The sequence below is a fragment of the Nostoc linckia z4 genome, assembly GCF_002608075.1.
In the GTDB taxonomy this organism is placed as follows: Bacteria; Cyanobacteriota; Cyanobacteriia; order Cyanobacteriales; family Nostocaceae; genus Nostoc; species Nostoc linckia.
The window spans coordinates 1-57,671 of record NZ_LAHA01000026.1 but is presented as its reverse complement, the minus strand read 5'-3'; the positions used below and the strand labels follow the sequence as shown (position 1 = coordinate 57,671).

Annotated in this window: 58 protein-coding genes and 1 pseudogene (1 of these 59 running past the window's edge); 30 read left to right on the top strand and 29 right to left on the bottom strand. The window is 40.3% G+C overall.

Going from position 1 to position 57,671, the window contains the following annotated elements; translation table 11 throughout:
- Positions 1-375: the 3' portion of an HNH endonuclease gene (locus VF06_RS20530; RefSeq protein WP_099067277.1), read on the top strand. Its footprint begins 75 nt before the window's first position; 375 of the gene's 450 nt are visible here — the last part of the coding sequence; the start codon falls outside the window, past its left edge; the stop codon is at positions 373-375.
- 474 nt (positions 376-849) lie between these two features.
- Here the strand turns inward: VF06_RS20530 and VF06_RS20525 are convergent, their stop codons facing one another.
- Both VF06_RS20525 and VF06_RS20520 read right to left on the bottom strand, forming a co-directional pair.
- Entirely contained in the window at positions 850-1,464 is a 615-nt protein-coding gene (locus VF06_RS20525; RefSeq protein WP_099067276.1) for a DUF4231 domain-containing protein, read from the bottom strand.
- Between the two features lie 3 nt (positions 1,465-1,467).
- Entirely contained in the window at positions 1,468-2,220 is a 753-nt protein-coding gene (locus VF06_RS20520; RefSeq protein ID WP_099067275.1) for a TRP family putative cation channel, read from the bottom strand.
- 744 nt (positions 2,221-2,964) lie between these two features.
- Here VF06_RS20520 and VF06_RS20515 point away from each other — a divergent pair.
- Positions 2,965-3,867, top strand: a complete 903-nt coding sequence (locus VF06_RS20515; RefSeq protein WP_099067274.1) for an ABC transporter ATP-binding protein — start codon at positions 2,965-2,967, stop codon at positions 3,865-3,867.
- A gap of 2 nt (positions 3,868-3,869) precedes the next feature.
- Here VF06_RS20515 and VF06_RS20510 read toward each other — a convergent pair whose 3' ends face one another.
- Positions 3,870-4,550 carry a tetratricopeptide repeat protein gene (locus VF06_RS20510; protein ID WP_099067273.1) on the bottom strand — a complete coding sequence of 227 codons (681 nt, stop codon included), beginning with the start codon at positions 4,548-4,550 and terminating at the stop codon, positions 3,870-3,872.
- A gap of 958 nt (positions 4,551-5,508) precedes the next feature.
- Between VF06_RS20510 and VF06_RS20505 the strand changes: the two genes are divergently transcribed.
- The gene (locus tag VF06_RS20505; RefSeq protein ID WP_099067272.1) at positions 5,509-5,835 is read left to right on the top strand and encodes a YbjQ family protein; all 327 of its coding nucleotides are present in this window, start codon (positions 5,509-5,511) and stop codon (positions 5,833-5,835) included.
- Between the two features lie 449 nt (positions 5,836-6,284).
- Entirely contained in the window at positions 6,285-6,908 is a 624-nt protein-coding gene (locus VF06_RS20500) for a hypothetical protein (protein ID WP_099067271.1), read from the top strand.
- 250 nt (positions 6,909-7,158) lie between these two features.
- Here the strand turns inward: VF06_RS20500 and VF06_RS20495 are convergent, their stop codons facing one another.
- Positions 7,159-7,617 carry a YbhB/YbcL family Raf kinase inhibitor-like protein gene (locus VF06_RS20495; RefSeq protein WP_099067270.1) on the bottom strand — a complete coding sequence of 153 codons (459 nt, stop codon included), beginning with the start codon at positions 7,615-7,617 and terminating at the stop codon, positions 7,159-7,161.
- A gap of 431 nt (positions 7,618-8,048) precedes the next feature.
- Between VF06_RS20495 and VF06_RS20490 the strand changes: the two genes are divergently transcribed.
- A complete protein-coding gene (locus VF06_RS20490; RefSeq protein ID WP_099067269.1) occupies positions 8,049-8,378 on the top strand; it encodes a con-10 family general stress protein in 330 nt (109 codons plus the stop codon).
- A gap of 529 nt (positions 8,379-8,907) precedes the next feature.
- Here VF06_RS20490 and VF06_RS20485 read toward each other — a convergent pair.
- Positions 8,908-9,168, bottom strand: a complete 261-nt coding sequence (locus VF06_RS20485; protein WP_099067268.1) for an NDH complex assembly factor CRR9 — start codon at positions 9,166-9,168, stop codon at positions 8,908-8,910.
- Positions 9,169-9,288: 120 nt separating this feature from the next.
- The gene (sufR, locus tag VF06_RS20480; RefSeq protein ID WP_099067267.1) at positions 9,289-9,969 is read right to left on the bottom strand and encodes an iron-sulfur cluster biosynthesis transcriptional regulator SufR; all 681 of its coding nucleotides are present in this window, start codon (positions 9,967-9,969) and stop codon (positions 9,289-9,291) included.
- Between the two features lie 238 nt (positions 9,970-10,207).
- Here sufR and sufB point away from each other — a divergent pair, with 238 nt between their 5' ends.
- The 9 genes from sufB to VF06_RS20440 all read left to right on the top strand — a co-directional run bounded on the left by sufB (position 10,208) and on the right by VF06_RS20440 (position 17,398).
- Complete coding sequence (gene sufB, locus VF06_RS20475; RefSeq protein WP_099067266.1) at positions 10,208-11,647, top strand: Fe-S cluster assembly protein SufB; 1,440 nt, start codon at positions 10,208-10,210, stop codon at positions 11,645-11,647.
- A 114-nt stretch (positions 11,648-11,761) separates the two neighbouring features.
- Entirely contained in the window at positions 11,762-11,902 is a 141-nt protein-coding gene (locus VF06_RS41040) for a hypothetical protein (RefSeq protein ID WP_180267297.1), read from the top strand.
- Entirely contained in the window at positions 11,892-12,680 is a 789-nt protein-coding gene (sufC, locus tag VF06_RS20470; protein ID WP_099067265.1) for a Fe-S cluster assembly ATPase SufC, read from the top strand. Before VF06_RS41040 ends, sufC begins: the two co-directional genes overlap by 11 nt.
- Positions 12,680-14,050 carry a Fe-S cluster assembly protein SufD gene (sufD, locus tag VF06_RS20465; protein ID WP_099067264.1) on the top strand — a complete coding sequence of 457 codons (1,371 nt, stop codon included), beginning with the start codon at positions 12,680-12,682 and terminating at the stop codon, positions 14,048-14,050. Before sufC ends, sufD begins: the two co-directional genes overlap by 1 nt.
- A gap of 139 nt (positions 14,051-14,189) precedes the next feature.
- A complete protein-coding gene (locus VF06_RS20460) occupies positions 14,190-15,452 on the top strand; it encodes a cysteine desulfurase (RefSeq protein ID WP_099067263.1) in 1,263 nt (420 codons plus the stop codon).
- A gap of 94 nt (positions 15,453-15,546) precedes the next feature.
- Positions 15,547-16,155: a hypothetical protein gene (locus tag VF06_RS20455; RefSeq protein WP_099067262.1), complete on the top strand. Its 609-nt coding sequence runs from the start codon at positions 15,547-15,549 to the stop codon at positions 16,153-16,155.
- A gap of 1 nt (position 16,156) precedes the next feature.
- Positions 16,157-16,789 (top strand): Uma2 family endonuclease, encoded by a 633-nt coding sequence (locus VF06_RS20450; protein ID WP_099067261.1) that lies wholly within the window; start codon positions 16,157-16,159, stop codon positions 16,787-16,789.
- Positions 16,790-16,880: 91 nt separating this feature from the next.
- Positions 16,881-17,102: an addiction module protein gene (locus VF06_RS20445; protein ID WP_099067260.1), complete on the top strand. Its 222-nt coding sequence runs from the start codon at positions 16,881-16,883 to the stop codon at positions 17,100-17,102.
- Positions 17,099-17,398 carry a type II toxin-antitoxin system RelE/ParE family toxin gene (locus tag VF06_RS20440; RefSeq protein WP_099067259.1) on the top strand — a complete coding sequence of 100 codons (300 nt, stop codon included), beginning with the start codon at positions 17,099-17,101 and terminating at the stop codon, positions 17,396-17,398. Before VF06_RS20445 ends, VF06_RS20440 begins: the two co-directional genes overlap by 4 nt.
- Positions 17,399-17,651: 253 nt before the next feature.
- On the opposite strand, the gene VF06_RS20435 is transcribed toward VF06_RS20440, so the two are convergent.
- Positions 17,652-18,329: a Uma2 family endonuclease gene (locus tag VF06_RS20435; protein ID WP_099067258.1), complete on the bottom strand. Its 678-nt coding sequence runs from the start codon at positions 18,327-18,329 to the stop codon at positions 17,652-17,654.
- 219 nt (positions 18,330-18,548) lie between these two features.
- On the opposite strand from VF06_RS20435, the gene VF06_RS20430 reads away from it, so the two are divergent.
- Positions 18,549-20,126, top strand: a complete 1,578-nt coding sequence (locus tag VF06_RS20430) for a CPBP family glutamic-type intramembrane protease (protein ID WP_099067257.1) — start codon at positions 18,549-18,551, stop codon at positions 20,124-20,126.
- 329 nt (positions 20,127-20,455) lie between these two features.
- On the opposite strand, the gene VF06_RS42115 is transcribed toward VF06_RS20430, so the two are convergent.
- Positions 20,456-20,656, bottom strand: coding sequence for a hypothetical protein (locus tag VF06_RS42115; RefSeq protein WP_099067256.1), 201 nt, complete (start codon positions 20,654-20,656; stop codon positions 20,456-20,458).
- A gap of 188 nt (positions 20,657-20,844) precedes the next feature.
- On the opposite strand from VF06_RS42115, the gene VF06_RS20420 reads away from it, so the two are divergent.
- From VF06_RS20420 to VF06_RS20405, 3 genes are all read left to right on the top strand, one after another.
- Positions 20,845-21,120: a TM2 domain-containing protein gene (locus VF06_RS20420; protein WP_099067255.1), complete on the top strand. Its 276-nt coding sequence runs from the start codon at positions 20,845-20,847 to the stop codon at positions 21,118-21,120.
- Positions 21,121-21,718: 598 nt separating this feature from the next.
- On the top strand, positions 21,719-24,313 hold the full coding sequence (locus VF06_RS20410; protein WP_099067253.1) for a heavy metal translocating P-type ATPase: 2,595 nt from the start codon (positions 21,719-21,721) through the stop codon (positions 24,311-24,313).
- A 197-nt stretch (positions 24,314-24,510) separates the two neighbouring features.
- On the top strand, positions 24,511-25,020 hold the full coding sequence (locus VF06_RS20405) for an FHA domain-containing protein (protein ID WP_099067252.1): 510 nt from the start codon (positions 24,511-24,513) through the stop codon (positions 25,018-25,020).
- Positions 25,021-25,112: 92 nt separating this feature from the next.
- On the opposite strand, the gene VF06_RS20400 is transcribed toward VF06_RS20405, so the two are convergent.
- Positions 25,113-25,460, bottom strand: coding sequence for a hypothetical protein (locus VF06_RS20400; protein WP_099067251.1), 348 nt, complete (start codon positions 25,458-25,460; stop codon positions 25,113-25,115).
- A 259-nt stretch (positions 25,461-25,719) separates the two neighbouring features.
- Here VF06_RS20400 and thyD point away from each other — a divergent pair, with 259 nt between their 5' ends.
- Positions 25,720-26,640, top strand: coding sequence for a thylakoid membrane protein ThyD (thyD, locus tag VF06_RS20395; protein ID WP_099067250.1), 921 nt, complete (start codon positions 25,720-25,722; stop codon positions 26,638-26,640).
- Positions 26,641-26,658: 18 nt separating this feature from the next.
- On the top strand, positions 26,659-26,781 hold the full coding sequence (locus VF06_RS42825; RefSeq protein WP_257207517.1) for a hypothetical protein: 123 nt from the start codon (positions 26,659-26,661) through the stop codon (positions 26,779-26,781).
- On the opposite strand, the gene VF06_RS20390 is transcribed toward VF06_RS42825, so the two are convergent.
- From VF06_RS20390 to VF06_RS20375, 3 genes are all read right to left on the bottom strand, one after another.
- Positions 26,782-27,030 carry a DUF8620 family protein gene (locus tag VF06_RS20390; RefSeq protein ID WP_099067249.1) on the bottom strand — a complete coding sequence of 83 codons (249 nt, stop codon included), beginning with the start codon at positions 27,028-27,030 and terminating at the stop codon, positions 26,782-26,784.
- 169 nt (positions 27,031-27,199) lie between these two features.
- Entirely contained in the window at positions 27,200-27,622 is a 423-nt protein-coding gene (locus VF06_RS20380; RefSeq protein ID WP_099067247.1) for a tetratricopeptide repeat protein, read from the bottom strand.
- A 151-nt stretch (positions 27,623-27,773) separates the two neighbouring features.
- The gene (locus tag VF06_RS20375) at positions 27,774-28,130 is read right to left on the bottom strand and encodes an iron-sulfur cluster assembly accessory protein (protein WP_099067246.1); all 357 of its coding nucleotides are present in this window, start codon (positions 28,128-28,130) and stop codon (positions 27,774-27,776) included.
- Between the two features lie 326 nt (positions 28,131-28,456).
- Here VF06_RS20375 and VF06_RS20365 point away from each other — a divergent pair, with 326 nt between their 5' ends.
- The 4 genes from VF06_RS20365 (at position 28,457) to VF06_RS20350 (ending at position 34,434) form a co-directional block, all read left to right on the top strand.
- On the top strand, positions 28,457-30,097 hold the full coding sequence (locus VF06_RS20365) for a DUF6930 domain-containing protein (protein WP_099067244.1): 1,641 nt from the start codon (positions 28,457-28,459) through the stop codon (positions 30,095-30,097).
- Between the two features lie 1,949 nt (positions 30,098-32,046).
- On the top strand, positions 32,047-32,223 hold the full coding sequence (locus VF06_RS20360) for a ribbon-helix-helix domain-containing protein (RefSeq protein ID WP_099067243.1): 177 nt from the start codon (positions 32,047-32,049) through the stop codon (positions 32,221-32,223).
- A gap of 274 nt (positions 32,224-32,497) precedes the next feature.
- Positions 32,498-33,937 (top strand): 9,9'-di-cis-zeta-carotene desaturase, encoded by a 1,440-nt coding sequence (zds, locus tag VF06_RS20355; protein ID WP_099067242.1) that lies wholly within the window; start codon positions 32,498-32,500, stop codon positions 33,935-33,937.
- Between the two features lie 53 nt (positions 33,938-33,990).
- On the top strand, positions 33,991-34,434 hold the full coding sequence (locus VF06_RS20350) for an SRPBCC family protein (RefSeq protein ID WP_099067241.1): 444 nt from the start codon (positions 33,991-33,993) through the stop codon (positions 34,432-34,434).
- A gap of 106 nt (positions 34,435-34,540) precedes the next feature.
- Here VF06_RS20350 and VF06_RS20345 read toward each other — a convergent pair whose 3' ends face one another.
- From VF06_RS20345 to VF06_RS20325, 5 genes are all read right to left on the bottom strand, one after another.
- Positions 34,541-34,783, bottom strand: coding sequence for a hypothetical protein (locus VF06_RS20345; RefSeq protein ID WP_099067240.1), 243 nt, complete (start codon positions 34,781-34,783; stop codon positions 34,541-34,543).
- Between the two features lie 223 nt (positions 34,784-35,006).
- Entirely contained in the window at positions 35,007-35,318 is a 312-nt protein-coding gene (locus VF06_RS20340) for a HigA family addiction module antitoxin (protein WP_099067239.1), read from the bottom strand.
- A 53-nt stretch (positions 35,319-35,371) separates the two neighbouring features.
- Complete coding sequence (locus tag VF06_RS20335; protein ID WP_099067238.1) at positions 35,372-35,608, bottom strand: 2Fe-2S iron-sulfur cluster-binding protein; 237 nt, start codon at positions 35,606-35,608, stop codon at positions 35,372-35,374.
- A 96-nt stretch (positions 35,609-35,704) separates the two neighbouring features.
- Positions 35,705-37,183: a cobyric acid synthase CobQ gene (gene cobQ / locus VF06_RS20330; protein WP_099067237.1), complete on the bottom strand. Its 1,479-nt coding sequence runs from the start codon at positions 37,181-37,183 to the stop codon at positions 35,705-35,707.
- Between the two features lie 292 nt (positions 37,184-37,475).
- On the bottom strand, positions 37,476-37,880 hold the full coding sequence (locus VF06_RS20325) for an Npun_F0494 family protein (protein WP_099067236.1): 405 nt from the start codon (positions 37,878-37,880) through the stop codon (positions 37,476-37,478).
- 193 nt (positions 37,881-38,073) lie between these two features.
- Here VF06_RS20325 and VF06_RS20320 point away from each other — a divergent pair, with 193 nt between their 5' ends.
- Entirely contained in the window at positions 38,074-38,511 is a 438-nt protein-coding gene (locus tag VF06_RS20320) for a peroxiredoxin (RefSeq protein ID WP_096534437.1), read from the top strand.
- A gap of 90 nt (positions 38,512-38,601) precedes the next feature.
- Here VF06_RS20320 and VF06_RS20315 read toward each other — a convergent pair whose 3' ends face one another.
- The 8 genes and pseudogenes from VF06_RS20315 to VF06_RS20280 all read right to left on the bottom strand — a co-directional run bounded on the left by VF06_RS20315 (position 38,602) and on the right by VF06_RS20280 (position 47,793).
- Positions 38,602-39,069 carry a hypothetical protein gene (locus VF06_RS20315; protein WP_244918084.1) on the bottom strand — a complete coding sequence of 156 codons (468 nt, stop codon included), beginning with the start codon at positions 39,067-39,069 and terminating at the stop codon, positions 38,602-38,604.
- A 31-nt stretch (positions 39,070-39,100) separates the two neighbouring features.
- On the bottom strand, positions 39,101-39,988 hold the full coding sequence (locus VF06_RS20310; protein ID WP_099067304.1) for an ABC transporter permease: 888 nt from the start codon (positions 39,986-39,988) through the stop codon (positions 39,101-39,103).
- A gap of 135 nt (positions 39,989-40,123) precedes the next feature.
- The gene (locus VF06_RS20305) at positions 40,124-41,143 is read right to left on the bottom strand and encodes an ABC transporter ATP-binding protein (protein ID WP_099067235.1); all 1,020 of its coding nucleotides are present in this window, start codon (positions 41,141-41,143) and stop codon (positions 40,124-40,126) included.
- A 133-nt stretch (positions 41,144-41,276) separates the two neighbouring features.
- Positions 41,277-42,284 (bottom strand): choice-of-anchor A family protein, encoded by a 1,008-nt coding sequence (locus tag VF06_RS20300; protein WP_099067234.1) that lies wholly within the window; start codon positions 42,282-42,284, stop codon positions 41,277-41,279.
- A gap of 364 nt (positions 42,285-42,648) precedes the next feature.
- Complete coding sequence (locus tag VF06_RS20295; RefSeq protein ID WP_099067233.1) at positions 42,649-44,118, bottom strand: aminotransferase class I/II-fold pyridoxal phosphate-dependent enzyme; 1,470 nt, start codon at positions 44,116-44,118, stop codon at positions 42,649-42,651.
- A 196-nt stretch (positions 44,119-44,314) separates the two neighbouring features.
- Positions 44,315-44,452, bottom strand: a pseudogene (locus VF06_RS20290) (IS630-like element ISMae25 family transposase); the annotation flags it as partial.
- A gap of 385 nt (positions 44,453-44,837) precedes the next feature.
- Positions 44,838-45,914, bottom strand: a complete 1,077-nt coding sequence (gene recA, locus VF06_RS20285; protein WP_099067232.1) for a recombinase RecA — start codon at positions 45,912-45,914, stop codon at positions 44,838-44,840.
- Between the two features lie 394 nt (positions 45,915-46,308).
- Positions 46,309-47,793 (bottom strand): bifunctional metallophosphatase/5'-nucleotidase, encoded by a 1,485-nt coding sequence (locus VF06_RS20280; RefSeq protein ID WP_099067231.1) that lies wholly within the window; start codon positions 47,791-47,793, stop codon positions 46,309-46,311.
- A gap of 382 nt (positions 47,794-48,175) precedes the next feature.
- On the opposite strand from VF06_RS20280, the gene VF06_RS20275 reads away from it, so the two are divergent.
- Both VF06_RS20275 and VF06_RS20270 read left to right on the top strand, forming a co-directional pair.
- Positions 48,176-48,526: an ArsR/SmtB family transcription factor gene (locus VF06_RS20275; protein ID WP_099067230.1), complete on the top strand. Its 351-nt coding sequence runs from the start codon at positions 48,176-48,178 to the stop codon at positions 48,524-48,526.
- A 33-nt stretch (positions 48,527-48,559) separates the two neighbouring features.
- Positions 48,560-49,555: an SRPBCC family protein gene (locus VF06_RS20270; protein ID WP_099067229.1), complete on the top strand. Its 996-nt coding sequence runs from the start codon at positions 48,560-48,562 to the stop codon at positions 49,553-49,555.
- Between the two features lie 98 nt (positions 49,556-49,653).
- Here the strand turns inward: VF06_RS20270 and VF06_RS20265 are convergent, their stop codons facing one another.
- Positions 49,654-51,330, bottom strand: coding sequence for a dipeptide ABC transporter ATP-binding protein (locus VF06_RS20265; RefSeq protein WP_099067228.1), 1,677 nt, complete (start codon positions 51,328-51,330; stop codon positions 49,654-49,656).
- A gap of 251 nt (positions 51,331-51,581) precedes the next feature.
- Between VF06_RS20265 and VF06_RS20260 the strand changes: the two genes are divergently transcribed.
- Entirely contained in the window at positions 51,582-51,842 is a 261-nt protein-coding gene (locus tag VF06_RS20260; RefSeq protein ID WP_099067227.1) for a hypothetical protein, read from the top strand.
- Between the two features lie 281 nt (positions 51,843-52,123).
- On the opposite strand, the gene VF06_RS20255 is transcribed toward VF06_RS20260, so the two are convergent.
- Positions 52,124-52,402, bottom strand: coding sequence for a hypothetical protein (locus VF06_RS20255; protein ID WP_099067226.1), 279 nt, complete (start codon positions 52,400-52,402; stop codon positions 52,124-52,126).
- A gap of 324 nt (positions 52,403-52,726) precedes the next feature.
- Complete coding sequence (locus tag VF06_RS20250) at positions 52,727-53,245, bottom strand: protein tyrosine phosphatase family protein (RefSeq protein WP_099067303.1); 519 nt, start codon at positions 53,243-53,245, stop codon at positions 52,727-52,729.
- 303 nt (positions 53,246-53,548) lie between these two features.
- On the opposite strand from VF06_RS20250, the gene VF06_RS20245 reads away from it, so the two are divergent.
- Both VF06_RS20245 and VF06_RS20240 read left to right on the top strand, forming a co-directional pair.
- Entirely contained in the window at positions 53,549-54,052 is a 504-nt protein-coding gene (locus VF06_RS20245; RefSeq protein WP_099067225.1) for a GNAT family N-acetyltransferase, read from the top strand.
- A 47-nt stretch (positions 54,053-54,099) separates the two neighbouring features.
- Positions 54,100-55,005 carry a beta-1,6-N-acetylglucosaminyltransferase gene (locus VF06_RS20240; protein ID WP_180267296.1) on the top strand — a complete coding sequence of 302 codons (906 nt, stop codon included), beginning with the start codon at positions 54,100-54,102 and terminating at the stop codon, positions 55,003-55,005.
- A gap of 199 nt (positions 55,006-55,204) precedes the next feature.
- Here the strand turns inward: VF06_RS20240 and VF06_RS20235 are convergent, their stop codons facing one another.
- The gene (locus tag VF06_RS20235; protein ID WP_099067223.1) at positions 55,205-57,280 is read right to left on the bottom strand and encodes a LysR family transcriptional regulator; all 2,076 of its coding nucleotides are present in this window, start codon (positions 57,278-57,280) and stop codon (positions 55,205-55,207) included.
- Between the last annotated feature and the right edge of the window lie 391 nt (positions 57,281-57,671).

The following is a 57,671-nucleotide window of genomic DNA, read 5'->3' as shown; positions in this document are numbered from 1 at the left end:
GAAGAAGCAAGTGCCGCTTTATTTTCTATTGACCATATTATGCCTCAGTCTCTTGGTGGCTCAGATGACCACAATAACTTAGGATTAGCTTGCCAGCGTTGTAATGGATATCGCGATAACTTTATAACTGGAATCGATCCGAATACAGGAGAAATTGTACCTCTGTTTAATCCACGGCAGCAAAAATGGTATGACCACTTTATTTGGTCAGCAGATGGTCTAAAAATTGTTGGCATTACTTCCATAGGACGAGCTACTTGTAATCGTTTAGACCTCAATGATGAACGCCACAACGAAGGGTCTATTATCAAAGTGCGTCGTCTGTGGATCAAAGGTGGTTGGCATCCACCTGATGAAGATCCACGACAAGTGTAAGAAAGTGAAGTTTTGAGGAGCATAGCTTTTGTGCCTTTTTTTCTGAAAGCGAATAAAAGAGGTATTCTTTGGTATTAAAGTGTTGAAGAATACATCCATCAGTATATTGATTCATTATTTATCTATCTTGCGGAGGAATTGAGAAAGAGATTATCAGGACAAAATAAACAGATATTCCGATCACCTGACGAACTTTAACTCCACGTTCCCCCATTTTTAAACAAAAATGGGGAATTTTTTTCAAATGCTACCAACATAGAATTTATAAGAGATTTTTCTCTATCTTCAGGAGGAATAAGATAAAGTTCAGAAATAATAAAAACTTAAATAGCCCGATTACCCTACCGGACTTTAGTTTTCGCTCTCCCCTTGTTTTTCTTTAACAGGGGGGAGTTTATTTAACTGTCAACCGTCAACCGTCAACAACCAACAACCAACAAAAACTATAGTGCTAAGTTAAATACTCATGACAGCTTATTCTTCTTTCTTTTCTTCAACATTAGTTATTTGTGCATTTTGCGTGAAAATATAGTTTTCTTGATTCTGCTTTTCTTCTTTCTTCTCTAGTACAACTTGAGTGGCATATACTTCCACATCTCGCTGAATAATATCTTCTACCTGACCAGCAAACAAATTAAATGCTTGTAGGTGAGTTGTATAATCACGATAAGGGCCCGCCAACTGTGAAAATTGCCATCCTTGGGTTTTCAAAGATTCCACTGTACGGCGATAGTGTCGCCAGCGTTCTCCATAATGAAAGAATTCTTCAATGGCAGCACTAATAGCAACTAATTGACTAATCACAAAAGTTGAACCAACAATTAAATTTCTTGTGGTTTTACTGTCGGGGGAAATAGTATTAATATTTAAACTGACTAATGCCGGAAGAATGATGCCACCAATGATAGTTGTTAACCGTAAAAAATAATAGCGATCGCGTGCCAGATTCGCCTTACCTTCCATCCACAGTACTTGCTCTAACCAGCGCGATTCCAAAAAATGTTTTTGGACATCAGTTAACTTCATCCCGGCAAATAATTTCTTAAAATCTTCCTTTAAAAATTCTTGATAAGCATCTTTTTTCGCCATTATTTACTCCTTGGTAGCAAGCAAACCCTTAATTATTTCCCCTAAGTCATCAACTCGCCTTTCTATGTCGATTAAGTTGATACACTGGAATTTACCAGATTTTGCTAACTCTTGGGCGCGATCGTCCGTTGGGTTTCCAGCCAAAGCACTAGCAAGTATATCTGCGGTTCTACCACTACCACCAATCACTACAACTAACCTACCAGTATTAACGCTACAAAAGGCATCTTGAAAGGTAATTTCGCCACCGTTCAAAAGCACTGTCACCGAAGGTGCGTTCCCAGCCAACACCGTTGCGACATTAGATATCCAAGGAGATTCATCGCCCCAATTACTACCAGGAATTAGCACAAAATGAGTGTGATTTGGCTCTAAGGGCGTTAAATTAGCATCCGTTTCTAATTTATTTGGTAAAGCAACTTTACCTGTGGGTGTGACGCCAACCAAAGCAAACTTAGCACCTATCTGAGAACGAGCCGTACCTATTAATCGCATAACCCCCACATCCGTACCCCCATCGACCACATAAGCGCCCAAAGTTTCAGCAATGGGGGCTAAAACTTCCACAAACAACCGTTGGATGCGGAGAAAGTCTGTTTCACTGATATTACTTGCACCCCCCACCACCACTAAAACAGGACGAGAATCACTCAGTCCTATTTCCTGTAAAGCATTTGGCAATTCTGCTGGCTGATTAACTCGAATCGCTAATGCTGTTTTTCTGCTATCAAAGGTAATTTTCAAACAATTGTTCATTTGTATATCTATTTAAGATGTGGAAATTGAAATACATTAATAAATTTAATGCAAAGCTTATTCCAATTATTCCAATAAATTCTATTGTATTAAACAATACCTTCGCCAATTTACGAGGGTGGGTTAATGACGCTTGCACCATTAACTCGCTGTTCTCTGAGGTTTGACAACTCCAGACGCAGAGGATACAGAGATAAGTTTTCATTTGTGCCCAGATCCCCGACTTTTTCAAGAAGTCGGGGATCTAAAATCCACGAACGGCAATCTCGCAAAAAGAATGCGACACATAGACAAGACCCCTCCCCTTGACAAGCGGGTGGGGTATCTGTCGCAAATATTTTTTGAATAGGTATTATTTTCGCGCTCGCATTTGTTATTTTTGCGGTCGCATTTTTATTTTCGCGGTCGCATTTTTATTTTCGCGGTCGCATTTATTATTTTTGCGCTCGCATTTATTATTTTTGCGCTCGCATTTGTTATTTTTGCGGTCACATTTTTATTTTTGCGCTCGCATTTGTTATTTTTGCGACTAAATTTGCTACTTTAGCGTTAGCTCGTTTGTCTGTACAGTTATGCAAGCGGGGAGGCGAAGTTCATTGCGAATTGGTATTATGCCCCTACCGATGTAGTTCATATACCTGAAAAATGCTGTATATCTGGTATCTAGGCACAGAGCCTATTCTATTTCTGAATTCTCAATTCTGATTGCGGTGATTTGAAATTTTTAATCGGGGCAAAATTACCATGACTGCTGCTGTCTTATTAGAAAATGTCTACAAGTTTTACAACAACGTGCCTGTAGTTAATGATTTGTCATTTGAAATTGAAGCAGGAGAAATATTTGCTCTACTAGGCCCCAATGGCGCAGGAAAATCCACCACCATTCGGATGCTGACTACACTAACCAAACCCACCAAAGGACGGATAGAAATCAACGGCTATGATGTGGTCAACCAATCAATGTTGGCAAAACAAAGTATTGGCGTAGTCTTGCAGCAAGTCAGTGTAGATAACGATTTAACTGTTTGGGAAAATATGGAACTGCATGGGAGGCTACATCATATTAGCAACCCGCAGCGACAACAATTAATTAATCAATGGTTGGAATATGTTGAACTCACGGAAAAACGTCATGATTTGGTCAAAACCTTGTCTGGGGGTATGAAACGACGATTGCAGATAGCAAGAGCATTATTGCATCAGCCGCAAATGTTGTTTTTGGATGAACCAACGGTAGGACTAGACCCCCAAACTAGGCGACGCCTTTGGGAAATTATTCGAGATTTGAATAAGCAGGGGATGACGATGCTACTAACGACTCATTATATGGATGAGGTCGAATTTCTCTGCGATGCTTTTGGTTCCGCCAAACCAGGACGCATCGGTATTATGGATGGCGGCAAACTAATTTCTTTAGGAACCCTAAAAGAACTGCGTTCTACTTACGGTGAAGGTTTGGTGATGAAGCAATTAAGTTTATCGGAAGTAGGAAGTGACAGTGCCTTATCTTTAGAATATTTGTTTTTCCCTTCGTTAGAAGCAGCAAATATTTACTTGAATCAACAGCCTGATAAAACTGGAATGATGGTGCGTCCCTCGAATCTGGAAGACATTTTTGTGGAATTAACTGGACGCCAGTTAGATTAATTTCATCCTCCTAACTGGCGCAGCATGGCTTCCACTCTGTCCACACCATCTAAGTCATTGCGGCGCTTATACAAGTCGCGGGCTTTTTGGAGTGCAGTGTTGGCTTGTTTAGCTTGCCGTCGCTGTTTATACATAGAACCCATTAATTCATACGTTTGGGCATTATTTCTATCTAAACTAAGTGCTTGTTCGTATGCCCAGCTAGCAGCAGTATAATCTCCAAGCCGAGATTGAGTTACAGCTAAGCCTAAGTAGGCGTTAACATTATTACGGTTCAACTGTATGGCACGACGGTAACCTTCTTTTGCCCCTACAGTGTCTCCCAAATTAGCTTTGATGTAACCGACAGCGTAATAAAAATCACTATTGTTAGGGTTGATGGCGATCGCCTTACGATAAGCCGTTAATGCCGCTTGATAATTTCCTTGTTGAGCGTATAAATAACCAATACCTGAATGAATCTTAGCATTCTTGGGATCTAGGCTAGCTGCTTGTTGATAAGCTGCGATCGCGCCTCCATAATCACCTGTATCAACTAACCTCCGCCCTTCTTCTAGTAATTGCTTTAATTCTGGGTTTTTATTTTGCGCCACTAACACCTGAGCCTGTACTGGCGTAGGCGTAGTAAAAGCAAAACATCCTAGTAACAGCACACTAAACACAAATGATGTTGGCTTGTACACAGTAAATTTCCTGAAATTTTAGAGGACTTTTTTCTTGTACATTAAAACAAAAATGTGGACTTTTGAAAACTGTATTTTTTCGCATTGATTTGGACATTAATTGTTCATTTGCTCTTTCCTTTACAATCAACGCGAGATAACAGAGTTTTTACTGATTGGTGCTGTGTAAGCTCTTAATCAGTAAAGTAAATTCTTCTGCATATCAATCATTGAAATAACAAAAGTTACAGTTTTCCTCAGTGCTTACACTTATTACATAAATATTGCAACTAACCTTTGATTGGGGATGTACTAAATATTGGCAGAGACTAAAACATTCATAGTAGTTTGTTATTTTGTGGAAAAATTTACTGAATCTGTATCTAATTTTTCTCAAACTTGATTCCTTGATACTAACTTTAGTAGACCAATATCCAGGTATTTGGATAGTTTTTTAGTCATTACACGGTAAGATCGATCCAACAAACAAAATGTTCCTAAAAATTTTATTTCTAATTAGACAATACTCTCAAGTGGAGTGGCGATCGCTTTTGTAAAATTCTCTACAAAGTATATATATCAAACTTGTCCATAACACACTTTAGTTGTCTAAGTATAAATTACTTGGAATCCCTAATTAAATGATATCCACCTAGTTAAAAAGAGCAATTAGAGCAGAGATTAATTGTATCTTTACCTACTCCTCCAGGGAGCAAATTCAAATACCAAATTATTTATTCCCAATTATCTTACTACACAAATGACTGCAAATATCAAAGCAGTCAATCACCAGAACATCCCACAACCAAACCTGAAAATGATTGGTTCCCCCTACTCTCTACTTTTTATTTTCAAGACAATTAATTACAAGAAAATCCCACAAATATCGATAAAATACTTCTTTTTCATTCATTGTTCCCTATTCGTTTTTGCCTATTTTTCTAGATATAATATTGATGTATATTCATGAGGGTAATCGATGATTATAACTACTACTGATGTGATTCAAGGAGCCGTTATCGAATCATATTTAGGTATTGTGACAGCAGAAGTTGTTTATGGAAGCAATTTTTTGCGAGATTTTTTAGCAGGGATTCGGGATATTGTTGGTGGACGCACCGGTAGTTACGAGCGTTTATTTGAGCAGGGTCAACGCAAAGCCTTAGATGAATTAGAACAACGAGCGCAACGCTTAGGAGCAAATGCTGTAATCGGTATAGAAATTGATACTGGCACCATCAATGTCGATCAGTCAGGAGTTTTAATGCTGATTACCGCCACAGGTACTGCTGTGAGAATACGTTAATTTTTATTTCTATTTGTGATAATTTTCATAAAGTTTTGTATTTAGCCTAATTGCAGATACAACTAGGCTAGTTCATAAGAAAATTTATAGTTGGGTTTTATTTTAAATTTCATAACAAGACCCAAGGTGATTAGGACATTAACAGACGATAAAACTTAGACATAAAGAGACTTTTTACTCAGTCCCCAGTCGCCAGTCCCCAGTCCCTTGCCATATTTTAAAAATTTTTACATCCACATTTGATGAGTAATTATTCACAAAATTTAATTCCAGTTAAATTGGATTACAACCTATTAAATAAAGTCTCTTTTTTATAACTAAAGATAGACATATTAGTTATTTCTATTGATAGATATTAAAGCAGATAATTTAGTTATTTAATTTGAAGCATACAACATAAATATACCTGAACAAAAACTTTGCTGAAACAGCACTGGAGAATATAAGCTATGTCATACGTAAATCGAACAGGCAATGAAGTTATTTCTACTGAGCCTGCGGTAGCAGGCCGGGTAGTGGAATATCACGATCTTGTTCGCTGGGGGCCAATTCTTGCTGGTTTGTTAATTGCTTTAGCTACTCAATTAATTTTGAGCGCCATAATTGGTGCTGTTGCAGCAGGTACAGTTGAAGGTTCAGGTGCGCCCAGGTCAATAGCCCCCAATGCTGCTGGTAGTGCGGGGCTTTGGTCAACTATTGCTTTATTAATTTCTTTATTTACTGGCGGTTGGGTGACAGCTCGCGCTTGCGGGCCAATGAACCGGAATACAGCTCTTCTTAACGGGGCAATTCTTTGGGCAACTACTTTGGCAGCTAGTTCTTGGTTACTTGCAAGTGGAGTATCTGGTGCTTTTGGTGTTGCTGCTTCCAACGCCGCACAAGTCATAAACCAAGTTGGCACTCCTAATTTGCCACGAACAAACGTAACAGCTCAAGAAGCTCGCGACATTGCAGCTAATGTACGTTCGGGATTGTGGTGGTTTGTGTTTGGTTCCTTGTTGGGTTTAGTGGCTGCAATGATGGGATCTGTAAGTGGCGCTCGCAGTCCTCGGACTAACAATTACAATCCTTAAAAAATTAGCCCTTCGCCAATTTCTAATATTTATCGCATTCTTTTAAAAGCACCTTTTTTGAAGGTGCTTTTTGTTTATCAAAACACAATTCAAGAGTAATCATTAAAAAAAGAATGAGACAGAGGTATCGTAAGGGCCCAAAGATTTTTTCAATCGGTATAAGTCGGAACTACCCCATCCCTTCCCGCAGACACAACACATTAATTGATTCTGAATTCTGAATTCTGAATTCTGTATTCTGTATTCTTCATTAAGACTGGCGTTTGTATCTTCCAATCAATTCTGCGCTTGCCAAAATATGACCTTCCATTGCTGCTAAAATTTGGTTTTTTGTAGCCCCTATGGCTAAATCTAAGCTTTTATCTAAAGCATAAAGTTTAAAAAAGTAACGATGGATGCCACTTGGTGGACAAGGGCCGCCGTAACCAAACTTACCAAAATCATTTTTACCCTGTACTGCACCATTGGGTAGAGTTTTTACAGTTGGAGTATGCTCTGTTAGTTGATGAGTTGTATTTGGAATATTGTAAACAAGCCAATGAACAAATATTCGTCCTGGTGCATCAGGATCGTCAACAATCAATGCTATGGTTTGCGTTCCTATGGGAATTTCATCCCAAAGGAGAGGTGGAGAAATATCTTTCCCATCACAAGTGTATTTAGCAGGAATTAATTCATTAGATTTAAAAGCGCTACTTTCTAATTTCATCGTGTTTGTTTCCTTATTTATTTGATTATTATTGCCAGAATTTCTAATGATTCTATTTTCATAATTACAACTAACTATAAGCAATGTTATTAACACAAATATAACTATAAGGTTGAAGATAAAATTTAGTATTTTTATTTTATCAAAAATTATCATAATCTAATATTTTGTATTAATAAGCCAGCCAATATCAAGTTTATTATTTGGTAGTATTAAACTGTATTTTAGCTATAGACTCTAATATCAACTAACAACTTTAGTTCTACGTCAAAAGTTGAGGAAAAGTTTTTATTTTTTATTTCCTAAGGTTCATGAAGATAGCTGATTTCAGTAGCTAAATAGAGGGAGCCAATAGATGTAATGGAAAACCGATTTTAGGTTTTGATTGGCTGAAAAAGTCAAAGCCTTAATTAGTAACAAGGAGTATTGTTATGTCAGATACAAGCAAGCGTGGTTTTGCCTCGATGGATGAAGATAAGCAACGCGAAATAGCAAGCAAAGGCGGACAAGCTGCCCATGAGAAGGGTACCGCCCATGAATTTACACCTGAAGAAGCTCGTGAAGCTGGACACAAAGGTGGTGAAGCTGTAAGTCAGGATAGAGAACACATGGCTGAAATCGGCCGTGAAGGAGGCAAGAGTTCCCACAAAGGCAATCGTAATCGAGATAATGAAGATTCCGATACTCAAGAAAAGGGAACCCAAGGAGGCACATCAGAACAACATTCTAAAGCAGGACGCCAGAGTCACAAAAATAAATAGATAAGCTGCCAACAGCATTTGATTTGTCATCTTTTCGTGTTGGTTGTTGACAGTTGACAGGATGGGTGAGTATATAATTTCAAATTTCTCACTTCCATAAATAGCCTTTAGGTACAGTTGCCAAGATATAAGTAGGTGGACACAATTATTTAGAAGACGCATTTCGACTCCGCTCAATGTCAGGTAAGCTTATTCCAAGAGGGTTGAGCGCAGCGATGCACTGAGCGTGTCGAAGTGTCGAAACCCGGCGAGATCGAGTTATATCAAGTCCGGCTAAATGCTTGTCATTACAGGGTACGTAGCGATAGCGAAGTGAAGTAATCGCAGAATCCTTGCGATTGCGTCGTTCCACTTCGTTGCACTCGCAATGACATATCACAAGTAATTTACCGGACATGATATTAGATTTAATTTAGTCCTTCTACTTATCTTGTTGATGAATATCCCGCTTATAAGAAACATTTCTGTTTTTTATAAGCGGGATATTGTGTATGGTTATTTTTTTTTAATTTCGACTTTGTGACCACAATTACCACTTCAAAAATGAAGCTTCAATTCCTTGCTCGCGGCGAATTTTTCCATCTTTTTCAAACCAAGCAATTACTTGTTGTGCTGTCAAGTCTTCAATAGCAACACCGTATTCTTGAGCAATGTATTTTAAAAGTTTAAGTGATGAAACTGTTAATCTGGTTAAAAATTTTTCTGGGGAAGATAACAAAGCCGCGTCTACTTGTGCTGACTCCTCCAGTGTTAAAAATTGCGTTGACGGTTGCTGTGGTGCTACATCCATAAAATGCTATCTCAAATTTATTTTGTTGGGCATGGGGTATTGGGTATGGGGAGATGAGGGAGACAAGGGAGACAAGGCAGAATAATTCATAACCAATGACTAATGACTAATTACCAATGACTAATTACAAGCTTGTACCAAATAACCGCAACGGTGTTCGCCGTTGATAATCCAGTGGGTGCGTTCTACAGTACAGTCTGGTAATACGGCTGCAAACATTTGTAATTCATGACCGCAAATTGTGGGGAAAGATTCAGCAACGTTGGAAATGGCGCAGTTATGTTCTAATAATATGAAGCTTTCACTTCTAGAGGAGTCATGCACATCAACAGAGTGATACTCTGCCATAAAACCTTCAGCTTTTCTCAACTCTACTAAGTTGGCTACGCGTTCTTTTAGGGAACCGTTACCCACGCGATCGCGATATTCTTGTGCTTTACGCTCCCACTGTTTTTGTAAAATCGTTTTAAATTGGTCGTGTCCTACGGTTTCTGCTAAGGTATCCAGCAATGAAACAGCAAAATTACCACTGGCGTCACCAAAGCGATCGCTAATTGTTCGATGCAAGCGATCGCGTCCTTGACGACTTAGTTGATAAACGTGCTGCGGACGCCCCATGCCGGCTTGTTCTGATATGGAAAACAAAACTAGCTCCTCCGTCTCCAAATCTTTCAGGTGACGGCGAATCGCTTGCTTGCTAACGTCTAAAACTTCAGCTAGCTCAATGGCTGTTGCTTTTTCGTGCTTGTGCAGGTACTCTAGGATCTCTTGCTTGGTTGAGGACTGGTTGATAGTCGCCATCTTCTGATGTCAGACGCTGCGGGAACGTCCCAAAAATTTCTTTTGAAATTTGACTTTGACAACATTGTTGTTGTTAATTTAGCGTAAAATGGAGATACATAAAACAATAGCTATGTTGTTTTAGTCTCCACTACCATTCTAGCAGCCGTGTAACCACTCCGTAACGCGATATGGGAATCGGCAATATCTTGTCTCCCATCCTTAAAGAGATTGAACTGAACACGAGAGATTATTAGCGATGAGTGCCACTGTCAAAACCTTAGTCAACCAACCTTACAAGTACGGCTTTGTCACCGACATTGAGACGGATACTATCCCCCGTGGATTAGACGAGGATGTTATCCGCTTGATTTCGGCGAAGAAAAACGAGCCAGAGTTCATGTTGGAATTTCGCCTGAAGGCTTATCGCCAGTGGCAAAAAATGACAGAACCAACTTGGCCGAACGTCAAGTATCCGCCCATTAATTATCAAGATATTATTTATTACTCAGCGCCAAAACGCAAGAAAGAAAAACTCAACAGCTTGGAAGAAGTAGATCCAACGCTGCTGGAAACCTTTGAAAAGTTGGGTATTCCTTTATCGGAACAAAAGCGACTGGCCAATGTGGCTGTGGATGCGATTTTTGATAGCGTTTCTGTTGCCACTACATTTAAAGAAAAGCTAGCCAAAGACGGCGTGATTTTCTGCTCGATTTCCGAAGCGTTGCAGGAACACCCAGAACTCGTAAAAAAATACCTGGGTAGTGTCGTTCCCATAGCTGACAATTATTTTGCCGCCCTCAATTCTGCGGTATTTAGCGATGGTTCCTTTGTCTATATTCCCAAAGGCGTTAAATGTCCGATGGAACTGTCTACCTACTTCCGCATCAACTCCGGAGACACGGGACAATTTGAGCGGACTTTGATTGTCGCCGAAGAAGGTAGCTACGTTTCCTACCTCGAAGGTTGTACCGCGCCAATGTATGATAGCAACCAGCTGCACGCCGCAGTGGTGGAACTCGTCGCCCTGGACAACGCCGAAATTAAATATTCCACCGTCCAAAACTGGTACGCTGGGGATGCCAACGGTAAAGGCGGTATTTATAACTTTGTCACTAAGCGCGGTTTGTGTCAGGGCGTAAATTCCAAGATTTCCTGGACTCAAGTAGAAACAGGTTCGGCAATTACTTGGAAATATCCTAGCTGTGTGTTGGTGGGTGATAACTCTGTGGGTGAATTCTACTCTGTGGCGCTGACAAATAATATGCAGCAAGCCGACACGGGTACAAAGATGGTTCACGTAGGTAAGAATACCCGCAGTACAATTATTTCTAAGGGAATATCCGCAGGTAAATCGAGTAATAGTTACCGTGGTTTGGTGAAGGTAAATCCAACTGCGAAAGGAGCGAGAAACTATTCTCAATGCGACTCTATGCTGATTGGGGATAATGCCCACGCCAATACTTTCCCTTATATCCAGGTGCAAAATAATACTGCCAAGGTAGAACATGAAGCTTCTACTTCAAAGATTGGGGAAGACCAGTTATTTTACTTCGCTCAACGGGGCATTTCTTCAGAAGATGCAATTTCGATGATGATTAGCGGCTTCTGTAAGGATGTTTTCAATCAGTTACCAATGGAATTTGCTGTGGAAGCTGATAAGTTGTTGAGTTTGAAGTTGGAAGGCAGTGTTGGATAAGTGGAAGCAAAAATAGACAGATGAACACAGATACATCAGTGTTTGTTTGTCTATGCCAGAATTTATGCAAAAAAACTCTCTAACTCTTATTTCTCCGTGTTCTCTGCGTCCTCTGTGGTTCGATTTTTCTTTACCTATGCTAGGCGTCTAGATTTGCAATTGGAATTAACGAACCGCAAAGGACGCAAAGGGCGCAAAGAAAGAGAAGAAAGAGAAGAAAGAGAAGAAAGAGAAGGGAGAAAAGATGATTATTGAAAATAGCGAAGTTGTGCTGTCAGTAAGGAATCTGACGGCTAATGTTGATGGCACACCAATTTTAAAGGGTGTGAATTTGGAGGTGCGATCGGGTGAAATTCATGCGATCATGGGGCCCAATGGTTCTGGTAAGAGTACCTTTTCTAAGGTGTTGGCTGGACACCCGGCGTATGAGGTGACTGGCGGTGAGGTGATTTTCCAAGGACAAAATCTGCTGGAGTTGGAACCAGAGGAAAGAGCAAGAAGTGGTGTGTTTTTGGCTTTCCAATATCCGTTGGAAATTCCTGGTGTCAGCAATTTGGATTTCTTGCGGGTGGCATACAATTCCCGGCGCAAAGCACAGGGTTTAGAAGAAATAGACGCCTTTGATTTTGATGATTTAATTGAGGAAAAGCTGGAAGTGGTAAAAATGAATGCCGCTTTCCTAGATCGGAGTTTGAATGAAGGGTTTTCTGGTGGTGAGAAAAAGCGGAATGAAATTCTGCAAATGGCGCTGTTAGAACCGAAGTTGGCAATTTTGGATGAAACTGATTCGGGTTTGGATATTGACGCGCTGAGAATTGTGGCTAATGGCGTAAATCAACTGGCAAGTCCAGAAAATTCCACGATTTTGATTACCCACTACCAACGGTTACTCGATTATATTGTGCCAGATTTTGTCCATGTGATGGCAAACGGACGGATTCTCACCAGTGGCGGTAAAGAATTGGCACTAGAATTGGAGTCTCGCGGTTATGACTGGGTGCTGGCAGAATTCGCAGCCGAGGTGGGTGTCTAATGACGATTCAAGTTTCTCCTAGCTCAATTCCTAACTCGGATGCAGTGAGTTTGACAGCGACTCTGTTGGATAAAGATGCGTATTTAATTAACTTGTTAAATCAAGTAACCGCATCCAAAACAGAAGGGTGGTTGCAAAGTCTACGTGAAAGCGCAGCTAACGTGGTACGCCACTCTACTATTCCTAACACCCGCGAAGAAGAATGGCGCTTTACTGATTTATCTTCTCTGCGACAAGTGCAATTTAATGTAGAAACGTTACATGTAACGTCTTTACCAGAGATTTTAAAAGAAACGGCTAACAGTCGTTTGGTTTTTGTGAATGGCGTTTATGCGTCGGAGTTATCCGCAGTCAAAGATTTACCCCCTGGAGTAGTGGTGAGTAATTTGGCTGGGTTATCTGTGGCTCAACAGGAAGCCGTACAACAGTATTTAGCTCAAGCTGAGGGAGCGCAAGAGGTTTTTACGGCTCTGAATACTGCTGGAATCACTGATGCAGCAGTGGTTTGGGTGAAGAAGAATGTGGTAGTTGAGACGCCAATTCATCTAGTGTTTGTTGCGGTTACGGGTGAGAGTGCGACGATTTCACAGCCGCGTTGTTTGGTGGTGGCGGAAGGTGGTTCGCAGGTGACTTTGGTAGAAGAGTATACGAACCGCAAAGGCGCAGAGGACACAGAGAAGGAGAGATTTACTAATGCGGTGACGGAAATTTGGGTTGGTGAAAATGCCCAGGTGAGTCACACTAGGGTTGAGCGAGAAGGTGCAGAGGTTTTTCATATTGGGAAAACTGCGATCGCTCAGTCCCGTGATAGTCGATATACTTGTCATGCCATAACTTTTGGTGCAAAATTATCGCGGCACAATTTGGAAGTTTTGCAAACTGGCGAACAAACCCAAACTACTCTCAATGGGTTGACGATGATTTCTGGCAAGCAATTGGCGGATACTCACAGTGCGATCGCTCTGAATTATCCTTATGGTACAAGTAAACAGTTGCATAAGTGTATTGTTGGCGATCGCGCTCATGCAGTGTTCAATGGTAAAGTTTTTGTTCCCAAACCGGCGCAGCTGACAGATGCAGCCCAGCTAAATCGCAATTTGCTGCTATCATCAAAAGCCAGAGTCGATACTAAACCCCAATTAGAAATTACTGCGGATAACGTCAAATGCGCTCACGGTGCTACCGTCAGTCAATTAGAGGACGATGAAATCTTCTACCTCCAAAGTCGGGGAATCGATGAAAATGATGCCCGCAAATTGTTAATTAACGCCTTCGCCGCTGAAATTATCAACCAAATACCCGTTCCCTCTCTCCGAGAAAACCTGTTAAGCACAGTTAATAATCTTAAGTCAATCTCGCTTGAATCTTGACCCAATTTTGGATTTTGGATTGAACATTCAAAATCCAAGATTTAAAAAAGTTTCAATCCCAAGGCGAATTTTAGATTTTAGCTGAAATTCTCCAATCTAAAATCTAAAATCTAAAATCCAAAATTGCTTGAATCTACCAATGACTTTCACCACTACTAAAACCCTTGCCGATAAAGTTCGCGCTGATTTCCCGATTTTGCATCAGGAAGTCAATGAGAAAACCCTAGTTTATCTCGATAATGCTGCAACATCGCAAAAGCCTTTGCTGGTATTAAATACCCTACGGGATTATTACGAGCAATATAATGCTAATGTGCATCGTGGCGCTCATACTTTGAGTGCTAAGGCTACCGATGCTTATGAAGCTGCACGAGATAAAGTTGCTAAATTTATTAATGCAGCATCCCGTCAAGAAATTGTCTACACCCGCAACGCTAGTGAGGCGATTAATTTAGTCGCCTACAGTTGGGGAATGAATAATTTACAACCGGGAGATGAAATTATTCTCTCAGTGATGGAACACCACAGTAATATTGTGCCTTGGCAATTGGTGGCACAAAAAACTGGCGCGGTGTTGAAATTTGTCGAACTGACACCAGAAGAAACTTTTGATTTAGAACAGTTTAAAAAGCTGATTTCCCAAAAGACAAAACTGGTGTCAGTAGTGCATATTTCTAATGCTTTGGGTTGTATTAATCCAGTGCAGGAAATTGCTAGTATTGCTCACAGATACGGTGCGAAATTCTTAGTCGATGCTTGTCAAAGTGTACCCCATTTTCCCATTAATGTCCAAGAAATAGATTGTGATTGGTTAGTGGCTTCCGGTCATAAAATGTGCGCTCCAACTGGCATCGGATTTTTGTATGGCAAGTTGGAATTATTACAATCAATGCCGCCATTTTTTGGTGGTGGCGAAATGATTGCAGAGGTGTATTTAGACCATTCCACCTATGCAGAATTACCCCACAAATTTGAAGCTGGTACGCCTGCAATTGGGGAAGCGATCGCTCTTGGTGCGGCTGTAGATTATCTTAGTAGTATTGGCATGGATAAAATCCACGCCTACGAAGCAGAATTAACAGCTTATTTGTTCCAACAATTAGAGCAAATTCCGCAAATTAGAATTTACGGCCCCAAACCAAATGCTCAAGGAGAAGGTAGAGCCGCCTTAGCGACATTTACCGCCGCAGGAGTCCACGCCAACGACTTATCTACATTATTAGATCAAGAAGGCATTGCCATTCGTTCTGGACACCATTGCACTCAACCATTACACCGCTACTTAGGAATTCCCGCAAGCGCACGCGCCAGTTTATCGTTCTACAATACCCGTGAGGAAATTGATGTTTTTATCAAAGCACTCAAGGAAACTTTAGAGTTTTTTGCTGAATTCTCTAGTTAACGGTAGACAATGTTTAGATACTGATTGTGTCAATTATTAAGTAATAATATTTGGCACAATTTCACTACCTGGATTAATTACAGGAGTATTTAAAATGTCTTACAGTGACTTTACTCTTGATAAAGTTAGAAAAACCTTCGATTTAATCATTTCTGACAAAATTGATATATTTGCATCTATCCCACCAATAGAGTGCTTTCCATTACTTGCAGAAATATTACAAGAAAATATTCCTTTAGCTTTAGCAAGTAATACAGAAAAATCTCGTTCCGAAATGATTATTGCGCCAATTTTAATTGCTATAAGAAAATCTTTAAATAATCAAATAAGTTTATTTTCGGGTATCGATTTTACTGTAGATGCACCACAGGGATTAAATGGAAATTGCGACTTTATTATTAGCCGTTCGCCAGAACTCTTAATTCTCAATGCGCCAATTATAACAATTGTAGAAGCTAAAAAAGAAAATATCAATGCACGATTAGGTCAGTGCGTAGCAGAGATGTTAGCAGCTAAATTGTTTAATGAACGTGAAGGAAATAACATTAAAACAATTTATGGTACTGTCACCACTGGAACCAACTGGAAATTTTTAAAGCTAATTGGGCAAGTAGTTGAAATTGACTTAGGCGAACATTATATTAGTGACATAGGTAAAATTTTAGGAATTTTATCTAGCATCCTGACAGAAGAAGTATTTTAATATGCTTGTTGAGTCACTTCCTGCCGAACAAAGAACAGTCCTATATAACATTAGTTGGGAAACCTTTGAAGCCTTGCTCAGAGAGACAGGGGAAGATAGAGGTTCTCGCTTTGCTTATGACTGCGGCACTTTAGAAATTATGACACCACTGTTTGAGCATGAAAATCCTAAAAGCAATTTTGGTAATTTTATCATTGCTTTAGCTGAAGAATTAGATATTGAAGTCAGAAGTGCTGGTTCAACAACATTGAAACGAAAAATAGCAAAAAAAGGAATAGAACCAGATACTTGTTATTATATCCAGAATGAAGCAGCTATTAGAGGTAAGCAAAAGCTAAATTTAGAAACAGATCCGCCACCTGATTTAGCAATTGAGATTGATATTACTAGCAGTTCAGTTAACAAATTTGACATTTATGCAGCACTGGGCGTAAATGAACTTTGGAGGTATAACGGACAAGATTTAAAATTTTATCAATTGGTAGAAGGACAATATATTGAATCTAAGCTTAGTATTGCCTTTCCTATAGTTTCAGTGAGTGATATAAGCAGATTTATTGAACAAAGTAAAAGTATGGGTGAAATTGCTTTGCTGAAATTATTTCGTGCTTGGGTACAGGATAGAATAGGTTAGTTATTAAACCTAATGCTTTACTATATTGAAAAAAATAAGTAATTTATCATTTAAGATAAAACTAGATTGAGCAAATAAATTAACAATCACGATGCACCCGATATTAAAAGTAGATATTTCTGAACTCAGTGTATCAGAACGTATACAACTTGCCGAAGATTTATGGGACAGTATTCTTGCCACACCAGATGAAGTTCCTCTCAGCGATGAGCAAAAACAAGAATTAGATAGACGTTTGGAAATGCATCGCCAAGACCCAAACCGAGGTTCAAGCTGGCAATCAGTCAAGCAAAGACTAGGTTTATCTGAATGAGCTATCAGTTAATAATTAGTCCAGAAGCAGAATTAGATATTCAAGATGCTTTTGAATGGTACGAGCAACGCGATTCTGGATTAGGTTCGGAATTTGTACGTGCAATTGATAGCTGTTTAGCTTTAATCGGTCGTAACCCTTTAGCTTATCCTGTGGTGTATCGGCAAGCACGACGAGCATTAATACGTAGGTTTCCCTATGGTGTTATTTATGTTGTAGAAGAAAATGTTATCACTGTAATTGCTTGCTACCATGTCAAACGCAATCCTAAACAATGGCAAAATAGAAATATTTAAACGCTTGTAAGTAGATGGACATAAATAAATATAATATGTTCTGTCATTGCGTTCGCGTAGCGTCTCGTAGAGAGCGAAGCGAAGCAATCGCAAAGTCTCTGGGATTGCTTCGCTTCGCTCGCAATGACATCTTAGATTTAATTATGACTATCTACTTATTATCTCACGTTGAATTACTTTAACCATTCATGAGTGACATTATAGAATTAGTTATTAGTAAGAGTATAAACAGAGCGATCGCCCCCTCACCAAATCAACTCAAAGCATCTGGATCTATCCCCAATCTTCGTAATTCTTCTGCCAATCTTTGAGCGCGTTGTTCAGCAGCAGTAGCGCGTTCTTCTGGTGTCAAATATCTAACTTGTTGCGCGTCATACCAATACAACCAATCCCGCGTAATTCCTTGATAAATTCCCCGTTCGTAGCCAATTGCTAAATTTATTTCTGGTAACCAAACCGGATTTCCAGGTTGCAATACATATTCGCCATTTACAAAACGGTAAACCTCTAAAGGTGGTTTTCTGCGGCGTTCGGGGTTGTAAACAACATAATATAAAATTTCCATCTCAGCATAAAGTTTCTTTTTGCTGGTGTATTCTCCACGCCGTCTGTGAGAAACAACTTCTAATGCCATAATTGGCATCACATTTTCTTCCCACAATACATAACTTAAACGCAAGTTTTCATCAAAAACTCGCTCTACTCCCAAGCTTAAAAACCCATCTGGGACAATTGGAGGCAGTTCGGGATCGTAATAAATCCCCATATCAACACCGAAAAACCAATCCATGCGGTTTGCCCACAGCCAAGCTAAGATGGCTTCTAGCAAGCCAGGAATCAAGTGTTGTAGTTGATTATCCACAGGTTCATCGTCAGAATCAGGCAAATCCTCGGCGGAGGGTAAGCAGTGCAATGGGTTGTAATTTAACATGATGGGTGCGTAGGCGTAGCCCGTCGTAGACATCGCAGACTCATAATATTGATAATATCTATCCACCTCTGACTTTTTCTTGCGATAATTCCCAAGGAGACGTAAAGAGAACAGACGCAGGGATAAGGGAAATAGGGAGTGTGGAAACAATAACTCTTAACTCCTAACTCTTAACTCCTAACTCTTAACTCAGCACTGAGTACGGTAAAAGAGGTGTAGATGACACTCAAGCGGTTAATTTTAGTTTTCATTATGACGCCAATGGCAGTTCTATTGGCTGTTTTGTCTTTATTTGGTAGTTGGCAAGAACCCCAGTTTCAAAGCCGCTTAGAACTGTACCAAACTAATATCGCTCTACAAGCCCAAGCTTTACAATCAGAAAATACTAGCGATGACAATCTTCAGTCCATTCGAGGCGCGATACTTGGCGACCAACCCTTAGAAAGCGCTACAAAGCAGTATCAAGAAGCGCGTCAATCTGTTCAAACTAATTTGGACAAAGTTAACGACAAACTTGCACAGTTGCGCTCTCAATCGGAAATCGCTCCCACACCTCCTAAACCTCTGCCAGATGTTTCTCCTACTAATAAAACTTCTCAGCAAGCACAGCAGCAACAGTTACAAAAGTCTTTTCAGGAACTACAAAAATTACTAGCTGAATTAGACCTGCGACTGGGAATTTTACAAGCCGAGCAAGGACAGACAGATGCAGCCCTTAAAACTTGGAGCGAATTACAAAAGCGCTCAGATATCAATCCAGAATTCGGACAAACTGCTGCTGTATTAAGTGGGTTGTGGAGTAGTCCTCCCCGCTTGCTCCCCAATGCTCAACAACCGATTCAAAAGAACTTAGAAGGTTGGTTTAGCTCTACTGCTTTGGTTCGGCTATATCAACTCCAGCAGCGCCAAGAAGCTCTATCCGCAGTTCAAGCTGCACAACAACAAGCGGCTACTAGTGCAGTATTGAAGTTGGCAATTATTGGTACTATTCCCACTCTGGCGGCATTAATCGGTTTAATACTGTTAATTTTCTTGTTTGCTCAACGCTTACTCAAAGGCAAAGCTTCTTTATTAGCCCAAAATGCTGATTTAGCTTGGTCAACGCCTTGGGATGTAGAAACGGTTTTGCAGGTTTTTGTCGTCGGCTTTTTCTTCATGGGACAACTTTTTGTACCCGCGCTAATATCGCTGCTTCCTATTCCGCGTCCCTTCACTGATGTGCGACTCCAGGCTTTTTCGGTTTTAGTTAGTTATGTACTGGTAGCATCAGGAGCTTTGTTAGTACTGTATTTCTCTATTAAACGCTTTTTTCCATTACCAGAATTCTGGTTTCGCTTCCGTTTTCAAGATAAGTGGTTTTTGTGGGGACTGGGGGGCTATTGTGCTGCTTTACCCATAGTTGTCGTCGTATCTTTAATTAATCAACAACTTTGGCAAGGACAGGGTGGTAGCAATCCTCTATTGCAATTAGCCCTGGAAAGCCAAGATACTGTAGCACTTGGTATGTTTTTCTTTACAGCGGCCATCGCTGCTCCATTTTTTGAAGAACTTCTATTTCGCGGCTTTTTGTTACCCTCTCTGACTCGTTATTTACCAGTCTGGGCATCAATTCTTGTTAGTAGCTTGCTGTTTGCCATCGCTCATCTGAGCCTATCAGAAATTCTACCACTCACCGCATTGGGTATTGTCTTGGGTGTAGTCTACACGCGATCGCGCAATCTCCTCGCTCCCATACTCCTCCACAGTCTCTGGAATAGCGGGACATTATTAAGCCTCTTTATATTAGGTAGTAAATAACACAATAAACATACGGTTGCGAAAAATGAAAATATCTGATTTTATCTGCATAGATAGCAACGATTTACTGGTTATAATTGGTTGTAAGCATAAATACTCGCTAAAAGCTAAACAAAGGCAAAAGCAAATTAAATAATGCTCTGAACATAGACTACAAACTATCAAGCTAAGCATTTATTCTCATAGAGGTGATTTTAGCCATTTTCGAGATTTTAGTTGGCTTGGAGAGTCATTTGTGTCTGTAATGAATTAGATTACAAATCTTGTATGCACTTGTGCAAGTAGTGATTGATAACTAAACAGGAGTTACAATCTCGGATTTGTACTAGCTACATAACCAATATTCGTGATTGCTGCCGTCGTAAAAAACTCCGGAAATAATACTGATGGATTTGTAAAAAGTGGTGTGCATAGCAGTTGTTTTTGATGATTAAGCTTAATTTCCATTGAGAATAAAGCACAATTGCTGCACCAGGATTTGCAATTAAATCCAGCAACAGCCCACAACGAGCTACAAATTTTGAAGACATTTCATGTCCGATCTTGCCAAGGTCTTTTTCAGGCTAGAAGCATGGTAATTGTGGTTCTCGTTGTTGGTGTTTATTCATATTTGTAAAATTAATAATATATTTGTTTAGCAAATATATTTACTTTTACTCCTTTTATTACAATAAAGACTTTATTTTTATACCTCACTTAATTAAGGAGCAGCACTCATATGGCAAATCTCAATCCTAGCCATCCTACCAAACAACTTTTAGCTGGCTACTGTGGCATTATCCTGGGAGGATTTGGCGTTCATAAGTTTATTCTTGGATATGCCCCAGAAGGCTTTATCATGTTGGTTGTTTCCATAGTTGGCGGTTCTTTTACCTACGGCGTTGCCTTATTGGTTATGCAACTTGTAGGTTTAATAGAAGGCATGATTTACTTGAATAAATCCCCTGAACAATTTGTAAACACCTACTTTGTGAATAAGCAGGGTTGGTTCTAAACCGTGTCTACTTTGAAACCCTTAGTTTTTTGAAAATAGGCTTTTATTTCCAAATCCTCAACTCCTATCTATTTCGGGTTTTCGGTTCCCTTTTGGAAAAGTCCAGTTCTTAACTTTTACAAAGTTGAGAAACTGATATTTTACACTTGACTTACTGTGTGAAATTACATAAACTTTTCCGTATTTAACGCAGCAAATATTTGTCTATTGACTGTTGACAGTTAACTGTGAACTGTCAACAGCTAAAAGTATGAAAGTTATAATTTGACAATTTGTTACTGTGTGCTAACTATTAAACGTAAACATCTAATCTGGATAGTCTTATTGTTATTAGGCTTTGGCTATTTCAGTGCCATGTCTAATTTAGAAATTGACAATTTTTGGAAAAGCCTTATTGTCCTGATGCCAATACAAGTTGCTGCTATCATTTATGTGACTTATTTACGCTGGCGACGTGATTGACCCCCAGCACGCTAGGATAAATTAATAAATTTAATATGGTTGACGTTAAGTCGTAGTTCCATATTTCGCCTACGCTCGAATTAGAGACGCTTTTTAGTCAAGCGTTGAATTTTCGTAGCGAATCTAAACACTTGCCATGCAACTTGTTCCCAAAACTAAGGTAGACCGAGAATTTGCGCCAATTCTAGAAAAAGTTATTCTAGATGTCCAAGGTATGATGTGTGCTGGGTGTGTGAAAGCAGTAGAAAAACAGTTAACCCAGTATCCGGGAGTCAAAAGTGCCTGTGTGAACTTAGCGACAGAGGTAGCAGTTATAGAGTCAGAAGCAGGTACGGTAGATGCGGATGCACTGGCAAAGCAATTAACCACTGTAGGATTCCCCACTCAAGCGCGAAAAGCTGGCGGTACGCTAGCAGGGGAGACATCTAAATTAACAGACCAAGCAGAACGACAACGCCAACAAATGCACTCTTCACTGAGACAGTTGCTGATTGCTGCACTGTTGCTGGTGTTGTCGGCAAGTGGACATTTTGGTAATATTGGCGGTTCAGCATTGCCAATATTGAATAACATCTGGTTCCACTGTGGACTGGCGACCATCGCCATACTCATTCCTGGCCGCGTGATTTTAGTTGATGGTTGGTTGGGGTGGCGGCGAAACGCACCTAACATGAACACCCTAGTGGGATTGGGAACCATAACAGCTTACATTGCCAGTTTAATCGCGTTGCTTTTTCCCCAAATGGGTTGGGAGTGCTTTTTTGACGAACCAGTAATGATGCTGGGCTTTATTTTATTAGGAAGGACATTAGAGCAACAAGCTAGGGGTAGGGCCGCCGCCGCATTTAGGAAATTGCTGGCACTCCAGCCATTGTTAGCGCGGTTAATTCCCAATCCAGAAAAAACAGGAGTCGGATCGGCCAGTGTAGAAATTCCCGCCGAACACGTGCGAGTTGGGGAATGGTTACAGGTGCTGCCTGGTGATAAGATCCCCGTTGATGGTGAAGTGGTAGCTGGTCAAACAACAGTAGATGAGTCGATGCTGACTGGGGAAGCAGTACCAGTGAGCAAGCAGCCGGGAGATTTAGTAACAGGCGGGACAATCAATCAATCAGGAGCGATCGCTATTCAAGCAACACGTGTCGGTAGCGATACAACTTTAGCTCAAATTGTTGCCCTGGTAGAAGCTGCCCAAACCCGCAAAGCCCCAGTACAAAAACTAGCGGATACAGTAGCAGGTTATTTTACCTACGGTGTATTGACAGCATCTGTATTAACATTCATCTTTTGGTACTTTTTTGGCACTCACATCTGGCCTGATGTCATCATGTCCGGTGGTATGGAAATGGCTCACCACTCCCCACTGACTACAGAGGCGATGAATCACGTCTCTACCCACTCCCCCTTATTAATTAGCTTAAAGCTAGCGATCGCCGTTATGGTAGTGGCTTGTCCCTGCGCTTTGGGACTCGCCACACCAACAGCCATTCTTGTCGGTACTGGTATGGGGGCTGAACGCGGTCTGTTAATCAAAGGCGGCGACGTTTTACAAAAAGTACACCAGCTAAACACCATAGTTTTTGATAAAACCGGCACATTGACCACAGGTAAACCCGTAGTCACAGATTGTGTATTAATTGAAGAACTAGACACTGGAAATCCCCAATCCCTAATCCAACTAGCCGCAGCCGTAGAAAGCGGTACTCACCATCCCTTAGCAAAAGCGATTCAGCAAGAAGCACAGCGCCAAGAGTTATCAATTCCAGAGGCTGTGGACTTTCACACAGAACCAGGACTAGGGGTATCAGCAGTGGTAGAAGGCACAGTTGTGCTGTTGGGTAATTCCCATTGGTTGAGTTGGCATGGGATTGCCATGAGTGACACTGCACAACAGTTAGCAGAGGATTGGGCAACAGCAGGTAAAACAGTGGTTTTCGTGGCAGTTGGAGGAACTTTAGCCGGACTAATTGCTGTTTGCGATGGTCTCAGACCAGATGCCAAAACCACCGTAGATAAATTACGTCACATGGGCTTACGAGTAATGCTGCTCAGTGGCGATCGCCCAGAGGCAGCCAACGCCATAGCCAAAGAATTAGGATTAGATAGCCCCGATGTCATCGCAGGTGTCCCCCCCGCTAAAAAAGCCGCTGCAATACAGGCTCTTCAGTTAGAAGGGACACGGGGACATGGAGACACGGGGACAAGGGGACACGGGGACACGGGGACAAGGGGAAAAGGAGACACGGGGACGCGGGGACAAGGGGACACGGGGACAAGGGGACATGGAGACCAGAAAAACTCCTCACTCCTCACTCCTCACTCCTCACTCCTCACTCCCTACTCCACATTCCCCACTCCCCACTCTTGTGTAGCAATGGTTGGTGATGGCATCAACGATGCTCCAGCTTTATCACAAGCCGATGTCGGAATTGCTTTATACTCTGGGACAGATGTGGCAATGGAAACTGCTGAAATTGTGCTGATGCGCGATCGTCTAAACGATGTCGTCGAATCTATTCAACTCAGTCGCGCCACCTTCAACAAAATTCGCCAAAATCTGTTCTGGGCTTTTGCATATAATACTGTTGGTATTCCATTAGCAGCAGGTGTTTTACTCCCTAGTTTCGGTTTTGTTCTTCATCCATCGGGTGCTGCTGCGTTAATGGCTTTCAGTTCTGTTAGCGTCGTTACAAATTCAATATTACTAAGGCGCTTAGCTCATCATCCGTAAAAGCACTCTTGTGGGAAAAGGGAAAAGGGAAAAGGTTAAAGGGGAAAGGGAAAATACCAAACCTTTTCACCTTTTTCCGACTTCTCTTAGAAGTCTAATGACTAATGAGGAGTAGAACAACCATGTTCTACTCTTTCAAGGTATTATGCAGTTTTAAAGCTGATTGAAATTGCCACCACAAACTACGGTGCGTGAGAATGGTAGGATACGATACTAAACAAATCTTGATTGATAAAAGTTCCACTGATTTTAGCAACGATTTGTCAATGGCAGCAGAAATCAATGAAAACCATCTACTGATTATTGAAGACGATCAAGGTCGCAAGGAATTTTCTTTAGAGCAGCCCGTCTATTCTATTGGTAGAGACCGCGAATGTAATATCCGCTTGATGTCGCAGTTTGTCTCCCGCCGTCATGCCACATTAGTGAGGTTGCCACGAGAGCATAACAGTCATAGCTACTATTACCGAATAGTAGATGGCGATGCCAAGGGAAAGCCTAGTTCCAACGGTTTGATGATTAATGGACGCAAGATGCCAGCCCACGATCTAAAAAATGAAGACGAGATCGTTTTTGGCCCTCAAGTACGTGCCATTTATTACCTCTTAAGAAACACTCAGCGTTTAGGGCAAACGGACTCAAGTGAGTACGATATTACATTAATAAACCCCGGTATGACTGAGGATTTAGAAGATTTGGGAGATTGAATTACAGACACATTTAGTGGAGAGCCAATCAATAAAACTTTGGGAATCCCACAGCTTTATGCTGTGGGAAAATTAATAATTAGCATCAAAAGTTATCCAGCAAGAATTTCAATCAAATGCCAATGACGGCTACCTTCGATCGCCTGCTTGATGAATTCAAACATTTGTCGGCAGTAATTATCCACTTGCAGTGGCAATTCTTCATTTTTAATCACAATACTCATCCTGGTTTCTGTTTCAGTACTTTTTGATTTATCAATCAGTACTTCCACTGTGACTAATTTAGAAAAAGGAACACTACCAGGAAACTCACGAGCGATAATATAATCGCTTGTCTGGTATTGAACATCCAACTGACAGTCCTGTAGAAGTTCTACAAGTAACGGCTGGAGATGGTCACTAGGAACAGAAACAAGAAATGAACAGGTATAGCGACCCATAATAGCCCCATGCCTTGCAACACTCTGTCCATCTTATAATACTCAAGCATGTGACCCAAGAGGATAACGGGAAGGGGAGACAAGGGACTTTCAATTAAATGCAAGTAAAAAAATATTCCATTGCTACTGTTGACGGTCAACAGTCAACAACCTGAACCAGAATAATTTATTTTTTGGAGTTCTCTTACTTTGCTGCCTTGTAACCTAAACTTAAAATTTGATAAAAAACTTTAAAATAAGGCTTTGGCAGAGGTAAAAAATGAAAGTAGCAATTACTGGAGCAACAGGATTTGTTGGTAGTCGTTTGATACAACGACTCCACCAGGAAGGCCACACAATACTGGTGTTAACTCGGAATACCACTTTTGCTCAAAAAGTTTTTCCATCTGGGGCTTTCCGTAATCTGGAAATTGTTGCTTATACCCCGACTCAATCTGGTTCTTGGCAAAGTGCCATCTCCCTTTGTGATGCGGTAGTTAATTTAGCAGGAGAACCCATCGGCGAGGGACGCTGGACACCAGAACGCAAACAAGAAATCCTCAATAGTCGCAAGTTAGGCACACAAAAAATCGTGGAAGCAATAACCAGTGCTAATCCAAAACCAACTGTGTTAGTTAATGCTTCGGCTATTGGTTACTACGGTACTAGCGAAACCGCTAGCTTTGATGAAACAAGTTTATCTGGTAACGATTTTCTCGCCGAAGTCTGTCAAGCCTGGGAAGCAGAAGCTAAAAAGGTAAAAGAAGCTGGTGTGCGCTTAGTAATTCTGCGTTTCGGTATTGTTTTAGGCAATGGCGGTGCTTTGGCTAAAATGATTCCACCATTTAAACTGTTTGCTGGCGGCCCCATTGGTAGCGGTCGTCAGTGGTTCTCTTGGATTCACGTAGACGACTTAGTTAACCTGATTCTCCAAGCTTTAACCAAACCAGAAATCGAAGGTGTGTATAATGCCACAGCCCCTAACCCAGTACGGATGACAGAATTAAGCCATTCTTTAGGAGAAGTGATGCATCGTCCTTCTTGGTTACCCGTTCCTGGTTTTGCCATCGAAGCCCTTTTAGGAGACGGCGCAATAGTAGTTTTAGAAGGTCAAAAAGTCTTACCCAAGCGCACCGTAGAAACAGGTTTCGAGTACCGTTATCCTAATTTAAAAGCAGCACTCAAAGAAATTGTTTTATAGGGATTGGGGACTGGGGAGATGCAAAGATGGGGAGATGAGGGAGAGGGGGTAGACAAGGGAGATAAGGAGAAAGATTGCTCCTTGTCTTCCTTGTCTTCCTTGTCTTCCTTTTCCCCCTTGTCTCCCATACCCAATTGCTGATTATTGACTAGAAGAGAAAAATTTTTTAGACACCCAATTGATAATAGCGCTGAGGATGGCACCACCCATCAGGATACCAATTGCCGGGTTAAATAAGGGTTGCCATAATTGATGCCATAAATCTAAACCCAGGTTGACTCCCGCAGCATCGCCAACCGCCGCGATCGCTAACCAACCAAAGCCAAACAAAACTAAAAACACATCTGCTACTAAAATCAGGTTTAGCCAATTTAACAACTTATCTTTCATGATGGGATTGGGGCATTGGGCATTGGGTATTGGGTATTGGGTATTGGGCATTGGGCATTGGGCATTGGGCATTAGCCAAACAGGGCATTGGACGTGTTCACTGATGACTGAGGAATTCACAGTTGAAAGTTATTCTACTCCTGCCTCACCATGCCCCATGCCCCATTCTCTATTCTTCAAACAGCCATTTTTTCACTTTTCTCAAATTCTCCCAGTCTGGTTTCCTAGTTAAACCGTCTTCAATACTATTTTTTATTTCATCAGCCCATTCTTGGTTGACAAAAATTAATTGTTGTGCAAAGTCTATGTGTTCCCTCAAACCTTTTTGACCTGTTTCCAGCATTGCTAGAGCAAGATTAATCCTCCCTTGTGGGTCTTGTGGATTTAACTTGACTGCTTTGTTTGCAGCTTTGTAAGCCAGGTTGGGTTTGTTGTTGAGTAGATATAACCACGCTAAACAAATCCAAGCTGAACTAGTTCTGGGAGCGCGATCGCACACTTCTTTAAACACAGGAATTAAAGATTCTACTGGTTCTCCAGCTTTATAACGTTCTAAACCTGTGTCAAACAGGGATTCAACTGTTTGAGTCATACTAAATTAGTCAATATTCATTAGTCATTGGTCATTGGTCATTTGCTTTGGACAAAGCGCAAAGTCTGTGCACCGACTTACGGCGATGCCTACGGCAACGCGAAGCGCGAACAGAACTTTGTAAGAGAGGACAAATGACAACTAAACAATATTACACCCCGAATGACTTACCGCAACCGCAAGTTTGGCTAGCATTGGGGTTAGTGAATTGGAAGCCGCCGCCAATCATGGCATCGCTGTAATCGAGCATTAAGCCGTAGAGATATAATAGACTTTTGCGATCGCAAACAATTTGGAAGCCATCATAATCGAAAACTTCATCCTGAGGGCCGATCTTACTGGCGTCTTCAAAGTCCATCATGTAAGACATCCCAGAGCAGCCACCTTGACGTACTCCTACCCGCAGGCATAAGTCTTTGCCTTGCCTTTCCTGGAGAAATTTTACCTGGCGCAATGCGGCTTCGCTCAGCAGAATTCCGCGTTGTTGTGCCTGAGTTGCTTGTGTCATTTGCTTTTCAACTCCTTAATTATTCCAAGTGTCACCTGTGTAGGCTTGTTATTGCCTCTGGATCACCCTTGGTGTTTTTGTATCCATTCTAGCGGCATAGATGCCGCTAAGTGCCAAATTGTAAACACTCCGTCAAAAGCGGCGAAAGATTTTTATTCTAGAATTGAGAGACTCACTGTATCTTACCGATTTGTATTTTTGGAGTTCAAGCCTTTTGGCAGCCACAGATGCGACCACTCTTGTGATGCAGCCATGAAAATTCAATCCGAGGCTAGCCATCCCCAAAAGTTTACTTCCTAAATTGCTTCTTTTGATTAAGTTACTCTATGACAAGTTTTAATCGCTCTACCAGTCGTCGGTTGAAGAAATTAACTCAAATTCCTTCTGTATGGGAGGGCGATCGTCGTCCGTTATCGTCACCAAGCCAGCATTCAGACTCAGAAGCTAAGGGAGAATGCATTCTTTGGGTAGATTACTCCCAAGGTATTGTCCGGGGTATGGATGTGGTAGCTTCAGATATCGGCCCGGAAGCAATAGTTCGCACTTTGATGCGAGCAATGGAACATCCCCACAGTCCGGCAAAACCCGCCAGACCCCAACGAATTGTAGTCAAAGACCGCGAAATCCAATTTTACCTGCGAGGGGTGCTACAAGATTTGGATATCGCCATTGATTACGCACCAGAATTACCTTTAATTGACGAGTTGTTTCGCGGGTTCGCTGATATCCTGGATAGTCAAACCCCCGACTTACCTCCACAATACGCACAAATTTTGCGAGAGAAAGCTTTTGCAATTTGGCAAGCTGCACCTTGGGAATTTTTGGAAGAACAACAAATTCTATCAATAGAAATTAATAAGTGGGATGTTGGTACGCTCTACGCTTCCATTATGGGAATGCTGGGAATGGAGTATGGGATTTTATTTTATCGTTCAGAAGAATCTCTCAAGCGGTTTCGAGCGGCAGTTTTAAAAGATGAAGAATCAAAAGAACGTCTAGAAGAAGCTTTTCTCAAACAAGATTGTTTGTTTCTCACTTTTGAAAGTGCTGACGAAATCGACGAAGATGAGGATGATATCGATGATTTGGCAGATTTGCCACTTTCAGATATTGACCCCACTTTCGGTAATATCCACCCTTTAGAAGGACTGCGTTCTGTTTTGTATGATGAGGAAGCATTGGTAATTTATGTTGCCATTGAAAGCTTGAGCCGCTTTCTTCGCGACCACCGACGCCAGTTGCATTCTGAAACCTTCCCTTCCCTTAGCCGTCGCTATCGCATTTCTCCCCCACAATCTGAAGAATCAACTAAATCTGTGGCTGTGACAGTCTCTACCATGCCAGAGTTAGCAGCAGAATTAGAAGAAATGGCTGGCTTTGGTGTTGAGGATGAAGAATTTGACAATCTTGGCTCTGGAAACTTTCGCTCGTTACAAGATGATTTGATTCCCGAAGATTCTTTCCTCAGTTTAGGTGTGGTCTCCTGGGAGATGTTGGAGTATCTGCATAAAGGTGTCAACTATCATAAGGCTGGTGAAATCAAACAAGTGGGCGATGGTTTACCGGTGATTTTAATTCAAACTTCTCGACCCAAGGCTAAAACTGTAATTGAAAGAATTGAAGCAGCAGGTGGACTCAAAGCAATTTGCTTTAATCCAGGTGCCGACCCGTTTGATGGCGATCGCTACGACCTGGGTTTATTGCAAACTCAAAATGGCGAATTATTCCTCTTTGGCGAATTTTTGGATGAAGATCCAATTCATGTAGAAGCCCGGAAAAAATGGAATCAGCGTTGTAAAAATACAAAGGGATACTGCGGTTTAATCATTGCCAAAGGACTCACTGGAGCTTCCCGCGGCAATCCTCAATTACGAGATATGATGGCTTTGTTTGAAGCGCGATCGCTCTCACCTAAAGATTTGGGCATTGGCACTCTTCAACTCATGCCTGAACTTAAATTTGAATAGTTGCACTTTTGGCCATAAAAGTGAAGTAGAGTATCGGGAGTCGGGAGTGGGAAAAGCTTTGCCGCCGATAAGGGACGGGGTTTCAACCTAACAAAGCGATACAAGAATGGAAAGTCGTGACCCTACTTTCTACTCCCTACTGCCTGATTTTAACGATCGGGACTTACGCAAAAATAACGTAATTGGGTCATTACGAGCGATAGCGTACTCCTACACAGAAGCAAGCTACGCACAGCGTCTCGTAGAGAAGTAATCCCCCCTGACGCTGGGATTGCTTCCCTACACTGCGTTTCGGTCGCAATGACAATATCGGCGTTGCGTAAGTCCTAATGATAAATATTCATACCGACTTACTTATGGGTTTTTAAATTAGTTGATGATAAGTAGCTCAACGTAAAAAAACCTAAGATGTGGATGTAAATAAATGTCGGGTGTGTTGTGGCGTAGGCTAACGCACCTTGATAGATTCTACTATATCAATTGAGGTGCGTTGCTATCATTTTATGTTTAATTAAGTTGACCTAGTTATTTTAATCAACACTATTTATAAATAGTCTTTCGTTGAATTAAACCTATAGTAATCCTATATCATTTGTGAATATATAGTAAATTTGTCAATTATTTTTTCTCTTGCCTGTTGCTTATTCCCTTTTCTCTATTTTCATGAGTACTTTAATAACTCATTTAGGATTACCATAGCTGATGACTGTAAATATGGAAATCTTTTTTATATGTTTCGATCTGAATATCTTAATTATGTATCGATATTATTAAGCAAAAGCCCACGATTATATATTTCTTATAAAGAATATCAAATAGGATTTTTGTCTAAATAAAGATTACTTAAAGTGCGTATATTACAGCTATAATAGGCACAATACCGAAAAAGAGATATGAAATGTAAAATCGTTGTTTATAAGTATACTTACTTTTAAATAATGATTTATTTTCTCATCATTTTTTTTGGCTATCATTTTTATTTTAGTTTGATTATGACCAAAAATTTACTCACCCACCAATATGTAAGAAAATAATTGCCTACAAACAATTTCTAATACCTTCAGATAGATGAAAATAACAAAGACAAAAATAATTTGTTGTTCTGTCAGCAAATTATATCGTTAGAGGGAAGAGAAAAAATATCCAAAAATTCATCGTATCTTTACGGGGAGTTAATGTAAAAGGATGAAACAAAACTAAAATATTATTAGAGACAACACTCAAATAACATCACATTTTGATAGCTAATTAATCTGTGTAATATTACAGATAATGTTGTTAAAATTTATCAGCAAATCTGGGATATTTACACCGCAGATTTTTTAACTACAAAATTCACCGAACAAATAAATCAGTTCGATGACCAAAAACCAAAACCTATAAAGCTGGAAGTAAATATTAGGTGATTAGTTACAGTCATCAGTGTAAATGGGCGTTTGGTCTAGAGCGATCGCTTATTTACCTATTTTTTGAGTAAGCTTTCGCTAGTTATATATACCATTGCAACCAACATCAAGGTCAGCATTGAGCCACCAAAATGATTCTCTAGCTGGAGTCTCAGGTGTCACACCAGATGTTCTCTCCAAGGACATTGGATAAACTTGGCTAAAACACAACCTCAAATGCTTTGCCTGGAAAATAGCTTTGGAAATCTTGATTGAGTCAATAGTAGATATCTCAAATTCACTATTGAAAATCTCACGGTCAGGGTTTACTCATGCTGTTACTGGAGTTTTTATTTCAAAAAGCAAGTATGTGCTTTTTATGCTGTCACAATGGTAACAAAAACTGTAGTTTTTTGATTTGTTTAGAAAATGATGAAACCTTTGACAAAACCAACAATCTTAATATTAATGGTATTACTTGTTTCATGACACAAACTCTGGTAATCTTATCGTTTTCCTCTTTAGTTAGACCTTTTTCGATGGTGTAAATATACAGCAAATAGCATGATAATGACAAATAAAAAATGGGCCGTAAAACGTATAACTGTTAACCTTGCAACACAGGAAGCAGAAAAACTAGAAAAATATTGTCAGCAAACAGGTAGACCTGCAACTGATGTCATTCGCGAACTGATTAGAAGTTTGCCTATGTCTGACGAAGGCAAAGATGGAAATAGGTAAGAAAGTGCTTTTACGACTTACCAGATAGCTGTTTTGCCACCAAAAAAATAACCGCGATCCTTTTTTGAGTCCACTGCAATGGACAAAAGTTTGTCTAATCGATACAGGCGCGTTTTTCTCGCGTCTGGTCATTTGCTGAGACTAAAAGGAGTAATCAAAAATCTTTTAGTATTGACATCGCCTAGCCTGAATATGGTGGTGAGTTGATATTAAGTAGCAAATTCCGACGCCAACCCAGTTACAATCTGTAAAGAAACTGAAAAGGAACGACGGAATGCGTGTTGCAATTGTAGGTGCGGGACTGGCTGGGCTAGCAACCGCAGTGGATCTAGCCGATGCTGGTTGTGAAGTACAGATTTTTGAGTCTCGTCCGTTTGTGGGTGGTAAAGTTGGCAGTTGGGTTGATGGAGATGGCAACCATTTAGAAATGGGGTTGCATGTATTTTTTGGGTGCTACTACCAATTATTTGATTTGATGAAGAAAGTGGGGGGGTTAGAAAACTTACGCCTCAAAGAGCATACCCACACTTTTGTTAACAAAGGAGGCGGGACTGGTGCTTTAGATTTTCGCTTTATTACAGGTGCGCCTTTTAATGGATTAAAAGCATTTTTTACTACTTCTCAATTATCATTGCAGGATAAATTGCAAAATGCGATCGCCTTGGGTACTAGTCCGATAGTTCGCGGCTTAGTTGACTTTAATGGGGCGATGAAAACCATCCGCAATTTGGATAAAATTAGCTTTGCCGATTGGTTCCGCAGTCATGGTGGCAGTAACGGTAGCATCAAACGTATGTGGAATCCCATCGCTTACGCATTGGGATTTATTGATTGCGAAAACATTTCTGCCCGTTGTATGTTAACAATATTCCAGTTATTTGCAGTCAGAACTGAAGCTTCAGTGCTGCGAATGCTCGAAGGTTCCCCAGCTGAGTATTTGCACAAGCCGATTCTGGAATATTTGGAAGCTAGAGGCACTAAAGTTTATACCCGTCGGCAAGTGCGGGAAATTCAGTTTACAGAAACAGACGAACAAACAAGCGTTACAGGCATAATAGTAGCCCAAGGTGATACAGTAGAAACTATCACTGCTGATGCTTATGTATTTGCCTGTGATGTTCCAGGTATTCAGCGAATCCTACCCCAAAAATGGCGTAAATGGTCAGAATTTGACAATATTTACAAACTCGATGCAGTGCCAGTGGCAACAGTGCAATTACGCTTCGATGGGTGGGTGACAGAACTCAAGGATGCAGAAAACCGTAAACAGTTAAATCAAGCGGCTGGAATAGATAATTTACTTTACACAGCCGATGCAGACTTTTCTTGTTTTGCGGATTTAGCGTTGACTAGCCCTGCCGATTATTATCGCCCAGGACAGGGATCTTTATTACAGTTAGTACTGACACCAGGAGATCCCTTTATTGGACAAAGTAATGAAGCGATCGCTCAACATGTCCTCAAGCAAGTCCACGAACTTTTTCCCTCATCGCGGGAGTTAAATATGACTTGGTACAGCGTGGTAAAACTTGCTCAGTCTCTTTATCGAGAAGCACCAGGAATGGATGTGTATCGTCCCAACCAAAAAACCCCAGTGCATAATTTCTTCCTTGCAGGAAGTTACACGCAGCAAGATTACATTGACAGTATGGAAGGTGCTACCATTTCTGGACGGCGTGCAGCAAAAGTGATTTTGGAGACTTTGAAAAATTGACATAGACACCCACTGGCTTTTGTCAAACAGTAGACGCCAAGGAATAAAAAATCATGTCAGATTGGTTAGAACATACTGTGCAAATAGAAGTAGAAGCTCCCATAGATTTAGTATGGAGCCTCTGGTCTGATTTAGAACAAATGCCGCGATGGATGAAGTGGATTGATTCAGTGAAGATTCCGCCAGATAATCCAGATATATCTCTGTGGAAATTGAGTAGTAATGGTTTGGAATTTACTTGGAAATCTCGAATTTTGAAAGTAATTCCCAACCAAATTATTCAATGGGAATCCATTGATGGGTTGCCGAATCAGGGAGCGATTCGTTTTTACGATCGCCATAATAGTACTATCGTCAAAATGACTATTTCCTATGCTATCCCTGGCATTATTGGCAAAATTATGGATAACTTATTTTTGGGACGGATAGTTGAATCGACAATTCAAGCAGATTTGGAAAGGTTTAGACAATACGCCTTAAATATTAAAGGAAATTGATATAGCAAGAAAAAACAGGCAGTAGGAAATAAAGTGTAAAAATTTCTTACTGCCTAATAGAAAGATTTGGATTTTTTAAGGTTGTAGTAGGCTTTACTGCTGACTCTTATTCTTTTGTTGAAGATGGGATATAGTTTTGTTGTTTTATTTTGAGGTCTGCTATACCTTGAGCATAAGCGCTCCAGTAACGGAAATCCTGGAATTTATCTCCTGATATCCCATTTTCATGACATTTTCTACTTTGCGCTGAACAGTGCATTTCTATTAAAGTAATAACATATTCAACCTGATATACATCCTCATTTAATAGTTCAAGTATCTCTTTTTCTAGTACTCTCTGTGCTTTCATATTTTTACTTGTTCATAAATAAAATTGATAGGATAAACTATACAGATTTGAGAAATATAAAAAATCAGTAATAGTACTTAAAAACAGTCTTAATACCATAATAACTTGAGATTGATACCGCAAATTAAGCAGGATTAGACGCCAAAATGCTTGTATTATAGATTTTCTTTAAATACAAAAATTCTCTAAACACCAAAAACCTAATCATTGATTAAATTTTTGTTTATGCGTTGACTTGTTTGAATTCAGATAATATTCGGGGAGAAATAGTTGCTTGAATTTCTTTACCGATTTTTTGTTCAGCTAGCCTAAGCTCATAATTCTTTTGTAAATTAATCCACAACTCGGCACCAGTACCAAACCATTCCCCTAACCGTAATGCGGTGTCAGCGGTAATAGCCCGTTCACCATTAATTATTTCAGTAATGCGGTTTGTTGGTACATGAAGGATACGTGCTAACTCACTTGCGCTTATCTGCAACTCATGAAGTTCATCAGCAAGAATTTTTCCAGGATGTATGGGTGGCCGTGCCATGTTGTTCTCTAATATCTCCATAGCTTACCAGTGATTTTCAATGCAAAGCAACATTACCAACTTGGGTCGCTAAACAAATTAATCGTTAATTCTTCGCGTGGTGGTATCGCTGTGATACAGGCGCGGATGTTTTCTCCATCTTCTAATTCCACAGTGCAAGCGTAACAAGACCCCATCAAACAACCAGTAGGAATAAATACTCCAGCCCGGTCTGCTACATCCAAGAGGGCTTCTCCCACTTCGGCGTCTACTGTGACATCATCTGGTAGAAATCGGACACGAACAATCATTAATCTTACGCTTTTGATTTAGGGCGTGTCATTTGTCATTTATCCTTTGTCTAAAGCAAATGACCAATGACCAATGACATTTCAAAGCATTCTAGCTTAAGACAAAAACGGAGTTAAGTCTAAATGGTTTTCAACTTCACTAGCTAGAGAATCTAAAATTTGCTCTCGTTGTTCCCGGTAGTTAGCAACACCAGTGGGCAGAGATTTTAAACCCCGTTGTTGACGGAGGCGATTTAACCAAGCCCGTCGCCAAGGGCCGTTATCAAAAATTCCGTGGAGGTAAGTACCCCAGACTGACTGACAATTATCTACTAATCCTAAGTTAATATCGTCAAATAGCGCATGGTATGATTGACTATCTATTCCTTGCTGTTCAATGCGCGATCGCCCTTGATGAATCTCAAAGCCATTGACTGGCAAGCCCAACTGGGGATAATTCGAGCTAACTTGTCGCTGGCGGGCAATTTTTTGTCCTGTAATTACAGTTCTAATTGGTAAAAGATTTAACCCTTGATATCTACCAGCTTGTCCTTCTATTCCTTCTGGGTCGGCTATGATTTGTCCCAGCATTTGATACCCGCCACAGATGCCTAAAACTGTTCCCCCAGAAGCGGCATAATGTTGAATTGCTTCTGCCATACCGCTTTTTTGCAGTAGTAGCAAATCAGCAATTGTGGTCTTTGTACCTGGGATTATTACTGCATCTGGATGTCCTAAATCTTGCTTGGGACTAATAAATTTTACTGAAACGGAGCTTTCAGATTCTAGAGGGTCAAAATCAGTGAAGTTGGCAATTCTGGGTAAACGAATAACTGCTATGTTGAGATCTGCTTGAACTTTGGTTGATTGACGTTCTAGCAAATCAAGGGAATCTTCCGCCGGAAATACTTCTTGTAAGTAGGGTATAACGCCAACAACGGGAATACCGGTGCGTTCTTCCAACCATTTTATTCCAGGTTCTAGAAGCGATCGCTGTCCTCGAAACTTATTAATTACTACACCTTTAATTAAAGCCCGTTCATCCGGTTCCAATAATTCTAAAGTGCCTACCACATGGGCAAAAGCGCCACCCCTGTCAATATCAACTACCAGTAGAGTTGGCGCATTCAAATATTTTGCTACCCGCATATTCGTTAAATCGCGGTGCTTGAGGTTAATTTCCGCTGGACTACCAGCACCTTCACAAACCAGCAAGTCAAATTCTGTTCCCAAATGCTGTAGCGATTCTTCAATAGCCCGCCACCCCAGGTCAAAATATTGTTCATAGTAATCTGCGGCAGCGACTTTACCCACTGGTCTACCTTTGATAATTACTTGCGAAGTCATATCCCCTTGGGGTTTCAGTAAAATCGGGTTCATTTCCACCCAAGGTACAACTCCCGCCGCCCAAGCTTGCACTGCTTGGGCATAGCCAATTTCTCCTCCACTGGCAGTGACATAAGCATTTAAAGCCATATTTTGACCTTTAAAGGGAGCTACTCGCCAACCACGCCGCGATAAAATTCGACAAATAGCTGCACTTAAGAGTGATTTCCCTGCGTGGGATGTTGTCCCCACCACCATAATTGATTTCATAGTCACTATCAGGTTTTTATTAATATATAAGGTGAAATTTTAGGGGCATGGGGACTGAGGAGTTAGGGGAAAGGGGAAAGGTTAAAGGGTAAAGGTTAAAGGGTAAAGGGAAAAGGGATAAATTTAACCTTTCCCCCTTACCCCTTTCCCTTTTCCCATGCCCCATGCCCAATGCCCCATGCCCCATGCCCAATGCCCCACCACATTGTAAAGACTTTATGAACGGGTGTCATGTTTCCGTATACTATTGTTCCCTTTGATTCGCTAATCTTAACTCTTTAGTTGTTTTGTTCTACAAGGGTAAACGGAACCAACGAGTCACGATATTGTATAAGCGATCGCGCCATGAAGGAGAACGCCAATTTTTACCTTGATGTTGTTCTATCAACTGATGTCCCAAGGGAGTGAGGCGAAAACTATCGGTAATTCCCTGACCATCGACTTCTCGCCGCAATACACCCACTTGAATCAGCCAACCCAAAGCGTCGTCACATGTTAATTCTGATAAAGGACGCTGAGTATAACCTTGATTAAATCCATTTTCTAGGGCGATGGCACTCAAGGATATACTCTGATGCCGCATGGCTTCAAATAAAGATGGATTAAAGGGCGAACATATTAGCGATCGCTCCGCCCTTTCGATTGTAATGGCAGGATAAACAAAAGTTTTGGGGTTGCGGAAATCAACAGTAGGCATTGTGTATGGGTATAAATTTTTCTTTGAATAAAAATTAATTTCAGAATATATATTTTTGTATCTGTTAGCCGAACTCAGGAGAATTGAGTTAACTAAAGTATAGTTATGTTATTTTTTAGTAAATATATTTAGTTATTATAAATTATTGTAAAATCTCAAGTGCATCAACAATCTGAAACAGGAAAGGTTTATTATGCCTCTAGCAGTTGGTACGGATGCACCTGCATTTACCGCCAAAGATACAAACGGCAATACAGTTTCTTTATCTGATTTTGCTGGTAAGACGGTTGTTTTGTATTTTTACCCCAAAGATGACACTCCAGGCTGCACCAAACAAGCTTGTAGTTTCCGGGACGCCCAATCTAAATATCAAAGTCAAGATGTTGTAGTTCTGGGAGTTAGTGCAGATGATGAAGTTTCTCATCAGGCATTCACCCAAAAATATAATTTGAATTTTCCTCTACTGGCTGACACCGATAAATCCCTCATCAAAGCTTTTGATGTGGATGGCGGTGGTTACGCCAAGCGCGTCACCTACGTAATTGGGCCAGACGGCAAAATTACTCATGTTGACGCCAGTGTAAATACAACAACCCACGCTGAAGATGTTTTAGCTGCACTTGGGCTGTAGTTTTTTGCCTCACACAGCAGGCAATAGGCAATAGGCAAAAAGGTCTGACCCCAACCCCAAGCTTTTGGAGTTGGGGTTATTGATTTGAATTCAGTTACCAGAAGGTAATTTTGGTGTTGTTTGCTGTGCTTGTGGGCATTGGAGTGCTTGTTGTTGGTTCCTTGGTGCTGTTGGTGGTTCAGTTGATGATGTCGGCGACGCTAATGCAACCGATGGCGATCCTGCGGTTGTGGCTTGCCCTTGTTGACGACATTGAAGCAACTGTTGTTGTCTAGCTCGAAAAGCTGCTGCGCTTGAATCTAGTTGTTCGTTCTGTTGTTGAGAATTCCAGTTGAGAGTTCCGAAGTTTGCTCGGTGAATCAGATCGAACATATTGAAATTATCTGAGTTCGAGCGGGAGAAGGGATCGGTATTTTGGTCTGTGGTACTGTTACTAGGAAAAGCATCTGCTGGACTCAACTGAGCCAAACTAGGTTCAGCTATCAGTAAAGGAGCAAAGCTAATTCCTGCTGCGGTAGCCAAGAAGAGTCTAGTAATTTGTAAAAATGGTTTTTTCATGGTTTTTGACTCAAAATTGCTCTCTTATATCTTAAGCAAGAGTCCGTCTTAATTGCGGCTGAATGCTAACTAAGGCAACAACAGCAAAACCAAACAACACCAATAATGCCCCTCCAAAGGTAACATTACCCCAAGGAGCTTGCATAACTACACTATCTAAAGCCCAACTACTGTGGAGATACAAATAGCGAATGGGTTCGATGGCATAGCTGAGGGGATTTAGAGTTGCTACAACCTGCAACCATTGAGGCATGAAAGATAAAGGAGCCAAAGCGGTACTAGCAAATAATAATGGTAGGTTAGTGACAAAAATTACCGCAATTAGTTCAATGTGACCGGGTAAAGCAAAAGCCAAGCCCAGAGAAATCGCTGTCACGCCCAAAGCCAGCAGAAAAACAATTAAAGCGATCGCACCTAAACCAGCTGCATCAGGTATTCCCGCGCCTAAAAACGCTGCTGCACCTACAATCACGGCTGCTTGCAATAAACTTTGGCTGATGATGAAAATTGCCGAAGCAAAGACAATGGAAAACCGCGATGCCAACGGTGCTACCAGCAAACGATTCAAAAAGCCGAACTCGCGGTCAAACATTACAGGCAAACCAGCATTTAGCGCTCCAGCAAAGGCTGTAAACACAATTACTCCAGCAGCCAAAAATTGACCGTAATTTGTCGTACTGCCAAATAAACCTTTTGGTGCATTTTGGAATAATGCACCAAACAATACCAACCACATCACCGGCTGAATAATTCCAGCAACTAATGTCGAAGGACGACGTTGCAATTGAATAAACAAGCGACGAGTTAAAGCCAGCGTCTCTTGTACCAATTCACCGAAAAAATTAGAATCGGATTTAGCATCAGCTTGGGGTGATGCTAGCGGTTGCCAATTGATATCAGATTTAGGGGTAACACTCATAAGAATTTTGGATTTTGGATTTTGGATTTTGGATTGGGCATCAGGCATCGGGCATTGGGCATTGGGTAAAGAGGAAAGGTTAGATTTACCCCTTTTCCCTTTTCCCTTTAACCTTTTCCCTGCTCTCCCCATTCCCTACCTCATATTCTGCTTTTTCTCAGCTTTGGGATCGCGGGTGGCGATCGCTGCTAGTTCGGCATCCATCAGGGTGCGTCCTGTGGCGGCGAGGTAAACGTCGTCAAGGCTGGGGCGAGATTGGGCGATGCCAAATATGGGCAAGCCGGCGTTATTTAAAGTTTGCTGGATGTTGATGAGAACGTCATTTTGGGGAGTCACCACCAAGTTGAGTGAATTACCTTGAGCGCTGTTGATGATGACTTCTTGGACGAAGGGCAAAGATTGGAGGAGGTTTTTAGCTTTTTGGGCTTCTTCAATGGGAGAAAACTCCTGAATTCGCAAGGTGATGCGATCGCCACCTACTTGATCTTTCAATTGGGAAGGTGTCCCAGCCGCAATTACAACGCCGCGATCGATAATTGCCACGCGATCGGCTAGGGCGTCAATCTCTTCTAAATAATGGCTGGTAATTACTACCGTCGTCCCAGAGGCGCGTAATTTCCTTAAGAAATCCCATACCACAAAACGGCTTTCTATGTCAAGCCCTACGGTTGGTTCATCTAAGACTAAAACATCCGGTGCGTGGAGTAAGCCAGCCGCTAAGTCAAGGCGCTTGCGTAAGCCGCCAGAGTAGGTTCCGGTTTTTTTGTTGGCGTATTCTTGTAAACCGAGTAAATCCAATACTGTTTCAATACGCTGTTTGGCTAGTGCGCCTGGGATGTGATAAAGTGCTGCTTGCAATTGCAGTAATTCTCGTCCAGTCAACACTTTATCTATGGCGACTTCCTGAGCTACATAGCCTAATTTTTGTCTTGCTACTCTGGGATTGTCTAATACAGAGATACCAGATACTTCGATTTTGCCAGCATCAGGCGTGGTGAGGGTACACAAGGCACGTAAGGTGGTAGTTTTGCCAGCACCGTTGGGGCCAAGTAAACCAAAGATTTCTCCTGACTCTACCTGAAAAGAAACATCCTTAACGGCAACCACCGTGCCGTAGGATTTTTGCAAATTTTGAATTAAAACGGCGGGAGCCATGACAGCTTTTCCCCAACTATACAAATCTCAATAAATCTATTTTTATTGTAGAAGGTGGGGACAAGGAAATAGCGCATGAGCGAAAATATGTAAATAAGTTCGCTTCATGCGCTATGCTGCCAAAAATTTGGGATTATTTTAAGCAAGTTGTTGGATTGCGTTTGTGGCGAAAGATACCAAATCCTAAAGCAATTAATCCTAAACCTGGCAAATTGGCAGGTTCTGGAACTGAAGTAGGAGTGGGAGGATTATTGTTGTTTGTGGTATTGGGCGGATTGTAATAAGTCTCGGTTTTTGGGACACTTGGCAAATCCCCATTAAATAGATAGTTGTGCGACTCGCCATTTCCAGTTAAGGAAGCTACCACTACGTTACCGTTAACTTGACCGTTATTGAAGTTGAAATTCGCCAAAGGAGCGAGAATACTACCTTGAATGCCAATACCACTGGCAGTGAGGTTAGTAGCTTCATAGAAATTGTAAATTACCTTTTGTTTATCTGTGCCCAGGATGTTAAAGCCGAAGTTTTGCAGTGATACATCCTTACCGCTGATATTCACAAGGATGGTTGAATTTGCATCTCCCTTGATTTCAAAATAGTTTGTTTTGGAGACATCCGTTCCTGAAAGATTAAAAACATTGAAGGCCGTGCCGGTTCCACTGAGGTTGATAGCACCCCAAGGTTGTACCGTTGTTTGACCGGTGGGAGTTAAAGTTGCTAAATATTGCGATAGCGATCGCAATTCTTCTCCTGCTGCATTAAAGTCAATGGGATTACCTTTACTAAGAGTTCCTTGGGGAAATCCCACGTTACTGGAAACATTGGCCGTGCCTCCATAAACAGCATTACCGTGGTAAACTTGACCGTTGCTGAGAGTTAAGTTTTGTCCGGCTACGACTACATTACCGCTATTGTTAGCAAGTCTGCTTCCCAGTCCGCCAACAAAATTCACGTTACCGCCAGCAGCTAGCTTTCCTTCAATATCTGTATATTTTTGAGTGATGTCTCCCAAAACAAACACATTGTAATCAGAAGCAGCGCCCAACTCAACTGCATTTGCTTTTGCAGAAATACCCAGTGCCAAAGTAACTGCAATGGGAACTGCTACTCGTTGCCAAACATAATAGGTTTTTGAGTTCATTTTCTAATTTTGGAATTATTAACATCATCCTAAAAGTAGAAATCAAAGACGACATTAGTTTAATGGTGAGTTTCATTGAAGTTTTATAGCTACCATCATCACTGTATTTTTTCACTGAAATTATTACATCAACCGCATATTTACTGTTGACTAAAAGAATTTTAAAGCCGCAATAAATAAAAAAATAAATAAGAATAGATGTTGGTTGAATGTTGATTTTTAAAGGTTCACAGGTAATAGTGGCAATGGATTCTTTGGATTTTTAAGTCTCCAAGTTGCTTGATTTTGTAAAGTTATAAAATTGAAATTTTCTAATTTATCAATTTAGGGATGATGATTTTTTAAATATGACAAAAATATGACATTATTGAACAACTTTTAAAGTTTTCAGACTAGTGTCATGGCAACCGCTGATAAATCCTCCCATCGCTTGGATTTGTTGCAAATAATCAAGAACCGATTTGGTGATGAGTTCTCCTGGCATTAATACGGGAATTCCCGGAGGATAGGGACAGACAATTTCAGTACAAATACGGTGGCAAGTTTTTGCTAAAGGTAATGTTTCACTGGCAGCAAAAAAAGCTTCACGGGGAGACAAATACAAATTACTCGCGGCGGTTGGGGAAAAATCTTGCCAAATATAATTTTTAACAGAGGCATTGGTTCGGCGATATTCTTGAGCAAGAGCAGTAAAACCTTGGATTAATTGCTGAATATCAGCCGTGTTGTTGCCCATAGTAATAATAAAAGTCAGGTGTTGTTGGGAGGGAAATTCCGCAGTAACAGCAAATTTTTCATCTAAAACATCATCTGCTGCAAATCCGGTTAAACCTAAATTAGAAACAGTGACAGTTAATCGCGTTTTATCTAAAGCCACAAAACCAGGAGTTACACCCAATTGAGGCATTTCCAAAACAGATAAGCCAGGAATTTCGCTGATTTTGGTTCTGGCTTCCTGGGCAAGTTGCAAAGTTTGAGACATCAGCAGTTTTCCGTGGAGTGCCATTTGCTGACGCGCTGCATCTAGAGAAGCTAAAAGTATATAACTGGGACTGGTAGACTGTAGGAGCTGCAAAGCTTTACTAATGCGATCGCTATCTATCCTATTACCTTGAACGTGCAACATCGATGCCTGTGTCATGGCACCAAGCACCTTATGGATGGATTGTACAGTTAAATCTGCACCTGCGGCTAAAGCTGGAGTGGGCAATTGGGGATGAAAGCTAAAGTGTGCGCCGTGTGCTTCATCTACAATTAGAGGAATATTATGTTGATGGGTAATATTGGCGATCGCATTTAAATCTCCGCAAACACCGTAATATGTAGGGTAGACTGTCAACACTGCTTTAGCGTCGGGATGTTGTTGCAGTGCAGATTCTACAGCAGTTGGTGTAATGCTATGGGCAATATCTAAAACTGAATCGTATTCGGGATTGAGAAAAACTGGATAAGCACCAGAGAGAATTAAGCCGGCGATGGCAGAAGAATGCACATTTCTAGGCAAAATAATTTTATCGCCATTACCACAGGTAGCGAGAATTGCCGCTTCAATTCCACAGGTAGAACCGTTAACCAAAAACCATGTTTGGGAAGCGCCAAATGCTTCGGCTGCTAATTGTTGCGCTTCTTGAATTACCCCTTGGGGTGTAGAAAGATTATCTAAATCTGCTAATTCCGTTAAGTCAGCACGGAAGACGGCTTTACCAAGTAAATCAGCTAACGGTTGAGAGATGCCCTTGCCTTGCTTGTGTCCAGGCATGTAAAAAGCAGCATGAGAGCGTGTTGCATTGGCTTTTAAGGCGTCTAATAGGGGTGTTTGGTTTTGATTGAGCATTTTTGAAAAAACAATGCAATCCTAATGCTGCCCCTATCTGTTGGTCATTCCAACGAAGATCCCATAGGGTGAGCGAAAAAAGGTGTGGGGAGTGTGGGAAGTGTGGGAAGTGTGGGGAGTGTGGGAAGTGTGGAGGGTAATTTTTTGGATACTTAGCTAGAAATCCCACACAAAATTTCGTTCACCCGATCCCATATTCACCCTCATCCGACATCAACAGTACTCGTGCATAGAGAATTTTTTTCGCTGCTGCATGACTATTGCGGCTAATTGTTTCTAAGTTTTGTCTTTGTTCTGCACTTGGGCGGATCTTGTCCCTTCGTCCACGTCCCATTTTCTTTGTCTGCTTTTATCATCTTTATTGCAACATTTTAGCCTTGTCACGCTAATACTAGTAGTCTGGCAAGTCAACTTTGCTAGGTGAGGGCTGGGGAAAGGGAAAGGGGAAAAGGGTAAGGGATTTAAAACCTTTCCCCTTTCCCCTTTCCCCTTTACCCCGCTAAGTTTACTTGGCGAACTACTAGTGGTCTATCGCATTAATTTTGTAATGAAAAAATGTTCGTAGTCAGGATTTTAGTCCTTGATTTTTAAGCACTAAAGTGCTTACTACGAACCTTTCAAAACTTTTGGGACAGACCACTAGTCAATTTATGACTGTTAACCATCAATAGTCAACAGTCAACACAAAATTACATCCCCTTTTGAGCGGTGAGGTGAGCTTATTCTTCTTCGTCTAATTCGATTTCTTCTTCTTCATCTTCATTGGACTTTGAGACAGAGTTAGCAGAAACAACAGCACCTTTATCTAGCTTTTCCCGTACTAATTGCTTGATTTGTTCAGCAAATTCTGGCTTTTCTTCTAGATATTTAATGGCGTTGTCTCGTCCTTGGGAGATATTATCGCCGTTGTAGCTGTACCAAGCTCCTTTGCGGATAATGATGCCAGTTTCTTCTGCCAAATCCACAATGCAACCCAAAGTAGAAACACCTTTACCAAAAATAATGTCAAATTCCGCTATTCTAAAAGGCGGCGCTACTTTATTTTTGGCAACTTTGACTTTGACGCGGTTACCAAATTCATCTGTACCTTTTTTCAAGGTTTGAATCCGGCGAATATCCAAGCGCACGGAAGCATAAAACTTCAATGCGTTACCGCCAGTTGTGGTTTCTGGGCTTCCGTAGGTAACACCGATTTTTTGCCGCAACTGGTTGATGAAAATAACTGTGCAACCTGATTTACCAATATTACCAGTGATTTTACGTAAAGCTTGACTCATCAACCTTGCCTGAAGACCAACGTGAGCATCACCCATATCGCCTTCAATTTCAGCGCGGGGAACTAATGCAGCCACCGAGTCAATAACTACAATATCAACCGCAGCAGAACGAACCAGCTGATCGACAATTTCCAAAGCGGCTTCTCCTGTATCAGGTTGAGAAACCAGCAAATTTTCAATATCTACACCCAATGCCGCCGCGTAGGTGGGGTCAAGGGCATGTTCGGCATCAACAAAGGCAGCGATACCACCTTCTTTTTGTACTTCGGCGATCGCATGTAAGGCTACTGTGGTTTTCCCGGAACTTTCCGGCCCGTAAATCTCAATTACCCGTCCCTTGGGTAAACCGCCTCCCAATGCCAAATCCAAGGTTAGCGCCCCACTGGAAATTGTCTCTACCCGCATCCGGGTAGCATCTCCCAGACGCATGATTGCTCCTTTACCGAAGCTACGCTCAATCTGGTTGAGTACTATATTTAATGCTTTTTGCTTGCCAGAAGTATCGGTATTGATAGCCATTAGAGCCTCTAAGTATATGGGTTTTTAGGAGTGTGGATTTAGATTGTGAGTAGAACAGATATACTATTTTAACCAGAAAATTCTGGAATAGGACTTCTCAGATTAAAAATCAACTGTGACAAGATCGTAACTCGATCGCCATCAGATTAGGGTAGTCTTCTCCAAGTAAAGCAGAGACAAGTACACGTCTTACATATTACAAATCTTATGGGGGTCGGCATCCTGCCCGCAGCTGTGTACCTCGTTTAGATGAAATGCACTGTAAAGTTTTGATAAGAATAGGATACTATTATAATCTTTAGTACTCTGCCAACCCAAAAATGCGCTTCTTTCGGGCTGGGCAAGGGGGAAGGGATAAAAGGTAAGGGATTTCAAACCTTTCCCCTTTTCCCCGCTATTTTTGCAGCTTTAACTGGTCAATCAGCACAAAACGAATATCTCGTTTTTCGGCAATCAGTTTAATTCCCGGTTGTTGAAGATTTAAGAAGTCTAATCCTTGTTCTTTACCACTGATTAAAAAGTCATTGATAGCAATTTTGTACGTGCGTTTCAGGTCAAGAGGTTGGCCTTGAATCAACCAATTTTTTGAATTTGCTTGTTGAGTAACTTTAGCTGTTTGCAGATAACCACCGGTTCCTTTATTAGCTTGTCCTCGCTCTAATACTCTTTGCAAAAGCGCACCATTTATTTCTACTGCAACAACTTTACCGCCAAAAGGTAGTATCCGAATTACATCGTACTGGGTAATTGAACCTGGCAAAATCACATCATCCACTCGAATTGAACCGCTATTAAATACGGCTAAGTCTGCATCAGGTATTTCCTTTAACATTGACTGGGCAATTAATTCTGTGAGTTTTGTGGATTGATTGCGGACACTAGATTCTAGACCATCTAAAGGAAATGTTAGTTGAGCAATTTGCTGATTTGGTTCAAAACCGTTGGCGCGAAATGCTTGATAACCTCGCTTTAGCCATTCTTGGACTATCTTTGCGGTTTTTGGTTCGTCAGGAATTTGCTCGGTAATCGGTACGAGTCGGGAATTTATTGCAAGGCTTCTTTTGATTGAATCGTAACTCAATTGGTGGACATAAACTGTACGTGCATTAGCATCTGCTTTAAAAATCGGTGTAAAATCTCGACCCCGCCATTGCTGAATATTTTCATGCTCGTGACCACCCAGAATTATGTCTATTTCTGGTATAGTTTCGGCTAATTTGCGGTCATCTTCAATAGATAGATGGGTAAGAGCAACTATAATATCTACTTTACCCTTGAGTTTACTAACCTGCTGTTTGGCTGTTGCAATCGGATCGGTGTAACTGACATACTTTGGCTGATTGCTATCAAGGGTAACAGCAATTAATCCTACCCTCACCACAGCCCCGCCATCACCTTTAACATTGAATACAATTTCGCGGGGAACACCTTTGAAGGGTTGCCCTGTGCTATCAGATACATTACTGGAAACCCAACGAAATCGAGATTCTTGCAATCTTTGATAGAACAGGTCTTCTGGTAGGTCAAATTCGTGATTGCCAAAAGTCGCATAGTTAAGCCCCAAAGCGTTCATTACAGCTACCATTTGCTGACCAGCCAGAGGTATACCGTTAATTTTGGCAGTTCCTAAAGCAGAAGGGCTAAGAGTATCTCCAGCTAACATAGTGTAGGTGCGGGGATTCTCCTGATAAAGTTGTTGTCGTAAGGTTGCAACACGCGCCAAACCCCCACGTGTTCCACTTTCCACAGGAGTAATTTCGTAAATATCGTTAAGTTGCAACAGGTTAATCTTAACGATTTCTGCTAGCCCAGGAGTAGTTAAAATTACTGTTGCCAATACTGAAAAAATTACACTGCACCCTTGGAGAATAAGTTTCATATTTAAAAGTGAGGGCTATTGTCATAAAGTTTACAAAGCTGTTGCTGATATTTGTAAATAACAGCACCTTGTGAGCAAATGACTAAAGCATACCGTAGCAATTTGACATCCGAAAAGTGGGAGTTGATTCAATACTGCTCGCTTTGTGCATTTTCAACTCGGAATTTGGTTTTGGGAAAAGGTGAGCCAGCGCGGTCTTGGGGGTTTCCCCCATGAGCGACTGGCGAACCCCGAAGGGGTTAAAGGGGAAAGGGGAAAGGGGAAAGGTTTCAAATACATCCTTTACCCCTTACCCCTTGTTAAAAATTAGCTCTTGACATCTTTGACTAGTACATTTAACCTAGTAGTTAATTAACTGAGTGGTTAAATACTTCCATCTTAAATGTCCAGCGATCGCTTGAGCCTTACCTTTGCTGCCCTCGCCGACCCAACCAGGCGGGCAATTTTAGCTCATCTTGCTAAAGGCGAAGCATCGGTGACTGAACTAGCCCGACCCTTTGAGATGAGCCTACCTGCCATTTCTAAACATCTCAAGGTGCTAGAACGTGCTGGATTGATTGTACGGAGTCGAGAGGCTCAATGGCGTCCTTGTCGGTTAGAGGCAGAACCGCTTAAGGACATAGCAGATTGGATCGAGGAATATCGCCAGTTTTGGGAACAGAATTTAGATCGTTTAGACGAATATCTACAGGAATTGCAAGCAGAGGAAAACAAGTCCGATCGCGAATCTTAATGTGCGATGGTTCCATTGTTAAGGAGAAACATCATGTTGAAACAAAATGACTTTGCTTCCAGTGAATCTGAACGCAAGATTGTTATTACTCGTGTCTTCAACGCACCACGAGAACTTGTATTTAAGGCATGGACAGAGCCAAAACACATTGCACAATGGTGGGGGCCAAAAGGCTTCACAACCCGCGTCACTGAACTGGATTTTCGTCCGGGGGGGCGATCGCGCTACGTTATGACTGGCCCAGATGGCACGGAGTACCCCGTCAAAGGTGTTTTCCGCGAAATTGTGCCTCCAGAAAGGATTGTCAGCACAGATGAATTTGATGAAGGGTTTGAACAAGTCATCAACGTTGAACTACCACAGGGAATCGTGATGACAGCAATATTTGAGGATTTGGATGGTAAGACCAAACTCACACTAGAGATTGTGCATGAATCTGCTAGCGATCGCCGCAAGCATGAAGAGATGGGTGTTGTTGCCGGCTGGAACTCCACCTTTGATTGCCTCGACGAATTCCTGGCCCAACAAATCGAACAGCAGCACAATGGTTTCACACTCACCTTACCATCGGATCGGGAAATCTTCATAACTCGCATCCTCAATGCCCCGCGCCGCTTGGTATTTGAGGTATGGACTCAACCAGAACATGTTAAACGCTGGTTTGGAGGTTGCAGCACCATGACAATGACCGTCTGCGAAATCGACCTACGCGTGGGAGGCAGCTGGCGCTATGTCTTGCATGACTCCAGCAACGGTAATGACCACGGGTTCTCAGGAGAATATCGTGAGATTGTTCCACCAGAAAGATTAGTATCCACCGAACGCTACGAACCAGTTCCCAACAGCGATAGTTTGAACACACTGACTCTCACCGAAGAGGAGGGAAAAACAATATTACACATCCATATCCAACACCAGTCCAAGGAACAACGGGACGGACATCTGCAATCAGGTATGGAAGTGGGACTGCGTCAGACTCTAAACCGTCTCGAAGAACTTTTGCAATCCATATCAACTGTTTCAGGGTGAGGTAGCGAGATTATTTGTTGAGGTTGGGAATTGGGCAAGCAGGGCATTGGGAATTTTTTCTTGGCCAATGCCCTACTTTCTCCATTACGATCAAATCCTTAAGTGCGTGCTAACAATGGAGCAGCAGCTAGTAAGGTTTTGGTATAGGGGTGCTGAGGACTGGCAAAAATCTTTTTGGTTTCGCCGAGTTCAACAATTTTACCGCCGTTCATTACGGCAATGCGATCGCACAAAAATCTGGCTAACCAAAGGTCATGAGTGATGAACAGATAAGTTAATTCAAATTCTTCTTTTAATTGCAACATCAAATCTAGGACTTGTGACTGCACGCTAGCATCTAACATACTCACCGGTTCATCGCAAATCACCAGTTTCGGGTGAGTAATCAAAGCACGAGCGATCGCTACTCTTTGTTGTTGTCCTCCAGACAAATCTGAGGGATAACGTTCATAATAAACTTCTGGTGGTGTTAAGCCAACTTTTTCTAACATCCACAAAACTTGTGATTTTGCCTTTACAGAATCAGCAAGATGATGAATAAATAAAGGATCGGCTATACTTTGTCCCACTGTCATTGCTGGATTGAGACAAGCATGGGGATCTTGAAACACCATTTGTATTTGTCGCCGTGAAGAACGAATTTCTGGAGGCGAAAGTTTAGTTAAATCCTGTCCTAAAAACTCAACTTTGCCAGCAGTAGGACGAATGAGTTGCAAAATTGTCCTTGATAATGTGCTTTTACCACAACCTGATTCACCAACTAAACCGAGAATTTCTCCCGGATAAAGATCCAAATTAATCCCATCTACCGCTTTAATTGTCTCTGATTGTCTGTTAAACAGTCTTTCAATAAAATTAGGTTCTATAGTGTAATATTGTTTGAGGTCTGTGACACTCAAAATCGGTGACTTTTCTTTAATATTTGCTAATTTTTTTTCTTCCCCGCTTTCTATTCCCCATTCCCCAGTCTCTATTTCATCCACTGATTGAATATGTAAAGCTGCTTTGAGGAGGGATTGAGTGTATTCGTGTTGTGGTTGTCTAAAGACAGCTTGCGTCGAACCCATTTCCACCATTTTCCCGTGGTACATAACGCCAATGCGATCGCAATACTCAGCTACCATTGCTAAATCGTGAGAAATCAGCAGTAATCCCATGTTTTCTTCACTGCACAGCCGAGTTAATTCCTGTAATATCTGCGCGGAAACGGTAACATCTAAGCTTGTGGTGGGTTCGTCTGCAACAATTAACTTGGGACTGAGAAGTAAAGCTAAAGCGATGGCTACCCGTTGGCGCATTCCGCCGCTAAATTCATGAGGATACTGATTCCAGCGACTCGCGGGGATATTTACTTTTGCCAATGTTGCAAGTGCTTTTTCTTTGGCTTGCGCTGCTGATAATTCTGGTGAATGTGCTTGCAAAGTTTCCAAACAATGCTTACCAATAGTCATCAAGGGATCGAGGCGCGTCATCGGATCTTGAAAAATTAAAGCGATGGCTTCCCCGCGAAATTTCCGCAACTGATTAGGATTCAAGTCAAAAACTGACTGTCCCTCAAATGTCACTCGTCCCTCAACGCGACTAGAAGGTGGTAGTAATCGCATTACCGCGCGTCCGATAGTTGACTTACCGCAACCAGACTCCCCCACCAATCCCATTTTTTCTCCGCGTTGCAGAGTGAAAGATACATCATCAACCGCCCAGCTTGGTGCTTCTTCACTTCGTTGAGGATAAGCAACTCGTAGATTTTCGATACAAAATAAGGCTTCACTCATACTTACTTATTACCCTGGGCTAACAGCTGGGATAATTTTAAATTTTAGATAGTTTAGCAGATTATTTTTAGACCGTACCTCTTGAAGAAAGACTTGGCGCTTTGTCCTGAGAAACACAAATGACTAAATATCAAGAAGAATTTTCGACCAAAAAATAGGTTTTAAGTCTGAAAAAATCGGATACTATTCCTTTCGTAAAGATCCTTTGACATATAATAAATTTAAATTCTCTAGAGAATCAAATTAAAATAATGGCTAAAATTGTAATTTATACCTTGCTTGATAAGCAAATCAAGGAATTTTTTCACAAGCTGACCCTAGAGAAATTAGAAGCTATTCTGGGAGGCTTTTATCCTGCTAGTTTTCATATAGTCAATATCACTGACTCTGTAGGAATTAATCCTCAAGGAGGAGATAATACATATGAAGCTGTGAACCATTCAATCAGCTACCATGATAATAAAATTAATAGTATAGACTATTCACGATCTATTTATAATAACTTTGTTTAGGATTTATTAAGTAACTGTAAGACAAGACTTTATTCAAATTATTCTCAATTATCTTGTATATAAAACATCTAATTTTTTTTAAATAAGGCAATAGGAAATAGGGAATGAAATTGTTCTCTTCCCTACTCACTATTGTCCAAAAATCAGTAAATTCATCAATCAAATAGAAGTTCTACAGCAATCCCAAATAATTTGTGAAATATTACCTGTTAGGGTTGTTGACAGTTAACAGTCAACACCTATATTGTTCACAACTGAAATAGGATTGCTATATGTATTAACTAATGATGATCGGTTATGCCTTGGTCAGTTTCTACTAAACGTGACATTAACACGTCTGGCTTTCTACTAATCACAGACTGAACTTTATCAATTGCAATTACTTCACTGATTTTTACAACCATTTCCCAGAGAGTATCTTCCTCTGTATCTTTGTTATAAGTTCTATGTTTAAACCATAACAAATCATCCCAAACTCCGATAATTGTAGCAAAATACCACTTTTCTCGTATTAGTATCCAGATTTCTTGTTCTAAGTAAGTTTGTAGGAGAGATTTCACAATGCTTGAGATTCTAAAAAAATATTGTGCTACATATTAAGTAAGTATTAATGTATTTAACAACAGTAAAAATACTGTCATTTGTTTGTATAACGAATATTAAAAAAATTTAAAATTTATAAAGCAAAACCAGCTTTAAACTACGATTTCATAGATATTTGAGATGATAATTTTTTTACCTTTATAAAACTTGCCAGTATAATATAGAATTTTTAGCTTTAGTATCAGATACTACAGACAATTAGCGTATCAAAAGGCGTCGGCAAAACCCATTTACTCTAGAGATGGAATTGAAGACGCCTGGATACTGTTGAGTGTTAGCTGTTAACTTTTAACTCTTAACTGTTGATTGTTGATTGTTAAAAAACCATCACTAACTGTTACTGCTACTTTCGTATGTTTGTTAACATAATCCACAAACAATTGTTTCAATCGAGGACTAACACCAGCGTGTTCAAAAAACCCGAAGCCTACATTACGAGCTTTTGATAAGATTTGCTCTGGTGTTAATCCTTCTTTGATTGCGACACTCAATAATGCAATTCCAGTGGATCGCATCCCTGCTGCACAATGAACAACTGCTGGCTTAGGAATTTGTTCGAGTGTTGTCAGTATTTTAGTAATTAATTCTTCATTTAGCGCTTCTAGTTTCAGTGGCACATTGGCATAGTACAACCCTAGTGTTTCAGCTACTCGTTGCTCATCATGGGAAAATCCCAACTCATCAGGCGATCGCAGATTTAAAATTGACTTAAAACCTTCTTGTTTAGCTTGCTCAAGCTGTTTTGGGATAACTTGTCCTGTGGTTGTCAAGGTTTCGTTAATTTGTATGGCGTTGATCACATTCACTCCTTTTTATTTTTCAATTTCTTGTAGCTTCATAAATGCCCTTAAAAGCAAGCTTCGACAAGATATTTAAATAAAGACAACAAAATTCAGCAAATTTTACAAATTATCTCTTGATTATTCCTGAATTTGCTTTTTGGTTTGATTGTTTTGTTGCTTTAACCATAATATACGGTTTGTCGATAGATTTAGTGTACATTGAAATATATTATATATTCTAACGATAAATTTACCTGAGTTTATATTTTGAGTGGACTTGATATTCTCAAAGGCATGTCATCTAAGTGCAGTCTGAAAACGATGAACGCCACTAAAATCTCTCTAAGACGTGCTGAGGAAAAAGATGGGTGGGTGCTGAGTGCAATTCATATTGCTGCTATCAAAGCTCTACCAGCAACTTTTTATACAGAAAAAGAACTTTTAGCTTGGCGTAACAATCGCAACCAGCCTGATGCTTCAAATATTTTAAAAAATATGAAATTGGAGTCTTTATGGGTTGCGGTGGAGGGAGATATTGTTATGGGTTTTACCAGTTTTGTTGTTGATGAACTGATTGGGTTATACGTCCATCCAAAATATCAAGGTCAAGGTATTGGACGTACTTTAGTTGAACATTTTTGTTATCTAGCTAGGGATGGAGGTATAGATAAAGTAATTACAACTGCGAGTCTGTATGCAGAAGGATTTTATTTAAAACTGGGATTTACTACAATTCAAAGAGCGCCTCATTATTTGAGAAATGGGATAATTGTCCCTGTTACTAAGATGAGTAAAATATTAAATAATCCTGAGGTAAGAGTATAAAAATCAAGTATTTTGGCTTCTAAATGCACAATTATACTAGCCAATCTATGAAAATTGCATACATTATCTTAGCTCATAAATATCCCGAACAATTAAAGCGTCTGATTCATCGACTTAATACAGAAGATGTTTCATTTTTTATACACATAGATAAAAAAGTAGAAGCGAAAATATATCATCAGGTAGTTACCCTATTAAAAGATTTTCCCAATGTTTTTTTTCTCAAAAGATTCAATTCAGGATGGGGAAGTTTTGATGCTGTGAGAGCTAGTCTTGAGGGGATAAAATCAATAGCTAAAACGGGTATAGACTTTGATTATGTTATACATTTATCCGGTCAAGATTATCCAATTAAATCAAATACACATATTAAAAAGTTTCTCGAACAAAATAAAGGTAAAGAATTTATAGAATATTTCCCATTACCTTGTAATAAATGGGAAGGAGGCGGTTTAAGAAGAATAGAGTATTGGTATATTCGTTGGGGTAATCAGTATATTGCTATTCCGGAAAAGCGTGAATTTAAATCTGTTACTCACTCTTTTATATATTCATTTTTGATTTCCTTTTTGCCTAAAAAACGTAATTTTTTTGAAGGCTTTACTCTTTATGGAGGTTCTGCATTTTGGTGTTTAACCGGAGAATGCATAAAGTATATAGATAATTTTGTCAAACAAAACCCTAAGTTTGTTAATCGTTTTAATTACACTCATATAACAGATGAAATTTTTTATCAAATACTTATTTTAAATTCCACATTTCAAGACAAAATAATTAACGACCACTTAAGGTATATAGATTGGGAAAATATTAACGCACTCCATCCCCGAATTTTAGGAACAAATGATTTTGAAAACATTAAGCAATCAGAAAAATTATTCGCTAGGAAATTCGATCAAATTATAGAACCACATATATTAGATATGATTGATGAAATGATTTATAGACGATGATATAAACCGCTTCTACTTTAAAATCTTTAGTTTTTTGAAAATCGGGTTTTATTTTATTTACAAATCCTAAACTCTTCCCCGTTCCTTTTTGAAAAAGTCTACTTCTCAACTTGGATGAAGTTTAAGATTGCGATCGCAACTGATAAAACTTAGACAAAACAAGATTTTTCAGCCCGTCTCCAGTCCCTTGTTATGGCAATTAATATGCATTTGCATTGGTATTATCATCTTTGATGGAGACATCGTAATTATTATAGAGAACTTTCATATATCTGCTAAACTGTTCTTCTAAAAAATAGCTACTTGAGAACTCACTAGAAAAGGAAACCTGATGAAAATGGTAATCCAAATTCAGCAGGTTGTAGACAAGTCGCAAAAAATAATCATCTATCCAAAAATCCACATCAAAAAGTGAAATTCCATATTTTCCTTCCAACCTACGATTTAAAGTTTTCAGCAACCAAGACCATTGGGGTTTAAGTGTCGGATCGATGCGATTACCAAATACAGGATTAAAAAATTGATTTATCTGTGACTCTTTCACATTCATGACTTTACTTAATAAATCTATTGCTTGAATTTGGGATGAGTGAAACCAATAGTTAGCAACTAGTAAATCATGTAAATAAGCAATCACCAGTTTAGGGTTTTCTTTAATGAATTGTGAACGACAAACAATTCCTCTAATGGATGGAATATTTAAACTAATTGTTTGAGCGAAAGATAGCTTTTTAACAAAAGCATATCCTTCTAGAATAGATGCAAAAGTGTAACAACATACGTAGGCATCTATAGTTTTATCTGCTAGACTTTTGCTAGCTTCACGAGGATTTTCATCCACTAATCTACAATCTTGATTGACATCCATATTATAGAGGTCAAATAGAGTAATAATGAATCTATGAGCGTGAGAACCAAATAAGGTAGAAATCTTTTTTCCTTTGAGATCCTGAATAGTATTTATCGTTGCATCCTTATGAATCACAATATTAATATCCTGTCCCAAAAGATTATAGGAAGCAATGCCAATTAATTTAGAACCAAAACTGAAATCATCAAAAAATTGACTACCGTTATTCAAAAGAGAAATATCATCTAAAATACAAATATCTAGTTCTCTCCGTTTCATTTGTCGATTCATCTGTTCTCCAGAGGTAAATGGGAGAATTTGTAAATCAAAATTGCGATTAATTTCAATATTTTTAAATATAGGCTGTTCCAGTAATGCAGATGATTTTTGTAAATCAAAAATATACTTAGTCACATATCCAGCTACAAATTGTCCAATGGAATCACTCTGAATTCCAACCTTCAAGACATTTTTTTCTTTGGTATTACAGGTAGCTATGATTATATTTACATTGGGCAAACTTTCTAAGTTGTCTCTATCAAGTCGGAAACTTCTCACCAAACTCTCAGCAGATATTAACAATTCACTCCAGCGAGGAACATGAATATAAATGCCATATTCATGAATATCTTCAATAGGCAAAAACATTGCCTGATATTTAGATATGATATCAGCTTGACAAAAATCTGGTAAGATTGTTAATTTTTGATTGATTGCAGCATAATTTAGTAATTCATCATAATTTTTTAGCTGTTGCACAGAATTTAATTTATCAATTAAAAATACATTTTTAGCAAGTTGCTGATGCACTTCATCTAAAAGTACAATATTATCGAAATAAATATCATTTATTTTAACTAAATGATGCCCATTGAAAGATTCATGTCCGCCAAATGAGACTAACAACATTTTGTGAGTTGTTAATCTAGTACAGTGGTGTTCTTGCTTATATCCAGAACAACTGTTGAGTAAGAGATCCATTTTTAGAAGTTTAAAATCAGTAAAAAATCTGCTACGCTGTACAGCGATTGCTTTGATATTTCTACCTGGAAAACAAAGCTGAAATCGTTGCAAATGCTGTTTGAGCCAGACTTCTAAGATTAAACTAGTAGCCCCTAATATTAAATCTTCACCGTCAGCACTAAATGTTGCTTGAAATTCTTCTCGGAGATTTTCTACAGTTTTGACGATATTAATTGTTTGAGAAATTAATTTCTTACCCTTATTAGTCAAGGATACAGAGCCTGGAGAACGATTGAGGAGAGTTACACCAAAATAATCCTCGGTTTGCTTTACCTTTTTGCTAATCAATCCTTGACTATACCCTAGTTTTTGTGCTGCCTTGGAGAAGCTGCCACATTCATCTACTGCTTGTAAAATTTTGATGTGATTAAGGGTAATATCTTCAAGCTTACGCTTATTCATAATAATGTTAATTTAGGTAAGGTCAATGGTTCGCTACCATCCCCCACAGACGGGAGACCAAATTCCAAACTGAAGTGGCACAAATTCTTTTCCAGTACTTGTTGCTAGGAAACCTCAAGCAGAATAAGGTAAGTACGTGTAAGTATCGTATTTTATTATTTTACACTATCACATTTATGTGGATGGAGTTTTTTACATAAAGCCGTCGCCTATTACGGGATGGAATAGTGTGCTAATTGCCTGATTTTTGCTAACTTAGACTGTATTCTCATGATACTTAAGTATCCATCACACCTAGTGGTCTCCCAACCCAAAAATGCTGGGTAAACGCTAAGGGATTAAAAACCTTCCCCTTTCCCCCTTCCCCCTTCCCCTTTCCCCCTTCCCCTTA

Bases quoted from the DNA above. Each gene is read 5' to 3' on its own strand.
- VF06_RS20525 (WP_099067276.1), bottom strand. From the start codon at position 1,464: ATGGCGAAAAAAGATGCTTATCAAGAATTTTTAAAGGAAGATTTTAAG.
- VF06_RS20520 (WP_099067275.1), bottom strand. From the start codon at position 2,220: ATGAACAATTGTTTGAAAATTACCTTTGATAGCAGAAAAACAGCATTA.
- VF06_RS20515 (WP_099067274.1), top strand. From the start codon at position 2,965: ATGACTGCTGCTGTCTTATTAGAAAATGTCTACAAGTTTTACAACAAC.
- VF06_RS20505 (WP_099067272.1), top strand. From the start codon at position 5,509: ATGATTATAACTACTACTGATGTGATTCAAGGAGCCGTTATCGAATCA.
- VF06_RS20500 (WP_099067271.1), top strand. From the start codon at position 6,285: ATGTCATACGTAAATCGAACAGGCAATGAAGTTATTTCTACTGAGCCT.
- VF06_RS20495 (WP_099067270.1), bottom strand. From the start codon at position 7,617: ATGAAATTAGAAAGTAGCGCTTTTAAATCTAATGAATTAATTCCTGCT.
- VF06_RS20490 (WP_099067269.1), top strand. From the start codon at position 8,049: ATGTCAGATACAAGCAAGCGTGGTTTTGCCTCGATGGATGAAGATAAG.
- VF06_RS20485 (WP_099067268.1), bottom strand. From the start codon at position 9,168: ATGGATGTAGCACCACAGCAACCGTCAACGCAATTTTTAACACTGGAG.
- sufR (WP_099067267.1), bottom strand. From the start codon at position 9,969: ATGGCGACTATCAACCAGTCCTCAACCAAGCAAGAGATCCTAGAGTAC.
- sufB (WP_099067266.1), top strand. From the start codon at position 10,208: ATGAGTGCCACTGTCAAAACCTTAGTCAACCAACCTTACAAGTACGGC.
- sufC (WP_099067265.1), top strand. From the start codon at position 11,892: ATGATTATTGAAAATAGCGAAGTTGTGCTGTCAGTAAGGAATCTGACG.
- sufD (WP_099067264.1), top strand. From the start codon at position 12,680: ATGACGATTCAAGTTTCTCCTAGCTCAATTCCTAACTCGGATGCAGTG.
- VF06_RS20460 (WP_099067263.1), top strand. From the start codon at position 14,190: ATGACTTTCACCACTACTAAAACCCTTGCCGATAAAGTTCGCGCTGAT.
- VF06_RS20455 (WP_099067262.1), top strand. From the start codon at position 15,547: ATGTCTTACAGTGACTTTACTCTTGATAAAGTTAGAAAAACCTTCGAT.
- VF06_RS20450 (WP_099067261.1), top strand. From the start codon at position 16,157: ATGCTTGTTGAGTCACTTCCTGCCGAACAAAGAACAGTCCTATATAAC.
- VF06_RS20445 (WP_099067260.1), top strand. From the start codon at position 16,881: ATGCACCCGATATTAAAAGTAGATATTTCTGAACTCAGTGTATCAGAA.
- VF06_RS20440 (WP_099067259.1), top strand. From the start codon at position 17,099: ATGAGCTATCAGTTAATAATTAGTCCAGAAGCAGAATTAGATATTCAA.
- VF06_RS20435 (WP_099067258.1), bottom strand. From the start codon at position 18,329: ATGTTAAATTACAACCCATTGCACTGCTTACCCTCCGCCGAGGATTTG.
- VF06_RS20430 (WP_099067257.1), top strand. From the start codon at position 18,549: ATGACACTCAAGCGGTTAATTTTAGTTTTCATTATGACGCCAATGGCA.
- VF06_RS42115 (WP_099067256.1), bottom strand. From the start codon at position 20,656: ATGTCTTCAAAATTTGTAGCTCGTTGTGGGCTGTTGCTGGATTTAATT.
- VF06_RS20420 (WP_099067255.1), top strand. From the start codon at position 20,845: ATGGCAAATCTCAATCCTAGCCATCCTACCAAACAACTTTTAGCTGGC.
- VF06_RS20410 (WP_099067253.1), top strand. From the start codon at position 21,719: ATGCAACTTGTTCCCAAAACTAAGGTAGACCGAGAATTTGCGCCAATT.
- VF06_RS20405 (WP_099067252.1), top strand. From the start codon at position 24,511: ATGGTAGGATACGATACTAAACAAATCTTGATTGATAAAAGTTCCACT.
- VF06_RS20400 (WP_099067251.1), bottom strand. From the start codon at position 25,460: ATGGGTCGCTATACCTGTTCATTTCTTGTTTCTGTTCCTAGTGACCAT.
- thyD (WP_099067250.1), top strand. From the start codon at position 25,720: ATGAAAGTAGCAATTACTGGAGCAACAGGATTTGTTGGTAGTCGTTTG.
- VF06_RS42825 (WP_257207517.1), top strand. From the start codon at position 26,659: ATGCAAAGATGGGGAGATGAGGGAGAGGGGGTAGACAAGGGAGATAAG.
- VF06_RS20390 (WP_099067249.1), bottom strand. From the start codon at position 27,030: ATGAAAGATAAGTTGTTAAATTGGCTAAACCTGATTTTAGTAGCAGAT.
- VF06_RS20380 (WP_099067247.1), bottom strand. From the start codon at position 27,622: ATGACTCAAACAGTTGAATCCCTGTTTGACACAGGTTTAGAACGTTAT.
- VF06_RS20375 (WP_099067246.1), bottom strand. From the start codon at position 28,130: ATGACACAAGCAACTCAGGCACAACAACGCGGAATTCTGCTGAGCGAA.
- VF06_RS20365 (WP_099067244.1), top strand. From the start codon at position 28,457: ATGACAAGTTTTAATCGCTCTACCAGTCGTCGGTTGAAGAAATTAACT.
- VF06_RS20360 (WP_099067243.1), top strand. From the start codon at position 32,047: ATGATAATGACAAATAAAAAATGGGCCGTAAAACGTATAACTGTTAAC.
- zds (WP_099067242.1), top strand. From the start codon at position 32,498: ATGCGTGTTGCAATTGTAGGTGCGGGACTGGCTGGGCTAGCAACCGCA.
- VF06_RS20350 (WP_099067241.1), top strand. From the start codon at position 33,991: ATGTCAGATTGGTTAGAACATACTGTGCAAATAGAAGTAGAAGCTCCC.
- VF06_RS20345 (WP_099067240.1), bottom strand. From the start codon at position 34,783: ATGAAAGCACAGAGAGTACTAGAAAAAGAGATACTTGAACTATTAAAT.
- VF06_RS20340 (WP_099067239.1), bottom strand. From the start codon at position 35,318: ATGGCACGGCCACCCATACATCCTGGAAAAATTCTTGCTGATGAACTT.
- VF06_RS20335 (WP_099067238.1), bottom strand. From the start codon at position 35,608: ATGATTGTTCGTGTCCGATTTCTACCAGATGATGTCACAGTAGACGCC.
- cobQ (WP_099067237.1), bottom strand. From the start codon at position 37,183: ATGAAATCAATTATGGTGGTGGGGACAACATCCCACGCAGGGAAATCA.
- VF06_RS20325 (WP_099067236.1), bottom strand. From the start codon at position 37,880: ATGCCTACTGTTGATTTCCGCAACCCCAAAACTTTTGTTTATCCTGCC.
- VF06_RS20320 (WP_096534437.1), top strand. From the start codon at position 38,074: ATGCCTCTAGCAGTTGGTACGGATGCACCTGCATTTACCGCCAAAGAT.
- VF06_RS20315 (WP_244918084.1), bottom strand. From the start codon at position 39,069: ATGAAAAAACCATTTTTACAAATTACTAGACTCTTCTTGGCTACCGCA.
- VF06_RS20310 (WP_099067304.1), bottom strand. From the start codon at position 39,988: ATGAGTGTTACCCCTAAATCTGATATCAATTGGCAACCGCTAGCATCA.
- VF06_RS20305 (WP_099067235.1), bottom strand. From the start codon at position 41,143: ATGGCTCCCGCCGTTTTAATTCAAAATTTGCAAAAATCCTACGGCACG.
- VF06_RS20300 (WP_099067234.1), bottom strand. From the start codon at position 42,284: ATGAACTCAAAAACCTATTATGTTTGGCAACGAGTAGCAGTTCCCATT.
- VF06_RS20295 (WP_099067233.1), bottom strand. From the start codon at position 44,118: ATGCTCAATCAAAACCAAACACCCCTATTAGACGCCTTAAAAGCCAAT.
- recA (WP_099067232.1), bottom strand. From the start codon at position 45,914: ATGGCTATCAATACCGATACTTCTGGCAAGCAAAAAGCATTAAATATA.
- VF06_RS20280 (WP_099067231.1), bottom strand. From the start codon at position 47,793: ATGAAACTTATTCTCCAAGGGTGCAGTGTAATTTTTTCAGTATTGGCA.
- VF06_RS20275 (WP_099067230.1), top strand. From the start codon at position 48,176: ATGTCCAGCGATCGCTTGAGCCTTACCTTTGCTGCCCTCGCCGACCCA.
- VF06_RS20270 (WP_099067229.1), top strand. From the start codon at position 48,560: ATGTTGAAACAAAATGACTTTGCTTCCAGTGAATCTGAACGCAAGATT.
- VF06_RS20265 (WP_099067228.1), bottom strand. From the start codon at position 51,330: ATGAGTGAAGCCTTATTTTGTATCGAAAATCTACGAGTTGCTTATCCT.
- VF06_RS20260 (WP_099067227.1), top strand. From the start codon at position 51,582: ATGGCTAAAATTGTAATTTATACCTTGCTTGATAAGCAAATCAAGGAA.
- VF06_RS20245 (WP_099067225.1), top strand. From the start codon at position 53,549: ATGAACGCCACTAAAATCTCTCTAAGACGTGCTGAGGAAAAAGATGGG.
- VF06_RS20240 (WP_180267296.1), top strand. From the start codon at position 54,100: ATGAAAATTGCATACATTATCTTAGCTCATAAATATCCCGAACAATTA.
- VF06_RS20235 (WP_099067223.1), bottom strand. From the start codon at position 57,280: ATGAATAAGCGTAAGCTTGAAGATATTACCCTTAATCACATCAAAATT.